Source organism: Bradyrhizobium ontarionense, from assembly GCF_021088345.1.
GTDB lineage: Bacteria > Pseudomonadota > Alphaproteobacteria > Rhizobiales > Xanthobacteraceae > Bradyrhizobium > Bradyrhizobium ontarionense.
In genome coordinates this window covers 2,171,410-2,228,349 of sequence record NZ_CP088156.1, presented here as the reverse complement: position 1 = coordinate 2,228,349, position 56,940 = coordinate 2,171,410, and the positions used below count along the sequence as shown (strand labels likewise).

Annotated in this window: 50 protein-coding genes, 1 tRNA gene and 1 pseudogene (1 of these 52 only partly in view); 24 read left to right on the top strand and 28 right to left on the bottom strand. The window is 65.4% G+C overall.

What is annotated here, in order from left to right; translation table 11 throughout:
* The first annotated feature begins 359 nt into the window (after positions 1-359).
* From LQG66_RS10175 to lepB, 3 genes are all read left to right on the top strand, one after another.
* Entirely contained in the window at positions 360-932 is a 573-nt protein-coding gene (locus tag LQG66_RS10175; protein ID WP_231326090.1) for a 2OG-Fe(II) oxygenase, read from the top strand.
* A gap of 177 nt (positions 933-1,109) precedes the next feature.
* The gene (locus LQG66_RS10170) at positions 1,110-2,453 is read left to right on the top strand and encodes an RtcB family protein (RefSeq protein ID WP_231326089.1); all 1,344 of its coding nucleotides are present in this window, start codon (positions 1,110-1,112) and stop codon (positions 2,451-2,453) included.
* Positions 2,454-2,626: 173 nt separating this feature from the next.
* The gene (gene lepB / locus LQG66_RS10165; RefSeq protein WP_231326086.1) at positions 2,627-3,406 is read left to right on the top strand and encodes a signal peptidase I; all 780 of its coding nucleotides are present in this window, start codon (positions 2,627-2,629) and stop codon (positions 3,404-3,406) included.
* 56 nt (positions 3,407-3,462) lie between these two features.
* On the opposite strand, the gene LQG66_RS10160 is transcribed toward lepB, so the two are convergent.
* The 4 genes from LQG66_RS10160 to groES all read right to left on the bottom strand — a co-directional run bounded on the left by LQG66_RS10160 (position 3,463) and on the right by groES (position 6,193).
* Complete coding sequence (locus tag LQG66_RS10160) at positions 3,463-3,747, bottom strand: HigA family addiction module antitoxin (RefSeq protein WP_231326084.1); 285 nt, start codon at positions 3,745-3,747, stop codon at positions 3,463-3,465.
* Positions 3,748-3,758: 11 nt separating this feature from the next.
* Entirely contained in the window at positions 3,759-4,040 is a 282-nt protein-coding gene (locus LQG66_RS10155) for a type II toxin-antitoxin system RelE/ParE family toxin (RefSeq protein ID WP_231326072.1), read from the bottom strand.
* A gap of 104 nt (positions 4,041-4,144) precedes the next feature.
* Positions 4,145-5,785, bottom strand: a complete 1,641-nt coding sequence (groL, locus tag LQG66_RS10150) for a chaperonin GroEL (RefSeq protein WP_231326070.1) — start codon at positions 5,783-5,785, stop codon at positions 4,145-4,147.
* Positions 5,786-5,875: 90 nt separating this feature from the next.
* Positions 5,876-6,193: a co-chaperone GroES gene (gene groES, locus LQG66_RS10145; protein ID WP_231326062.1), complete on the bottom strand. Its 318-nt coding sequence runs from the start codon at positions 6,191-6,193 to the stop codon at positions 5,876-5,878.
* 377 nt (positions 6,194-6,570) lie between these two features.
* Here groES and LQG66_RS10140 point away from each other — a divergent pair, with 377 nt between their 5' ends.
* The 3 genes from LQG66_RS10140 to LQG66_RS10130 all read left to right on the top strand — a co-directional run bounded on the left by LQG66_RS10140 (position 6,571) and on the right by LQG66_RS10130 (position 9,933).
* Positions 6,571-6,855: an usg protein gene (locus tag LQG66_RS10140; RefSeq protein ID WP_231326061.1), complete on the top strand. Its 285-nt coding sequence runs from the start codon at positions 6,571-6,573 to the stop codon at positions 6,853-6,855.
* Between the two features lie 229 nt (positions 6,856-7,084).
* On the top strand, positions 7,085-7,690 hold the full coding sequence (locus LQG66_RS10135) for a cupin domain-containing protein (protein ID WP_231326053.1): 606 nt from the start codon (positions 7,085-7,087) through the stop codon (positions 7,688-7,690).
* A 221-nt stretch (positions 7,691-7,911) separates the two neighbouring features.
* Positions 7,912-9,933 (top strand): acyltransferase family protein, encoded by a 2,022-nt coding sequence (locus LQG66_RS10130; protein WP_256460609.1) that lies wholly within the window; start codon positions 7,912-7,914, stop codon positions 9,931-9,933.
* Here the strand turns inward: LQG66_RS10130 and LQG66_RS10125 are convergent.
* Complete coding sequence (locus LQG66_RS10125; protein ID WP_231326051.1) at positions 9,871-11,121, bottom strand: NupC/NupG family nucleoside CNT transporter; 1,251 nt, start codon at positions 11,119-11,121, stop codon at positions 9,871-9,873. The genes LQG66_RS10130 and LQG66_RS10125 overlap by 63 nt on opposite strands.
* Positions 11,122-11,238: 117 nt before the next feature.
* Between LQG66_RS10125 and LQG66_RS10120 the strand changes: the two genes are divergently transcribed.
* On the top strand, positions 11,239-12,465 hold the full coding sequence (locus tag LQG66_RS10120; RefSeq protein ID WP_231326048.1) for an MFS transporter: 1,227 nt from the start codon (positions 11,239-11,241) through the stop codon (positions 12,463-12,465).
* A 151-nt stretch (positions 12,466-12,616) separates the two neighbouring features.
* Here the strand turns inward: LQG66_RS10120 and LQG66_RS10115 are convergent, their stop codons facing one another.
* From LQG66_RS10115 to LQG66_RS10095, 5 genes are all read right to left on the bottom strand, one after another.
* Positions 12,617-13,372, bottom strand: coding sequence for an SDR family oxidoreductase (locus LQG66_RS10115; protein ID WP_231326046.1), 756 nt, complete (start codon positions 13,370-13,372; stop codon positions 12,617-12,619).
* A gap of 44 nt (positions 13,373-13,416) precedes the next feature.
* Positions 13,417-14,175 carry a proteasome-type protease gene (locus LQG66_RS10110; RefSeq protein WP_231326043.1) on the bottom strand — a complete coding sequence of 253 codons (759 nt, stop codon included), beginning with the start codon at positions 14,173-14,175 and terminating at the stop codon, positions 13,417-13,419.
* A gap of 265 nt (positions 14,176-14,440) precedes the next feature.
* Positions 14,441-15,289, bottom strand: coding sequence for a transglutaminase family protein (locus tag LQG66_RS10105; protein ID WP_231326042.1), 849 nt, complete (start codon positions 15,287-15,289; stop codon positions 14,441-14,443).
* Between the two features lie 148 nt (positions 15,290-15,437).
* Positions 15,438-16,382: an alpha-E domain-containing protein gene (locus LQG66_RS10100; protein ID WP_231326037.1), complete on the bottom strand. Its 945-nt coding sequence runs from the start codon at positions 16,380-16,382 to the stop codon at positions 15,438-15,440.
* Between the two features lie 377 nt (positions 16,383-16,759).
* Positions 16,760-18,178: a circularly permuted type 2 ATP-grasp protein gene (locus tag LQG66_RS10095; protein ID WP_231326035.1), complete on the bottom strand. Its 1,419-nt coding sequence runs from the start codon at positions 18,176-18,178 to the stop codon at positions 16,760-16,762.
* 228 nt (positions 18,179-18,406) lie between these two features.
* Here LQG66_RS10095 and LQG66_RS10090 point away from each other — a divergent pair, with 228 nt between their 5' ends.
* The 3 genes from LQG66_RS10090 (at position 18,407) to LQG66_RS10080 (ending at position 20,471) form a co-directional block, all read left to right on the top strand.
* Positions 18,407-19,144 carry a competence/damage-inducible protein A gene (locus LQG66_RS10090; protein ID WP_231326033.1) on the top strand — a complete coding sequence of 246 codons (738 nt, stop codon included), beginning with the start codon at positions 18,407-18,409 and terminating at the stop codon, positions 19,142-19,144.
* Between the two features lie 37 nt (positions 19,145-19,181).
* Positions 19,182-19,703, top strand: coding sequence for a xanthine phosphoribosyltransferase (gene gpt, locus LQG66_RS10085; RefSeq protein WP_231326031.1), 522 nt, complete (start codon positions 19,182-19,184; stop codon positions 19,701-19,703).
* Positions 19,704-19,850: 147 nt separating this feature from the next.
* On the top strand, positions 19,851-20,471 hold the full coding sequence (locus LQG66_RS10080; RefSeq protein WP_231326029.1) for a hypothetical protein: 621 nt from the start codon (positions 19,851-19,853) through the stop codon (positions 20,469-20,471).
* A gap of 168 nt (positions 20,472-20,639) precedes the next feature.
* Here the strand turns inward: LQG66_RS10080 and LQG66_RS10075 are convergent, their stop codons facing one another.
* Both LQG66_RS10075 and LQG66_RS10070 read right to left on the bottom strand, forming a co-directional pair.
* The gene (locus LQG66_RS10075; RefSeq protein ID WP_231326027.1) at positions 20,640-23,870 is read right to left on the bottom strand and encodes an autotransporter outer membrane beta-barrel domain-containing protein; all 3,231 of its coding nucleotides are present in this window, start codon (positions 23,868-23,870) and stop codon (positions 20,640-20,642) included.
* Between the two features lie 575 nt (positions 23,871-24,445).
* Positions 24,446-25,468, bottom strand: coding sequence for a methionine synthase (locus tag LQG66_RS10070; RefSeq protein WP_231326019.1), 1,023 nt, complete (start codon positions 25,466-25,468; stop codon positions 24,446-24,448).
* A 139-nt stretch (positions 25,469-25,607) separates the two neighbouring features.
* On the opposite strand from LQG66_RS10070, the gene LQG66_RS10065 reads away from it, so the two are divergent.
* The 3 genes from LQG66_RS10065 to LQG66_RS10055 all read left to right on the top strand — a co-directional run bounded on the left by LQG66_RS10065 (position 25,608) and on the right by LQG66_RS10055 (position 28,059).
* Complete coding sequence (locus LQG66_RS10065) at positions 25,608-26,312, top strand: glutathione binding-like protein (RefSeq protein WP_231326017.1); 705 nt, start codon at positions 25,608-25,610, stop codon at positions 26,310-26,312.
* A 161-nt stretch (positions 26,313-26,473) separates the two neighbouring features.
* Positions 26,474-27,082, top strand: a complete 609-nt coding sequence (locus tag LQG66_RS10060) for a 2-hydroxychromene-2-carboxylate isomerase (RefSeq protein ID WP_231326015.1) — start codon at positions 26,474-26,476, stop codon at positions 27,080-27,082.
* Positions 27,082-28,059 (top strand): NADPH:quinone oxidoreductase family protein, encoded by a 978-nt coding sequence (locus tag LQG66_RS10055; RefSeq protein WP_231326014.1) that lies wholly within the window; start codon positions 27,082-27,084, stop codon positions 28,057-28,059. The genes LQG66_RS10060 and LQG66_RS10055 overlap by 1 nt, the downstream gene beginning before the upstream one ends.
* Before the next feature lie 171 nt (positions 28,060-28,230).
* On the opposite strand, the gene LQG66_RS10050 is transcribed toward LQG66_RS10055, so the two are convergent.
* From LQG66_RS10050 to LQG66_RS10015, 8 genes are all read right to left on the bottom strand, one after another.
* Positions 28,231-29,121, bottom strand: coding sequence for a crotonase/enoyl-CoA hydratase family protein (locus tag LQG66_RS10050; RefSeq protein WP_231326012.1), 891 nt, complete (start codon positions 29,119-29,121; stop codon positions 28,231-28,233).
* Between the two features lie 386 nt (positions 29,122-29,507).
* A complete protein-coding gene (locus LQG66_RS10045; RefSeq protein ID WP_231326010.1) occupies positions 29,508-30,929 on the bottom strand; it encodes an amidase in 1,422 nt (473 codons plus the stop codon).
* A gap of 67 nt (positions 30,930-30,996) precedes the next feature.
* A complete protein-coding gene (locus tag LQG66_RS10040; protein WP_231326008.1) occupies positions 30,997-32,160 on the bottom strand; it encodes a M20 aminoacylase family protein in 1,164 nt (387 codons plus the stop codon).
* Between the two features lie 32 nt (positions 32,161-32,192).
* Entirely contained in the window at positions 32,193-33,692 is a 1,500-nt protein-coding gene (locus tag LQG66_RS10035) for a M81 family metallopeptidase (protein WP_231326007.1), read from the bottom strand.
* A 300-nt stretch (positions 33,693-33,992) separates the two neighbouring features.
* The gene (locus LQG66_RS10030) at positions 33,993-35,639 is read right to left on the bottom strand and encodes an ABC transporter ATP-binding protein (RefSeq protein WP_231326006.1); all 1,647 of its coding nucleotides are present in this window, start codon (positions 35,637-35,639) and stop codon (positions 33,993-33,995) included.
* A gap of 138 nt (positions 35,640-35,777) precedes the next feature.
* Positions 35,778-36,668, bottom strand: coding sequence for an ABC transporter permease (locus tag LQG66_RS10025; protein WP_231326001.1), 891 nt, complete (start codon positions 36,666-36,668; stop codon positions 35,778-35,780).
* A gap of 11 nt (positions 36,669-36,679) precedes the next feature.
* Entirely contained in the window at positions 36,680-37,621 is a 942-nt protein-coding gene (locus LQG66_RS10020; RefSeq protein WP_231325999.1) for an ABC transporter permease, read from the bottom strand.
* Between the two features lie 448 nt (positions 37,622-38,069).
* Positions 38,070-39,200 (bottom strand): M20/M25/M40 family metallo-hydrolase, encoded by a 1,131-nt coding sequence (locus LQG66_RS10015; protein ID WP_231325997.1) that lies wholly within the window; start codon positions 39,198-39,200, stop codon positions 38,070-38,072.
* Between the two features lie 269 nt (positions 39,201-39,469).
* Between LQG66_RS10015 and LQG66_RS10010 the strand changes: the two genes are divergently transcribed.
* The 3 genes from LQG66_RS10010 (at position 39,470) to LQG66_RS10000 (ending at position 46,806) form a co-directional block, all read left to right on the top strand.
* Entirely contained in the window at positions 39,470-41,083 is a 1,614-nt protein-coding gene (locus tag LQG66_RS10010) for an ABC transporter substrate-binding protein (protein WP_231325995.1), read from the top strand.
* A gap of 512 nt (positions 41,084-41,595) precedes the next feature.
* Complete coding sequence (locus tag LQG66_RS10005; RefSeq protein WP_231325993.1) at positions 41,596-43,209, top strand: ABC transporter substrate-binding protein; 1,614 nt, start codon at positions 41,596-41,598, stop codon at positions 43,207-43,209.
* Between the two features lie 309 nt (positions 43,210-43,518).
* The gene (locus LQG66_RS10000) at positions 43,519-46,806 is read left to right on the top strand and encodes an autotransporter domain-containing protein (RefSeq protein WP_231325992.1); all 3,288 of its coding nucleotides are present in this window, start codon (positions 43,519-43,521) and stop codon (positions 46,804-46,806) included.
* Positions 46,807-46,834: 28 nt separating this feature from the next.
* Here the strand turns inward: LQG66_RS10000 and LQG66_RS09995 are convergent, their stop codons facing one another.
* Complete coding sequence (locus tag LQG66_RS09995; protein WP_231325991.1) at positions 46,835-48,238, bottom strand: methyl-accepting chemotaxis protein; 1,404 nt, start codon at positions 48,236-48,238, stop codon at positions 46,835-46,837.
* Positions 48,239-48,449: 211 nt separating this feature from the next.
* Between LQG66_RS09995 and LQG66_RS09990 the strand changes: the two genes are divergently transcribed.
* The 3 genes from LQG66_RS09990 to LQG66_RS09980 are packed head-to-tail and all read left to right on the top strand — an operon-like array spanning position 48,450 to position 49,946.
* Entirely contained in the window at positions 48,450-48,779 is a 330-nt protein-coding gene (locus LQG66_RS09990; RefSeq protein ID WP_231325990.1) for an ArsR/SmtB family transcription factor, read from the top strand.
* On the top strand, positions 48,772-49,257 hold the full coding sequence (locus LQG66_RS09985) for an SRPBCC family protein (protein WP_231325989.1): 486 nt from the start codon (positions 48,772-48,774) through the stop codon (positions 49,255-49,257). The genes LQG66_RS09990 and LQG66_RS09985 overlap by 8 nt, the downstream gene beginning before the upstream one ends.
* A 29-nt stretch (positions 49,258-49,286) precedes the next feature.
* On the top strand, positions 49,287-49,946 hold the full coding sequence (locus tag LQG66_RS09980; protein ID WP_231325988.1) for a glutathione S-transferase family protein: 660 nt from the start codon (positions 49,287-49,289) through the stop codon (positions 49,944-49,946).
* Between the two features lie 27 nt (positions 49,947-49,973).
* On the opposite strand, the gene LQG66_RS09975 is transcribed toward LQG66_RS09980, so the two are convergent.
* Positions 49,974-50,060, bottom strand: a tRNA-Leu gene (locus tag LQG66_RS09975).
* A 228-nt stretch (positions 50,061-50,288) separates the two neighbouring features.
* Here LQG66_RS09975 and LQG66_RS09970 point away from each other — a divergent pair.
* Positions 50,289-50,897 (top strand): hypothetical protein, encoded by a 609-nt coding sequence (locus LQG66_RS09970; protein WP_231325986.1) that lies wholly within the window; start codon positions 50,289-50,291, stop codon positions 50,895-50,897.
* Between the two features lie 78 nt (positions 50,898-50,975).
* Here the strand turns inward: LQG66_RS09970 and LQG66_RS09965 are convergent, their stop codons facing one another.
* Entirely contained in the window at positions 50,976-51,218 is a 243-nt protein-coding gene (locus LQG66_RS09965) for a site-specific integrase (protein ID WP_231325985.1), read from the bottom strand.
* 81 nt (positions 51,219-51,299) lie between these two features.
* Here LQG66_RS09965 and LQG66_RS09960 point away from each other — a divergent pair, with 81 nt between their 5' ends.
* The gene (locus LQG66_RS09960) at positions 51,300-51,542 is read left to right on the top strand and encodes a hypothetical protein (protein WP_231325983.1); all 243 of its coding nucleotides are present in this window, start codon (positions 51,300-51,302) and stop codon (positions 51,540-51,542) included.
* Between the two features lie 18 nt (positions 51,543-51,560).
* Here the strand turns inward: LQG66_RS09960 and LQG66_RS09955 are convergent, their stop codons facing one another.
* Positions 51,561-51,728, bottom strand: a complete 168-nt coding sequence (locus tag LQG66_RS09955) for a hypothetical protein (RefSeq protein ID WP_231325980.1) — start codon at positions 51,726-51,728, stop codon at positions 51,561-51,563.
* Between the two features lie 50 nt (positions 51,729-51,778).
* On the opposite strand from LQG66_RS09955, the gene LQG66_RS09950 reads away from it, so the two are divergent.
* On the top strand, positions 51,779-52,123 hold the full coding sequence (locus LQG66_RS09950; protein ID WP_231325978.1) for a hypothetical protein: 345 nt from the start codon (positions 51,779-51,781) through the stop codon (positions 52,121-52,123).
* A gap of 304 nt (positions 52,124-52,427) precedes the next feature.
* Here the strand turns inward: LQG66_RS09950 and LQG66_RS09945 are convergent, their stop codons facing one another.
* Both LQG66_RS09945 and LQG66_RS09940 read right to left on the bottom strand, forming a co-directional pair.
* The gene (locus tag LQG66_RS09945; protein WP_231325976.1) at positions 52,428-52,835 is read right to left on the bottom strand and encodes a hypothetical protein; all 408 of its coding nucleotides are present in this window, start codon (positions 52,833-52,835) and stop codon (positions 52,428-52,430) included.
* 214 nt (positions 52,836-53,049) lie between these two features.
* Positions 53,050-53,462 (bottom strand): annotated as a pseudogene (locus LQG66_RS09940) (SOS response-associated peptidase family protein); the annotation flags it as partial.
* Positions 53,463-53,877: 415 nt separating this feature from the next.
* Between LQG66_RS09940 and LQG66_RS09935 the strand changes: the two are divergent.
* Entirely contained in the window at positions 53,878-54,348 is a 471-nt protein-coding gene (locus LQG66_RS09935) for a hypothetical protein (RefSeq protein ID WP_231325974.1), read from the top strand.
* A gap of 20 nt (positions 54,349-54,368) precedes the next feature.
* On the opposite strand, the gene LQG66_RS09930 is transcribed toward LQG66_RS09935, so the two are convergent.
* The gene (locus LQG66_RS09930) at positions 54,369-55,568 is read right to left on the bottom strand and encodes an FAD-dependent monooxygenase (RefSeq protein ID WP_231325972.1); all 1,200 of its coding nucleotides are present in this window, start codon (positions 55,566-55,568) and stop codon (positions 54,369-54,371) included.
* 10 nt (positions 55,569-55,578) lie between these two features.
* Positions 55,579-55,821 carry a zinc-finger domain-containing protein gene (locus LQG66_RS09925; protein ID WP_006611181.1) on the bottom strand — a complete coding sequence of 81 codons (243 nt, stop codon included), beginning with the start codon at positions 55,819-55,821 and terminating at the stop codon, positions 55,579-55,581.
* Between the two features lie 291 nt (positions 55,822-56,112).
* Between LQG66_RS09925 and LQG66_RS09920 the strand changes: the two genes are divergently transcribed.
* On the top strand, positions 56,113-56,940 hold the 5' portion of the coding sequence (locus tag LQG66_RS09920) for a hypothetical protein (protein ID WP_231325969.1). The gene runs 312 nt beyond the window's last position; the window shows 828 of its 1,140 coding nt (coding positions 1-828); the start codon lies at positions 56,113-56,115; its stop codon lies beyond the right edge, outside the window.

Genomic DNA, 56,940 nt, shown 5'->3' with positions numbered 1-56,940 from the left:
TTAGCTACACCGCTCACTTTACAAACCCACAAATTCCTGTAAGAGCACGCACCAACTCACCCGGCGGATATCCGCCAGCGAGAGACCCATGCTGAATTTGTGTCTACGCCATATCAAGCACAACGCGCTGCCGCTTTGCCGGCAACGTGATCTGTGCGCGCGTGGGCCCGTGGTCTCCGCAGGCGACGCGCGGCCCGACCAGCTCGGGCGCATCATCTAACAAGGCAGCGGGTTTCCTCTGCCTGGGCAGAGAGAAACCGCAAAGGCCCGCTTGATCAGGGCTTCCGCGCACCCACAGCATCTCTCTGCTCTCGTGTCAGCGCGCGACCGGTGTCGCGCGTCACCTGGAGGGCGTGACGATGACGGAATTGACCTGGCGAGCCGACAACATCGAGACGATCGCGAGCTTCCTCTCCGCAGCGGAGTGCGAGGAATACATTCGCTTGGGCGAATTGATGGGATTCGAGGATGCAACCCTGTTCGCGCCTCGTGGTGTGAAGGACTATCGCAACAACGACCGTGTCCTCGTCGACGATGCCGACCGCGCGCAGTCCCTGTATCAGCGGCTGATCGGCCATCTCGCGCCATCGTTTCAGCACAGATGGTCGCCCATCGGGCTGACCGAGCGGCTGCGGCTGTATCGCTATGATGTCGGACAGAAGTTCGAATGGCATCGTGACGGCCATTTCGAACGCGACAATGGCGAGCGCAGCCAGCTCACCTTCATGATCTATCTGAACGACGATTTTGAAGGCGGTTCGACCTCGTTCTGCGACGACACCGGTCTGATGCCGGACGGTCCGTTGCGCATCACGCCGGAGAAGGGCATGGCGCTGCTATTCCACCATCCGATCATGCATCGGGGTGATCCCGTCACGAAGGGCCGCAAATACGTGCTGCGCACCGACGTGATGTATCGGCGCACTACGTAGCTCGGATGAGCGAAGCGACATGCGGGTTCGCTGACACAGCTCGTGAGACCCCGGATGTCGCTTCGCTCATCCGGGCTACGCGAGCGCGGGTCGAGCGCATCAGCACCGGCAGCTCTGCGGATGAACGCAATCGCTGCCGGACGCAACATATTGTTCTGACCGAATGTGAGACGAGCCATGATCGACGGAGACACTCTGATTACCTGGGGCTTCAAGCCGGGGCGCTGGTTCAAGCAGGCGCTGGACACCGCCAACATGATGCGCGCCGGCGGCGCCGATGACGATGCGATCTTCGCGGCGCTGCAGACGCTGCAGCCGGTCGAAACCCTGATGCGCACCAACGGCGTGCCGTTCGCGATGCTGATCGAGGCGGAGAGCGAGCTGGAGCGCGCCAATGTCGCGGCGGTTACTCAGCACATGGATGCGTTGATGCGGGTGCCGACCATCGTGGCCGGCGCGGTGATGCCGGACGCCTGCCCGTCGGGGACGGCGCTCGGGACCATTCCCGTGGGCGGCGTCGTCGCCTGCGAGGACGCGATCCATCCGGGTTTCCACTCCTCCGACATCTGCTGCTCAGTCGCCGTCACGGTGTTTGGCCGCAAGGATGATCCGAAGCGGGTGCTCGACGCCGTGCACGACGTCACCCATTTCGGGCCCGGCGGCCGCGACCGGCTGCATCAGCCGCCGGACGAGGTGATGGCCGCGTTCGACGCCAACCCGTTCCTGAAGGGGCTAGAGCGCTTCGCGATTGGCCACTTCGCGACCCAAGGCGACGGCAACCACTTCGCCTATGTCGGCCATCTCAGGTCGACGGGGCAGGTGGCGCTGGTGACGCATCACGGCTCCCGCGGCCTCGGCGCGCAGATCTACAAGCGCGGCATGGCGGTGGCGAAGCGGCACACCGCGATCCACGCGCCGAAGGTGCCGGACCACAGCGCCTGGATCAAGGCGTCGAGCGACGACGGCCGGGCGTATTGGGAGGCGCTGCAGGCGGCGCGGCTCTGGACCAAGTCCAACCATCACGCGATCCACGATCTCGCGGCGGCGAGGCTCGGCAACAAGGTCGTCGACCGGTTCTGGAACGAGCACAATTTCGTTTTCCGGAAATCGGATGGCCTGTACTACCACGGCAAGGGCGCGACGCCGAACTGGTCCGGCTTCTCGGCGGATGACGACGGGCGTACCATCGTCCCGCTCAACATGGCCGAGCCGGTGCTGATCCTCGGGCATCGCGATAACAAGGATGCGCTCGGCTTCGCGCCCCACGGCGCCGGCCGCAATCTCGGCCGCAAGGCGTTCCTGCGAGAGAACAGGCCGGAGCTGCCTGTCGGCATCGATGCGCGCTTCTATTGCGGCAAGGCCGATTTGTCGGAGTTGCCGCAGGCCTATAAGAACGCGGCCTCGGTGCGGTCGCAGATCGCACGCTTCGGGCTCGGCGATGTCATCGACGAGGTGATCCCCTACGGCTCGATCATGGCCGGCGACTGGGAAGCCGACGCGCCATGGCGCAAGGGACGGTGAGGGGCGCATCGCAGTCACGGCCGAGATCGGAGACAGGCCGCCCATGGGCGGCCTGTCTCTGCGAGAGGACCCGTGGGGATGAATGCAACCGCATGCGTGCGCGCCCTGTTCGCGAATTGCGCGTGAAGCGGCGTTGGTCCATCTTTCCGGCACTGGGGGAGTGGGGAAATGTGATGACGAGCTTGGACGCCGGAGCCGTTAGGCCGCGCGAGCCGTGGTGGGCGATCGCGGCCGTCTTCATCGCAGGTTTCGCGTTGCTGTGCCTGCTGCTGGCCTCGCCGGTGCTGATCCGGACCTTTCTCTATCAGCCGTTCAGCATTCCGGCGCGGTCGATGATGCCGACCTTGCTGGTCGGCGACTATGTCTTCGCCTCGAAATACACCTATGGCTGGGGCCGCTACACTTGGCCGTTCTCCTCCTGGCCGTTCACGCCGCCAGCATCGGGGCGCATCTGGGGCCGCGATCCCGTGCGCGGCGATGTCGTGGTGTTCAGGCTGAAGGACGGCAAGACCGACTACATCAAGCGCGTGGTCGGTCTCGGCGGCGATCGCATCCAGATGAAGCAGGGCGTGCTCTACATCAACGATCGCGCGGTGGCGCGCGAGCGGCTGACCGATGTGATCGGAGCCGACGCGTGTGGCGGGGGCAACCCCGAGCGCGTCAAGCGCTGGCGCGAGACCTTGCCGGAGGGGGCGAGCTACGAGACGCTGGATTGCGTCGACAACGGCTTCTTCGACGACACCAATGTCCAGGTCGTCCCGCCGGGCCATCTGTTCATGCTGGGCGACAACCGGGACAATTCCACTGACAGTCGGGTGATGTCGCAGATGGGCTTCATTCCGGTGGAGGACGTGATCGGTCGCGCGGGGTTGATCTTCTTTTCGAGCGCGAACGGCGGGAGAGGCCAGCCCGGGAAGCTTCGTTCTGAGCGGATCGGGACGATGGTGAAGTAGCAGACGGACAGAACGTTTCGATCCGACAGTATCGTTGTGCCGCAGGTGTGGATGGTTCAAGCGGCGTCGCGCGGCACGATCTTCTTGTAGTTCTGGGTCTGCTCCGCCTTCGAGAGGTCGTAGGCGGTCTGCAAGTTCATCCAGAAGCGCGGGTCGGTGCCGAAGTAGCGGCCGAGCCGGAGCGCGGTGTCGGCCGTGACATCGCGAGTGCCGCGCATGATCTCGGTGAGGCGATTGGGCGGAACGTCCAGCATTTTCGCCAGCGAACGCGCGGACAGCCCGAGAGGAAGGAGGAATTCCTCGCGGAGCACTTCGCCGGGATGGGTGCGCAGGCGGGGCATCATCGTCTCCGTCAGTGATAATCTATGATCTCCACCAGTGCCGGACCCTCTGGCGTCCATTCAAAGCAGATCCGCCATTGCTGGTTGATCCTGATGGAATGTTGACCCCGGCGATCGCCTTTTAGCGCCTCCAGTCGATTACCCGGCGGGGACCGCAGATCGTCCAGACGGACGGCAGCATCTACCATGTCGAGCTTCCGCAAAGCGATGGCTTCGAAGTTCCGCCACTTTGCGGGACAGACATGGTCGCGGAACAGCCGCTCGGTGGCCCTGTCAGCGAAGCTGCGGATCATGCGCCATCATGTGATACGTTACGCGTAACAGTCAAGCTGGCATCCATAGAAAAAGGGCGCGGCTTGCGCCGCGCCCTTCGTATTTCCGAGGGGCTTGGACTGGCTTAGAAGTCCATGCCGCCCATGCCGCCGCCCGGAGGCATCGCGGGGCCGCCGGCGTTCTTCTTCGGCAGCTCGGCGACCATGGCTTCGGTCGTGATCAGCAGCGCAGCCACGGAGGCGGCGTTCTGGATCGCGGCGCGAACCACCTTGGTCGGGTCGATGATACCCTTGGAGACCAGGTTCACATACTCGCCGGTCTGGCTGTCGAAGCCATAGGCGTACTGGTCCTTCTCCAGGATCTTGCCGACGATGACCGAGCCGTCCTCGCCTGCGTTGATCGCGATCTGGCGGGCCGGAGCGGAGAGCGCCTTGCGGACGATCTCGATGCCGGTCTTCTGGTCGTCGTTCTTGGTGCGCAGGCCCTTGAGCTGCTCGGAAGCACGGAGCAGGGCGACGCCGCCGCCCGGCAGGATGCCTTCCTCGACAGCCGCGCGGGTCGCATGCATCGCGTCATCCACGCGATCCTTGCGCTCCTTGACCTCGACCTCGGTCGCGCCGCCGACGCGGATCACCGCGACGCCGCCTGCGAGCTTGGCCAGACGCTCCTGCAGCTTCTCACGATCGTAGTCCGAGGTGGTCTCCTCGATCTGCGCCTTGATCTGCTGCACGCGCGCCTCGATGTCGGCCTTCTTGCCGGCGCCGTTGACGATCGTGGTGTTCTCCTTGTCGATCATCACCTTCTTGGCGCGACCGAGCATGGCGAGCGTGACGTTCTCGAGCTTGATGCCGAGATCTTCCGAGATCGCCTGGCCGCCGGTCAGGATCGCGATGTCCTGCAGCATGGCCTTGCGGCGATCGCCGAAGCCCGGAGCCTTGACGGCCGCGACCTTCAGGCCGCCACGCAGGCGATTGACGACCAGGGTGGCCAGCGCCTCGCCCTCGACGTCCTCGGCGACGATGACCAGCGGCTTGCCGGTCTGCACCACGGCCTCGAGCAGCGGCAGCAGCTCGTTGAGCGACGACAGCTTCTTCTCGTTGATCAGGATGTAGGCGTCATCCATCTCGACGCGCATCTTGTCGGCATTGGTGACGAAGTAGGGCGAGATGTAGCCGCGGTCGAACTGCATGCCCTCGACGACGTCGAGCTCGGTCTCCAGCGACTTGGCTTCCTCGACGGTGATGACACCCTCGTTGCCGACCTTCTTCATCGCGTCGGCGAGGAACTTGCCGATCTCGGCGTCGCCATTGGCGGAGATGGTGCCGACCTGGGCGATCTCGTCGTTCGACGTGACCTTCTTGGAGTTCTTGACGAGGTCTGCAACGACCGCCTCGACCGCGAGGTCGATGCCGCGCTTCAGATCCATCGGGTTCATGCCGGCGGCAACCGCCTTGGCGCCTTCGCGCACGATGGCCTGGGCCAGCACGGTCGCGGTGGTGGTGCCGTCGCCGGCCGCATCAGCGGACTTGGAGGCGACTTCGCGCACCATCTGCGCGCCCATGTTCTCGAACTTGTCCTCGAGTTCGATCTCCTTGGCGACGGTGACGCCGTCCTTGGTGATGCGCGGAGCGCCGAACGACTTGTCGAGGACGACGTTACGGCCCTTCGGACCGAGCGTGACCTTGACCGCATTGGCGAGGATGTCCACGCCGCGCAGCATGCGGTCGCGGGCGTCGACGCCGAACTTTACGTCTTTTGCTGACATGTTGGGTTTCCCTGAGTTGTATTGTCGTCTCACCCTAGATGGCAGGGCGCCCGCGGGCGCTCCTCAGGGTGAGCGTGAGCGGATTGCGGCTTAGGCGGCCGCCTTCTTCTTCGACGCGGTCTCGGTGATCACGCCCATGATGTCGCTCTCCTTCATGATGAGGAGCTCCTGGCCGTCGATCTTGACCTCGGTGCCGGACCACTTGCCGAACAGCACGCGATCGCCGACCTGGACGTCGAGCGGAACCAGCTTGCCGCTCTCGTCGCGGGCGCCGGGGCCCACGCCGACGACTTCGCCCTGCGAGGGCTTTTCCTTGGCCGAATCGGGAATGATGATGCCGCCAGCGGTCTTCTCTTCGGCGTCGATGCGCTTGACCACGACGCGGTCGTGAAGCGGACGGAAAGCCATACGGTCCTCCTAATTTATTGAGGCGATTTCAGTTTCTGGGATTTTGGCAGTCGGCGCCGGCGAGTGCCAGCACGCGCGCTGGAGATAGGCGAGAGTCCTCTGCCGAGCAAGGCCTTCTAGCAGAAAAATTAGCAGTCGACTGCGCGGTCTGCCAAAGCGTTCCGATATCGTTAACGGGCGCGGAACGGAACGTGAAACACCGTATTAGCACCCGGGCTAAGTCGCTGCTAATGCAGCATATTTCAACAAGCCGTTAAACATTTAAGCTTGAGATGAGTGGAGGACATGCGTCACATTTCGAGAGGTGAGCGCATCGTTGCCGGGTGGCTCCATCCCGGTTGGCCACGCGGACATGCGCTCCAGAAACGGAGGTTGGCATGGGTTCGAAGGTTGAGGTTTCCGAGGACTTTCGGAAACAGGTGTTGGGTTATGGGCTGACGACGGCGCAGATCCTGTATCGGATGCCGGATCACCGCTCGCTGCTTCAAACCTATGTCTGGCAGAACTACGACCTGTTTCCGAAATTCCCGGCGCTGCAGGACTTCCTGTCGTTCTGGGAGCAGAAGATCGAGGGGCCGCTGTTCTCCGTCACGGTGGCGCATTCCAAGCTGATCAAGCCGGCCGAGCTGCGCGCCGTCGACGGCGTGTTCGTGCTGCATTGAGCTGACGCCACAGCAGTTGGGCTGAAGCCACAGCGGGCGCCACATCACCAGTGTCATTCCGGGGCGCGCGCAGCGCGAACCCACAATCCATCGGGCGGCAGAGTGTGCGGGGAAATGGATTCCGGGCTCGTGCTGCGCGCGCCCCGGAATGACGAGCTGTGATGGGGAGACTGCGGAGCTCCTCCAATGTGTGCTACTCTCGTGATCGAGGACACGCAGGGAGAGCACCATGGCCAGCAAGAGCCGTACGACCAAGCCCGCATCACGCGCCGCTGCGAAGGCCGCGGCACGGAAGACCGGCAAGAGCAGCAATGCGGCTGGGAAGACCGCTGCCAAGACCAGCAGCAAGGCCGTAGCGAAGACGTCCGCAAAGCCGGGCAGGGCGGCTACGCCTTCCGCGCGCAAGACGCTTGCCAGCAACGCGCGCCCAGCGCCGGCGCCGCGGCGGCCGAAGCAGAAGGTCGCCATCAGCCATCACCGTGAGGAGGACTTCAAGGCCGACGGCCTGCGCGCCTATGCGCATTATCGCGACCTCGGCATTGCAACGGCGACCCACGGCCTGGCGCGCGCTCACGTCATCCGCATGCTGCCGCCGTGCAATCCGCACGAGGTGTCGAAGCTGCACACCCACGCCGTCGACTTCCAGATGGTCTACGTGCTCAAGGGCTGGGTGAAGAGCTACCTGGAAGGCGTCGGCGAGACGCTGATGAAGGAGGGCAGCTGCTGGACCCAGCCGCCGAAGATCCGCCACATGATCCTCGACTATTCCGACGACGTCGAGCTGCTCGAGGTGATCCTGCCGGCCGACTTCAAAACGGTCGAACTCTCGACGTAAAGCCGACAGAAACGGATGGAAACATTCGGGCGCGGTGGACGGCGGTCCCATCGCGCGTGTGTGTTGACATCCTGTCTCGGTTCACAGGGACGGATGGGCCGGCGGCGGATTGGTAGTACCCTGCTCGCCGCGGGCTTGTGTAAGGCGTATTCGTCCCGTTGCCGCCCCTTGCTGCCCAGCTCCGCTCAGCGACCATGCCCGCGCCTCGTGCGCGTGCGTTTGTGCAGCCACGCATCGTCAGTGGAAGCGCAGGTCCAGATTCAAATCCAGCTCATCGCGACGACATCGACTGGCTGCGCGCGATCGCGGTGCTGGCGGTCACAGGCTTCCATTTCGAGGCGCCCGCGATCTTCGGCGGTTTCGTCGGCGTCGATATTTTCTTCGTCATCTCCGGCTATCTGATCACCGGCATCATCGCTTCGGAGATCGCCGCGGGCCGCTTCTCCTTCGCCCGCTTCTACGAGCGACGGGTGCGGCGGCTGCTGCCGGCGCTCTACGTGATGGTGGCGCTGACGGCGATCCCGGCCTCGCACGATCTGCTCAGCTCGGAGCGCGCCGAATTTCTGCGCGCGGCGGCTGCCGTCGTCACCTTCACCTCGAACCTCTTCTTCTGGCAGCAAGCCGGCTATTTCGACCATGCGGCGGTGGAGAAGCCGCTGCTGCACACCTGGTCGCTCGCGGTCGAGGAGCAGTTCTATCTGGTGCTGCCCGTCGCGGTCTGGGCCGTGCTGCGGATAGCGCGCGGGCGCCGCCTGGTACTGCCGCTGACGCTGGGGGGGCTCGCCCTCGCAGCCTTTGCGTCTGCCGTGATCCTGATGCGCGAGGGCGCGTCGGCGACCGCCTTCTTCATGAGCCCGGCGCGGGCGTGGGAATTCCTGCTCGGCAGTCTCGTGGCCGTATCAGCCCTTCCGGCGCCGCGCGCAGGCCTCGTGCAGCAGGCCGCGCGCGGGCTGTCGCTGCTGCTGATGGCGGTGCCGATCTTCGCGCTGCGACCCGGCCCCGGCTTCCCGGGCGTCAACGCGCTCGCGCCTTGTCTCGGCGCGGCGCTGTTCCTGTGGAGCGGGACCGGCATCGCCGACGTCCCGCGCCACCGGCTGTCGCCGCTCAACGTCGCCGCGTTCGTCGGCCGCATCTCCTATTCGCTCTATCTCTGGCACTGGCCGATCTTCGCCTTCGCCCGTTTCGCCAAGCCCGGGCTCGCGCTCGATGGCTCCGAGCGCATCGCGCTGTTCGCGCTGACGGTCGTGGTGTCGTATCTGTCGTGGCGCTTCGTCGAGCGGCCGTTCCGGACCAAGGCGATCGCGCCGACACCGCGGGCCGTGTTCGGCCTCGCGGCCGCTGCCAGCGTGCTGCTGCTGCTGGGCGCCGGCGCTGGCCTGATGCTCAACGGCAGCACGTCGGAGGCCGATCGCGCCGCGCAGCGGCTCGATGCCTACAACAGCTACGACATGAAGCCGGTCTATCGCTACGGCTCGTGCTTCACGACTCCGGACGGGCGCGTTCCCGACGACTGTCTGCGTCTCGTTGCCGGCAAGACCAATATCCTGCTGTGGGGCGACAGTTTCGCTGCGCACTACTACCACGGCCTCACAGCGAGCCTTGACGCCGAGAGCGTGAACATCATGCAGGCGAGCCAGCCCACCTGCATGCCGACCTTCAGCGCGGAAACGCAGGGCGTCGCATCCTGCCGCGCGTTCGCAAGCCAGATGCGCGACTATTTCGCGCAAGCGCGGCCGGATCTCGTGGTGATGTCGGCGGATTGGCTCGAGAATGCGCGCCCGCCGCGTTTCGACGGCATGGTGCGCGACCTCAGGCAGACGCTGGCCCGCCTGCATGACGCCGGCATTCCCGTGGTCCTGCTCGGTCCCTCCGTCCAATTTCGCACGCGGCTGCCCTCGATGCTGGCGCGCGCCACGCTGCGCGGCGTCACGCCGGATCCCGAGACGTTCACGCGCTCGGACATCTTTGCGCTGGATCAGGCGATGCAGGCGGCGCTGCCGACCGGGGAAGGGGTCTCATATCTCTCGATCCTGTCCGCGGTCTGCGAGCAGCGCCGTTGTCCGCTGACGGTCGGCGGCGCGCCGCTGTCGTTCGATCACGCGCATCTGACGGCGGAAGGCTCCGACTACGTCATGGCGAAGGTCGCGCCGCTGCTGCGCCCAAGCGTGACCGAATTCAGCTCACGTCAGCACGCCGACGATCGCGCCCATCAGGCAGGTGGTGAGGGTGCCCGAGACGATTGATTTCAGCCCGAGCGCGTTGATCTCGTCGCGCCGTGTCGGCGCCATAGTGCCGAGGCCGCCGATCATGATGCCGAGGCTGGCGAAGTTGGCGAAGCCGCACATCGCATAGAGCATGATCAACCGCGCGCGTGGATCGAGCACGGTCGTGTCGAGCTTCGCCAGCTCGACATAGGCGATCAGCTCGTTCAGCACCGTCTTGGTGCCCATCAGGCTACCGGCGGTGACGGCCTGCGACCACGGCAGGCCCATCAGCCAGCACACCGGCGCCATCACCAGGCCGAGCAGCCGCTGCAGCGAGATGGCGGCGCCGTCGATCGCGGGCAGCAGCGACAGGATTGCGTTGGCGAGATGCACTAGCGCGACCAGCACCAGCAGCAGCGCGATGATGTTCATCAGCAGTTCGAGCCCGGCGCTGGTGCCTTTCACGATCGCGTCCATCGTCGAGGAGGCCTGCATGTCGGGATCGCCGAGCGCGCCGCCGGTGAGATCTTTCGATGTTTCCGGCACCATGATCAGGCTGATCAGGATCGCGGCCGGTGCACCGAGCACCGAGGCGATGACGAAATGCGCGGCGGCATCCGGGATCAGCGGCGCCAGCAAGGTCGCGTACAGCACCAGCACCGTGCCGGCGATGCCGGCCATGCCGCCGGTCATCACCAGGAACAACTCGCTGCGCGTCATCTGCGCCAGGTACGGGCGGATGAACAGCGGCGCCTCGACCATGCCGAGGAAGACGTTGGCGGCGGTCGACAGCCCGACGGCGCCGCCGACGCCGAGCGTGCGCTCCAAGAGCCAGGCCATGCCGCGCACCAAGGGCGGCAGCACGCGCCAATAGAACAGCAGCGTCGTCAGCACGCTCATCACCAGCACGATCGGAAGCGCCTGAAAGGCGAGGACGAAATCGGCACCGGGCGCCTTGAGGTCGAACGGCAAGGCACCGCCGCCGACATAGCCGAACACGAAGGCGGTGCCGGCACGCGAGGCGGCCGAGATCGCACCGACGGCGTCGTTGATCGTGCCGAACGCGCGGGCGATAGTGGGGACCTTGAGCAGGATCACCGCGGTCACGATCGTCACCGCGAGCCCGAGCGCCGCCTGTCTCAGCGAGACCGCGCGCCGGTTCTCGCCGAGCGCCCAGGCGATCGCAAGCAGCGCGACGATCCCGAACGCCGATTGCAGCTGAAGCATCAGATCCCCCGAACCCGGTTCATTATGAGCGCAGGGAACAGCTCCGCGCAATGCCGTGCCGCCATGCTCAGGGCTGCGTTGACAAGCGGATGGGCGTGCGTCACGCAAGGCGCCATCATGTCGTCCACGGTCCCGATCGGCGCGCGCGATTTGCTGAAGCAAGCCGCGTTCCTGCTTTTTCTGTCCTCGCGCAGCCTGTCGCGCTTTGCGAGCCAGATCGCCGCGGTGGCGATCGGCTGGCAGATCTACGATCTCACCGGGCGCGCCTTCGACCTCGGCATGGTCGGGCTGATCCAGTTCCTGCCGACGGCCCTGCTGGTGTTCGTGGCCGGCAGCGCCGCCGACCGATTCCAGCGCAAGCGCGTCGTGCAGCTCTGCCAGCTCACTGAGGCGCTCACCGCGCTTTATCTATGCTGGGGCGCCACTGCCGGCCAGCTCGGCGAATTCCAGCTGTTCGCGGCTACCTTCGTGCTCGGCATCACCGGCGCGTTCGAAAGCCCGGCCACCGCGGCGCTGCTGCCGCTGATCGCGCCGACGGGGACCTTGCAGCGGGCCAGCGCGTTGTCGAGCGGCGCAGCCCAGCTCGCGACCATCACCGGTCCGGCGCTCGGCGGTTTCGCCTATGCGGTCGCGCCCGGTCTGCCCTACGGCATCATGATGCTGTTCTGGCTCGCGGGCATGGTGCTGACCGGCGCCATGCAGGTGCCGGAGGATGTGCCGGCCGAGCGGCTCGACGGCAGCAAGGCCGACCTGTTCGCCGGCGTGCGCTTCATCCGCGCCAATCCCGCGATCCTCGGCACCATCTCGCTCGACCTGTTCGCGGTGCTGCTCGGCGGCGTGACGGCGCTGCTGCCGATCTATGCACGCGACATTCTCGAGACCGGACCGTTCGGGCTCGGCGTGCTGCGCGCCGCGCCTGCGGTCGGTGCGCTGGCCATGACCGCGGTGCTGGCGCGCTACACCATCACCCGGCGCGTGGGCTTGCGCATGTTCCAGGCCGTCATCGTGTTCGGCGCGGCGACGGTCGTCTTTGCCGTCTCGCACGTGATGTGGGTCTCGGTCTTGGCGCTCGCCATTCTCGGCGCTGCCGACACGATCAGCGTGGTGATCCGCTTCTCACTCGTTCAGCTCGCGACGCCCAACGAGATGCGCGGCCGCGTCGGCGCCGTGAACTTCCTGTTCATCAACGCCTCCAACCAGCTCGGCCAGTTCGAGAGCGGCGTCACCGCGGCGCTGCTCGGCGCGATGCCGGCCGCCGTACTCGGCGGCGTCGGCACCATCGCCATCGCGCTGCTCTGGATGAAGCTGTTTCCCAGCCTGCGCAAGGTCGAGCGGCTGGAGTAGGGCCGTAGGGTGGGCAAAGCGGCCGCCGTCAGGCGGCAGCGTGCCCACCGTCGATCGGCCAACTCGTCAGTAAGACGGTGGGCACGGCGCCATTGCGATCTCGCATGAGGAGACGGCGCGGCAGCGCCTTTGCCCACCCTACGGGCTTGAACTACCCCCGTCCCACGAACGGCATCTTGGTGGCCATCACCGTGATGAAGAGGACGTTGGCGTCGAGCGGCAGCGAGGCCATGTAGGCCACGGCATCGCCGACCGCCTTCACGTCCATGCGCGGCTCCGGCATCATGCGGCCATCCGGCTGCAGCACGCCGCCGACCATGCGCTCGGTCATCGGCGTCTCGGCGTTGCCGATGTCGACCTGGCCGACCGCGATGTCATAGGCACGGCCGTCGAGATTCGAGGCCTTGGTGAGACCGGTGATGGCGTGCTTGGTCGAGGTGTAGGGCGACGAGAACGGCCGCGGCGCGTGCGCCGAGATCGAGCCGTTGTTGATGATGCGACCGCCGCGCGGCGACTGGTCCTTCATGATGCGGAAAGCATGCTGCGTGCACAGGAACGGCGCGGTGAGGTTGGTCGCCACCACGGACTGCCACTGCTGCAGGGTGAGGTCCTCGAACGGCACCGGCGGCGCACCCATGCCGGCGTTGTTGAACAGCAGATCCAGCCGGCCGTAGGTCGCCTTGACCGTGTCGAACAGCGCCGCGATCGAGGCGGGATCGGTCATGTCGGCGGTGACGGGCAGGCTCATGCCCGATACGCCGAGCTTCGCGGTCTCCTCCAGCATCTCCTTGCGGCGCCCGACCAGCACCACGGTGAAGCCGGCGTTCATCAGCGCCAGCGATGCGGCGCGGCCGACGCCCGTGCCTGCGCCCGTCACCAGCGCGATCTTCTTTGCCGCTTCAGCCATGTTTCCTCACCTTACGTTTTCAGTGTTTTCAGTGTTTTGCAGTTTCAGTGTTTGGATTCGCTTTGAGTCTTGTAGGGCGGCCTTGGGATGTTGTTGTGCGCCGCGCGCAGCGCTGCCGACCAGCGCGAGCGGAGATCGTGAAAATAGGGTTCGCCGGCCTCGATGCGGTGGTTGAGATCGGCCTCGCAGACCTCCGCGCGCACCACCAGCACGTCGATCGGCAGACCGACGCCGAGATTGGAGCGCATGGTCGAATCCATCGAGATCAGGCCCGTTTTGAGCGCCTCGTAGAGCTCGACGTCGTAATGCATGGCGCGGTCGAGCACCGGCTTGCCGTATTTGTGCTCGCCGATCTGCAAATACGGCGTGTCGGTCGTGCATTCGATGAAATTGCCGGCGGTGTAGACCATGAACAGCCGCATCCGCGAGCCCTTGATCTGGCCTCCGAACAGGAAGGAGACGTCGAAGGGGATGTCCTCGGCCTTCAGCGCCGGGCCTTCGGTCGCGTGCACCATGCGGATCGCCTTGCCGATGCGCTGCGCCGCCTGGAACATCGTGGGCGCATTCATGAGCGTCTCGACCTCGCCCGTATCAGGATCTTCCATGCCCTCGGTCAGCGTCGAGAGCACCGACTGGCTGACGGCGAGATTGCCGGCGCTGGCGACCGCCACGATGCGCTCGCCGGGATTAGAGAAGATGTGCAGCTTGCGGAAGGTCGAGACGTTGTCGAGACCCGCATTGGTCCTGGTATCGGCGATCATGACGAGCCCGTCACGCACCAGAATTCCGCAGCAATAGGTCATCGTCATCCCCTCGAGCCAGTGCGCAAATTACTAGCGAAATTCGGCGGCTCGTCCAACCCTGATCGGGTCGCGTATGTCACCGGGAGTGCCGTTGCCCGGATGAGCGGCCGCTACACAAAAGGTCGTCATTCCGGGGCGTGCACAGCACGAGCCCGGAATCCATTTTCCCGCGCGTTCTGCCGCCCGATGGATTCCGGGCTCGCGCTACCGCGCGCCCCGGAATGACACCGGTGGTGGGGCTAGCTAGGAGCGGCGGTTCCGGATTTCAGGACTGCCGCTGTGACTGCGATTGCGATTGGCCGCCGCGGCCGACCTGCTCGACCTTCACCTTCACGGTCAGTGTCTCGTGGCCGCCGCCATAGCGCGTGCCGCGGACCGGCGCCGCCCCGAGATAGTCGAGCCCGATCGCGACGCGGACATGCGCATCGGTGGTGCAGATGCAGTTGGCGGCGTCGAAGCCGACCCAGCCCAGCGTGGGCACATAGGCCTCGGCCCAGGCGTGGCCTGCCTGCTGATGCACTGCACCATCGGAGCGCAGGAAATGCCCGGACACGAAACGGGCAGGGATGCCGCCGGCGCGGGCGCAGGCGATGAAGATATGCGCATAGTCCTGGCAGACGCCGCGTTTCAGGGCGAACGCCTCCGCGGCCGAGGTGCCGCTGTTGGTCGGGTCCTCGTCGAAGGTCATGTGCTCGTAGACCTGCGTCATCAGCGTGTGCAGGAAGCCGAGCTGGTCGCTCTCCGATTCCGCGCGCAGGTCGCGCACGACAGCGGCCATGGCGGCATTGGCGGTCGTGAGTGGGGTCTGGCGCAGGAAGAAGACGGGCGGAAACCGCTCGTCCGTTCCCTTCAGCACGCCGCCGGTGTCGTGCGTCTCGACCAGCCCTTCGGCGGTGATGGTCAGATCCTGCAGTGCCCCATGCGTGATCACATGGGTCATGTTGCCGAAGGCGTCCTCGTGCATGTCGAGGCGCGAATCGGTCGAAACGTCGATCTGCCATTCCGCGACATATTGGCCGTCATGACTGCCTGGCGTCATGCGGATGATCTGGATGACGCCGGTTGCCGCCGGCTCATAGCGATAGGTGGTGGAATGAGAGATACGCAGGCGCATGGCGGTCGATCGATCTTGTAAGGTTGCTTACCGCGGTAGCTCGTTTCACCTTCCCTCGAAAGGGCAGGCCGGCCTTCGACTGGGCCGAGGGGCGCACCGAAGCGCCGGAAGTGGTCTCCCGGCCACAGTCTCGGCCGCGGCGGGGCCCTCAGATCAGGTACTGCTTGGTGATGATCTCTCCCAACCGCGAATTGTCGGAGATGAATTCCTGGATGAACTCGTGCACGCCGTGCTGGAAGATGTCGTCCATGTTGGAATGCTCGAGCCGGTTGCGGACGCCGCGGGCATGGCGCTGGGCCGGGCCTTGGCGGCCATAGGCCACGCCAATCTGGTCGAGATTGCGGACGAGATTACCGTAGCAGCTCGCCAGCGAGCGCGGCAGCGTGTCGTTGAGCATCAGGAGATCCGCGATCAGCCAGGGCTTGAGCGTCTCGCGATAGACCCAGTGATAGGCCGTCAGCGCCGATACCGAGCGCAGGATCGAGGTCCACTGGTAATAGTCGAGCGGACCGCCGACATGCTCCTCCTCGGGCAGCAGCACGTGATATTTCACGTCGAGAATGCGGGCGGTGTTGTCGGCGCGCTCCAGATGCAGGCCGAGCCGGGAGAACCAATAGGCGTCGTTACGGAGCATGGTCCGGTAGGCGGAACCGTCGAAGCGCAGCGAGGTCTCCTGGACGAAGCGCAGGAAGCGGGCAAGTTCCTCGCGCGTCTTGGTGCCCTTGCTCCACACCTCCTGCAGCTCGATCCAGGAGCCGTTGAGCGTGTCCCACATCTCGGACGTCAGCGCGGTGCGGACCGAGCGGGCGTTGAGACGGGCGCCTTCGATGCAGTTCCTGATCGAGGATGGGTTCGACTGGCTGAAGGAGAGATATTCGACGACGTTCTGCTCGTTGGCCTCCGCATAGACCTCGTAGAAGCTGACATTGACGCCAGCGGTCATCAGCGCCGATTCCCACTCGTTGGTCTTGCCGATATAGGCGGCGGGAAGGGCGGTGACGCGCAGGGTCGCGTCGATGGTGCGGGCGAGGTACTCGGCGCGCTCGACATAGCGGGCCAGCCAGTACAGGTTTTCGGCGGTGCGCGAGAGCATGGGGCGGTTTCTATCGGCTGCTTGGCATGTGACGCTTGCTGGGGCGGGGCGGAGGTTCTCTCCGCGCGAAAGTGGACGCGAAATCGCGGAGAGAGTGGACCCCCTCTCTGACCCTGCTCATTTGAGCACACGTCTTCGCTGCGTCCTCGGTCCACCCTCTCCCCTTGTGGCAGAGGGTGGATTCGCGAAGCGAAGCCGGGTGAGGGGTCTCTATCCGCGCTTGCGTATGCCGAGAGAACCCCTCACCCGGCGCCGAGCTGACGCTCGTCGCCACCCTCTCCCACAAAGGGAGAGGGTGCACCGTCGGTGTGGCAAGATGTGTGCTCACACTCCATCCTTCAGGAAGATGGGACGCACCGCCCCCGTTGAAGCAGCCTCTACTCATCCAGCACCCATGTGTCCTTGGTGCCGCCGCCCTGGCTGGAATTCACCACCAGCGAGCCTTCCTTCAGTGCCACGCGGGTGAGGCCGCCGGGCACGATGGTGACGCGGTCGCGCCCCGTCAGCACGAACGGCCGCAGATCCACATGGCGCGGCGCCAGCCCCGAGGTGACGCAGGTCGGACAGGTCGACAGCGCCAAGGTCGGCTGGGCAATGAAGCCCTCGGGCTCGCGCTTCAGCTTGTCGCGGAACGCCTCGATCGTCGCCTTGGTGGCCGCCGGACCGATCAGCATGCCGTAGCCGCCGGAGCCGTGCACCTCCTTGACCACGAGCTCGCCGAGATGGTCGAGCACGTAGGAGAGATCCTGCGGCTCGCGGCAGCGCCAGGTCTGCACGTTCTTCAGGATCGGCTCCTCGCCCAGATAGAACTTCACGATGTCGGGCATGTAGGAATAGATCGCCTTGTCGTCGGCAATGCCCGTGCCCACGGCGTTGGCCAGGGTCACATTGCCGGCGGCGTAGGCCGCCATCAGGCCGGGGACGCCGAGCGCCGAATCGGGGCGGAAGGTGAGAGGATCGAGGAAATCGTCATCGACGCGGCGGTAGATCACGTCGACCCGTTTCAGCCCTTCGGTGGTGCGCATGAACACCTCGTCGTTCTTGACGATGAGGTCACGACCCTCGACCAGCTCGATGCCGAGCTTGTCGGCCAGGAACGAGTGCTCGTAGTAGGCGGAATTGTAGATGCCGGGTGTCATCAGCGCCACCGTCGGCTCGGCCGAGGCGCTGAGCGGCGCCACCGAGCGCAGCGCCGACAACAGCTCGTCCGGATAGCGCTCGACCGGCGCGACGCGGTGGCGCGCGAACAGGTCCGGAAACAGCCGCATCATGATCTCGCGGTTTTCCAGCATGTAGGACACACCGGACGGCGTGCGCGCATTGTCCTCCAGCACGATGAAGTCGTTGGCGTCGACGCGGACGATGTCGATGCCGGCGATATGGACGTAGACGTCGTGCGGCACGTCCTGCCCGTTCATCTCAGGGCGGAAGACCGGGTTCTGGAAGATCAGGTCATCCGGGACGATGTTGGCGCGCAGGATCTCGCGGCCATGATAGATGTCGCGCAGGAACATGTTCAGCGCCTTGACGCGCTGCTTGAGCCCCTTTTCCAGCAGCGTCCATTCCTTGCCGGACAGGATGCGCGGGATCACGTCGAACGGGATCAGCCGCTCCTGCGCTTCCGCCTCGCCATAGACGGCGAAGGTGATGCCGATTCGCCGGAACAGCAATTCCGCCTCCTGGCGGCGATATTCCAGCGCGTCCGGCGGCGTTTCCTTCAGCCACCGCGACAGCTCCTGATAGGCCTGACGGACTTCGCCGTCCGGCTCGTTCATCTCGTCGAACGCAACTGCCATAGATGCCCGTATGTCCCAGCCTCGCCATACACTGCATGACTCTGCATGATGGTAGCAAGGGCCGGGCCAGCGCGATATGCATTCCTCAGCGGCATTTGGTGGGGGGTGCGGAAATCGTGCCCGAAAAACCGGCTGCATGATGCTCAAATCCGCGGCATAACCGCTGACGTACCGGATGACATTGGCGCCGGCCCGGGCCAAAAGAGACGGGAGATGCAAGGAGAAACCATGAGCGACATCGTCACCGCGGGATTGCTGGTCATCGGCGACGAGATCCTGTCCGGCCGGACCAAGGACAAGAACATCGGCTTCATCGCCGAATACCTGACCAATCTCGGCATCGACCTGAAGGAGGTGCGGGTGGTCTCGGACGACGAGCCCGACATCATCGCGGCGCTGGACGCGCTGCGGCACCGCTACACCTATGTGTTTACGACCGGCGGCATCGGCCCGACCCATGACGACATCACGGCTGATGCGATCGCCAAGGCCTTCGGCGTCGGCATCGACCATCATCCCGAGGTGGTGGCGCGCTTCCGCGAGCGCTGGAGCGAGCAGGAGCTCAATGAGGCCCGGCTGCGCATGGCGCGCATCCCGGACGGCGCCGAGCTGATCCAGAGCGCGACCATCCTCGCGCCCGGCTTCAAGCTCGGCAACGTCATCGTCATGGCAGGCGTGCCCTCGATCATGCAGGCGATGATGGATATCGTCGCGCCGAAGCTGAAATCCGGTGTCCGCATGCTCTCGGAAACCGTCCGCGCCAATGCGCGCGAGGGCGACATCGGCGGTCCGTTGCGCGAGATCGCCAAGGCGCATCCTGACACCATCATCGGCAGCTATCCCTTCATCGACGAGGACCAGAAGCCGAATACGCATCTCGTCGTGCGCTCGCGCGACCAGGACAAGTTGTCGGCTGCGATGGCCGCGGTGAAGGAGATGATCGCCGGGCTGAACGTGACGCGCTAAGACAGTTTTGGCTTTCGAGAGGCGATGGACAAGCGAGATGACGGACAAGACGTTGACTGCAGAGGAGCGGGCGGGGCGGGCCTTCCCGGTGTCCTGGGACCAGTTTCACCGCGACTGCCGGGCGCTGACCTGGCGGCTGAACGAGGTCGGCCCGTTCGCGGCCATCATCGCCATCACCCGCGGCGGCCTGGTGCCGGCCGCGATCGTAGCGCGCGAACTGGGCGTGCGCGTGATCGATACGGTGGGCATCGCCAGCTACGACCACACCCGCCAGGGCGAGCTGAACATCCTGAAGGCGATCTCCGAGGATACGCTGAAGCTCGGCGGCGGCACCGGCAAGGGGCTCCTGATCGTCGACGACCTCGTCGACACCGGCAAGACCGCGCAGTTGGTGCGCGAGATGCTGCCGGACGCCCATTTCGCCACCGTCTATGCCAAGCCGAAGGGCCGGCCGCTGGTGGATACCTTCATTACCGAGGTGTCGCAGGACACCTGGATCTTCTTCCCCTGGGACACCGCGCTGTCGTTCGCGCCGCCGCTGCGCGACGGAGCGGCGTGAGCAGGGCCCGTCATTGCGATCGAAGCGACGTGTCCGCCATAGCCCGGAGGGCGACGGCGGAAGCAATCCAGAATCGTCGCAACGAGACATCCTGGATTGCTTCGTCGCAAGTGCTCCTCGCAATGACGGCTGGAGCGGAGCGCCTTGATGCCTCTGCAGAACCGCGTCACCCCGACTGGCGAGATCATCGCCACGCCGCACCGTGGGTTGTTCACCGGCAACCGCGGCATCATCCATGATCCCGCGACCAAGACGCTGCGGAACAGGCGCTGGTCGAGCTCCGCCTGGCTGGTGTGCCTGTGCGACTTCCGCGGCCGCCGCCGCGAGGTGATGGCGACGCGGAGCTGGACCGAGCTGTTCTTCCTCGATGAAGCCACGGCTTTCGCCGCCGGCCACCGGCCGTGCTTCTATTGCCGGCGCGACGATGCCAACCGCTTTCGCGCGGCGTGGGAGCAGGGCAACGGCGGCAGCGGTGTTCGTGCTGCGGAGATCGACGTGGCGCTGCATCGCGAGCGGCTCGATCGCGGCCGGAAGCGGCTGCATCCATTGCCGGGACCGATCGCGGAGCTGCCTGACGGCACGATGGTGCAGGCCGGCGAGGCGAGCTTCCTGATCCTGCAGGGCAAGGCGCTGCCATGGTCCGTTGCCGGCTATGACGCGCCGCGCGACGACATCACCGCGCCGCTGCTGCTGACCCCGCCCTCCACCCTGCGCGCGCTGCGTGCCGGCTATCAGCCGGTCCTCCATCCAACTGCGCAACGGCCGTAGCCGGGGCGAGCGCAGCGACCTGGGGCCGCTCTCTCCACGCATCATGCCGACGCGAGGGTGTCCCCGCATGTCGCTTCCGCCGACGCCCGGTGTGCGTCGACGTTCGCTCATGCGGGCTACGGCTGCGCCGGCGTATCCCGGCGGGATCGCGCTGATGGCGCGAGCGCATCACCACGCGTAACGTACGATGCCCTTGCCGGCGTAGCTGCGTGTGACTTCGGAGAATTCACCCTCGAAGCTCGCGGCTGCCGACCAGCCGTTCCGCCACTTCATTTCGGCGGAGACCGTCGTCAGCGCCGAGTTCTGGGCCTGCCGCGCGCCGTTGACCACGAAGGATGCGCCCGGCAGGGTCTGGAACGTGGCCCCGACCGCACGGCTGGGATTGAAGTCATAGGCCCACGCGAAGCGGCTGCGCAGTGTGAGAATGGCGTCGCTCAGCGCGTAGGATTTGTCGCTGCGCAGGCCCAGCTCCGACCTCGTATCGGTGACGCTCTGCGATCCATATCGAAGCGCGAAGGTATTGGCGCCGGAGACTGCGTTTTCGGCATAGGCCGGCAGGTTGAAGGTGGTGAACTGCGCCGCGGCGTAGGGGGTGATCCCGAACCCCATCCACGGCGAGACGAAGCGATAGCCGCCTTCGATCCGGCCCGAGTAGGTGTTGGCATCGAAATTGGCCCGAAGCTGGTCGACGCCGGCCACGGTCACCGTGCGGTTGGTGGTGACGTTCTGCCAGCCATATGCCAATGCCGCCGAAATGTAGGCTGCACCGACATTGTGCCTGACGAAGGCGCCGGCCTGGAACAGGTCGGACCGGCCGCTGCCGCCATTGGCAACATTGAACGTGGTGCCGCCGCCGGCCAGCGAGAAGCCGGCGATGGTGGAGGGCGAGAAGCGATAGTCGGCGCCGACGGCGGTGCCGTAGACGTTGCTGGTGGTATTGTTAGAACCGAGCGCGGTGTTGCCGTCGGTGGTCTGGGAGCCGCCGAAGCCGGCTGCCCACACGCTCCAGCCTGGTACGAAGACCGGCGCTGGCGGTGCCTTGTTGTAGATCGCGGCCAGGGCGTCGCTCGGATTGCGCTTGCGCGCGTAAGCGAGCGTCTCCTCCGCGTAGCCGATCGCGCCGGAGGGCCCGGCACCTAGTTCGCCACGACCGGCGATGAACGGGTCGGTCATGACGCCCATGAACTGCGTCATTGCGTTGAACGTCGTCTGTTGTGAGCCCGTTCCGGTCTCGCCGGAAACCTGGGTCAGCCCTGCCGGCGTCAAGCTGCCGAACACGATCGGGATGCTGCCGTTGGTGTTGAAGTAATTGGTCAGCGCGTTGACGACGCCGCGCTGGTTGGTGTTGAAGCCGGTCGGAAGCGGCGCCAGGTTCATCGCCAGGTTGAGGAAGGCGTCATTGCCATCATAACTCAAGCTGGTCGAGAAGCCGGCCGGCAGATTGGTGTTGGTGAGCCCGCTGAACGTGCCGCTGACGCCACCGGTCGCGGTGAGGATGGTATATTTCTTGGAGACGTAGCTGCCGTTGGCGAAGTTCGCAGTGACCGCGGCGCCGCCGAGCGTCGCAGTGCCGGTGACATTGGTGGACGACGACGTGGTCGGATTGACCTGCACGATGTATTGCGCGCCCGATTGGAACGCGAGATTGCCGACGATCGCCATCGATGAGGCCGGCGTGCCGTCGCCGGGGGTCAACGTTCCGGAGATCGTGCTGTTGGCGCCGGTCACGGTACCAGCGCCGCTGAGCGCACCGAACGTCTGGTTGAAGCCGTTGAGATCCAGGGTCGCGCCGGAGAGCACGCTGAAGACGGTGCTGGCTCCGAATGCGCCGGCGGATCCCGCGCGCAGCGTTCCGCCGTCGACGTTGGTCGCGCCGGTGTAGGTGTTCGTGCCCGAGAGCAGCAGGATGCCGCCGCCGGCCTTGACCAGGGTGCCCGCCGAGGCGCCGTTCGCGACCACGCCCTGCAACGTCGTTGTGGTGGCGCTGGCAACGTCGATCGTCGACAGGCCGGCGAGTTGGAAGGCGCGCCCATTGGCGAGCGTCGTCGTGCCGGTTACCGCCAGCGTGCCGCCGTTCGAAATGATCACGTCGTTGGCGACGTTGCCGAGGTTGGCAGTGCCGGCGATCGAGACCGTGCCGGCGGTGATGTTGACGTTGCCGGTGAAGGTGTTGGTGGCGGACAGCGTCAGCGTGCCGGTGCCGGTCTTGTTGAGTGCGGTGTTGACGCCGCCGGTGGTGAGGCCGGTGCCGGCGATGGTGTTGGCATAGGTCACGTTGCCGCTGGACACGCCGATGTTGGCCATCACGCCGCTCAGAAAGATGCCGGCTCCCTGCGCCGTTCCCGTCCCGCCGGCCGTTCCGTTGAACGCGCTCGGACCCGCGCCGACGCCGGAGCTGCCGCCGGCGCCACCGGTGACGGCGGCGCCTGAAATCGGCGTATCGAGGATGGTCAGCGTGCCGCCGGTGGCGACATAGATGGCGCCGCCATTTGCGGAGCCGCCACTGCCGCCGAAGCCGCCATCCGAGCCGGGTCCCTGGCTACCATTGTTGTTGGTGACGCCATCGCCGCCGGCGCCACCATTGCCGCCATTGGCATTGCCGGAGCCGCCGCTGTTGTTGGCCGTGTAGGATGTGCTGCTGGTGGTGCCGGAGCCACCGCCGCCGCCGCCGCCATCGCCGATCGCGGCTCCCGCGGTGCCTGTGGTGCCTTGTCCGCCCGCGTGTCCGCCGGTGCCGCCCGTGCCGCCGCCGCCGCTGGCGCCGCCATTGTTCGCGGCGCCGCCGGCGCCGCCATTGCCGCCATTGACCGGATCGGCTGCCGTGTTCTGCGCGCTACCGCCGGTGCCGCCCGTGCCGCCGGTCGCGGTGTTGCCGGTGAAGGTTACCAATGCGAGCGTGACGTTGGCGCCGCTGCCGACGAGCAAGCCGCCTCCGGCGCCGAGACCGCCACCGCCGCCACCGCCGGAGCCATAGGACAGGCCACCGCTGTAATAGCCGTTCTGGCCGTTCTGGCCGTTGCCGCCGAGCGCTGCGGTGTTGGTGACCGACAGGCTGGAGATGTTGACGGTCGGGGCGTTGGCGCCGTTGACGACGATGCCCTGGAAGGACGAGGCGCCGTTGATCGCCTGATTATTGCCGGTGATGTTCACCGTGACGTTGCTGTTGCTGGCCTGGAGCTGCGCGAGCGAGCTCGACAACGTGAAGCCGCTGGTGATGTTGATGCTGACGGTCGCGTTGGCGCCGGCCGCCGCGACCGCGGCCACCGCGGTATTCCAATCGGTCTGGTTGGCGACATCGATCGCCATGGCCTGGGTGGCTATGAGGCTTCCTGCGCAGACGATCGGCCAGGCCAGTCGACGTCGCGACGATGGCGTGGCCAGAAAAAGCGCAGCCGACATCGTTCTCGCAAAGCAAGCCATCCCCATCCCCTGTGATGAAAGCAATCGTCAGCCCGAACTGATTCGATGCACTTAAAACGTGTGCATCTATTGGTTGTGCTATGGATGCAGGCGAGAGGGCGATCCTGTCAATTGCAGGAAAGACACAGTGTCGCGGGAACAAGAGTGGTAGGTAATCAACTACAGATATTGATGAAATTTATCTCAGGATATTTCTGGCGAGAGATCTTGGAGATTAGCTCATGTGTACGATAAGTTGCATTTGACGGCGTGAAAGAGCTTGGTCCGGTTCGTATTCGAGGCTGTCTCGCCAATTGCGGGAATCGCGAGCGAACAGGTGGGCTGCTCGTTTTGTGGAAGGGGTCATCTTTGAGAGATCAATGCGACGGCCATCCACGGTCGCGGCAGCACCCATGCCGCCGTCAATCGCGCCGCACCCTCGAGGAGGCATGACTTGAGAAGCGGCTTGCATCGTCGATGGTGTGCGGCGCGAATCCGCGGCCGGAGCCGAGCCTGTCAACGAAGCGGCCTTCGAATCGAACCAAGACCGCTTCTGCGCGCGCTGGGCGCTGCGGTCAGCCGAACCGCTGCCTTGCCAGCTTCGCGCCGGTGCCGAGCGCCATCAGCTTGGCCTCGGCCACTTCGCGCCGCATCGGCGCCATGCCGCAATTGGTGGTCGCGATGATGTTCTCTTTCGGCACCACCTTCATGACGTCCTCGATGGTCTTGCAGACGTCCTCGGCGGTCTCGATCTCGTCGCTGGCGACGTCGATGACGCCGGCCTGCACGATCTTGTTCTTGAGCAGCCCGAGCAGCTCGATCGGCACCTTCGAATTGCGGCATTCGACCGCGACCTGCTGGATCGCGCTGGCGTCGATGACGGGGAAGGTCTCCTCATACTGGCGCCACTCGCCGCCGAGCGTCTCCTTCCAGTCGGTGTTGGCCTTGATGCCGTAGCCATAGCAGATGTGGACTGCGGTCGGGCAGGTCAGTCCCTCGGCGGCGCGCTCCAGCGCCTTGATGCCCCAGTCGCGCACCTCGTCCATGTAGACGTTGAAGGCCGGCTCATCGAACTGGATCATGTCGATGCCGGCGTCGTGCAGCGCCTTGGCCTCCTGGTTCAACAGCTCGGCGAAGGCGAACGCCATCTTGACGCGGTCGCCGTAGTAGTTGTCGGCGATGGTGTCGATGATCGTCATCGGACCGGGCAGGGTGAATTTCAGCGCGCGTGTCGTGTGCGTGCGCGCGATCCGCGCCTCGTCGCCATGGACGCGGCCCTTGAGCGACAAGGGTGCCACCACCTGCGGCACCATCGCCTTGTAGCGGTCCTTGCGGATGCCCATCTCGACCTTGTGGGCGAAGTCGATGCCTTCGACCCGCTCGAGGAAGCCGTGCACGAAGTGCTGGCGCGACTGCTCGCCCTCGGTGAGGATGTCGATGCCGGAATCCTCCTGCAGCTTCAGCGCCAGGATGGTCGCGTCGCGCTTGGCGCGCGAAAGCTCCTCGCCCTTCGACTTCCACGGGGCCCACAGCACGTTCGGCTCGGCCAGCCATTCCGGCTTCGGCAGCGAGCCTGCGATGGTCGATGGAAACAGCATGGTCGAACTCTCCGTCGGCGTATGGGGCGGTCAGGCTTGAGCGCCTGTCTGCCATGGCTTACCCTTCAGGTACAGAAGAACGAAGCCGCCCGTGCGTTCCGCAGCGCGGCATAATGGTCCGGGCAGGAATCGGGGAAGAATGATCGATCTCCACTACGCGCCGACACCGAACGGCTGGAAGATCTCGATCATGCTCGAGGAACTCGGGCTGCCCTATACCGTCATTCCCGTCGACATCCGCGCCGGCGACCAGTTCAAGCCGGAGTTCCTGGCGATCAGTCCCAACAACCGGATTCCGGCCATCGTCGACCATGCGCCGGCCGACGGTGGAGAACCGTTCCCGGTGTTCGAGACCGGCGCCATCCTGGTCTATCTCGCCGACAAGACCGGCCGCTTTCTCCCCTCGGAGATTCGGGCGCGCTCGCGCGTGATCCAATGGGTGATGTGGCAGATGGCGGGGCTCGGACCGATGATGGGGCAGCACGGCCATTTCGCGCTCTATGCGGCCGAGAGGCTTCCTTACGCGATCCAGCGTTATCGTGACGAGGTCATCAGGCTGTTCCACGTGCTCGACGTGCAGCTCGGCAAGACCGGCGCCTACGTGGCCGGCGACGACTACACGATCGCCGACATCGCCTGCTTTCCCTGGATGATGACGCACAAGGCGCAGGGCTTCACGCTCGACGACTATCCCCACATCAAGCGCTGGTACGCGCTCCTGCGCGCGCGGCCAAAGCTGCAGGCGGGGCTGGCGATCGGCAAGTTCGTCAAGGAGCCGTTCAACGACCAGTCGCGTCACGTCATGTTCGGTGCGCGCGCGAAGGAGGTCATGGGGAGACAGTGAGCGTGCTCTCTCCACGTCATTGCGAGGAGCCGAAGGCGACGAAGCAATCCAGAATCCCAACGCAGAGGCAGTCTGGATTGCTTCCGCCGTCGCCCTTCGGGCTATGGCGGACACGTCGCTGCGCTCGCAATGACGAACCCACATAGACCGAGGACATACCAATGATCGAATTCTTCTTCGACTGCTCCAGCCCCTGGACCTATCTCGCCTTCCACAACATCCAGCCGCTCGCCAAGGAGTTCGGCGTCGACATCGTCTGGCGGCCGATTCTCGTCGGCGGCATCTTCAACACCGTCAATCCCAGCGTCTATGCGCAACGTGAGACGCCGGTGCCGGCCAAGGCGGCCTACATGCTGAAGGACCTCGGCGACTGGGCACGGTCGGCCGGGCTCAGGATCAAGATGCCGCCGACGGTGTTTCCGGTGAACAGCGTCAAGGCGATGCGCGGCTGTATCTGGCTGGGGCAGGACATGGTGCCGTTCGCGCGCACCGTGTTCGAGATCTACTGGGGCGAGGACCAGGACATCTCGCAGGATGCGGTGCTGACCGAGGTGTGTCGGCGGGTCGGCATCGATCCGAAGGATTTCTTCGAAGGCATCGCGCAGCAGGGCATCAAGGACCAGCTGCGCATCAACACCGAGGAGGTCGTGAAGCGCGGCGGCTTCGGCTCGCCGACCATCTTCGTCAACGTGACCGACATGTATTTCGGCAACGACCGCCTGCCGCTGATCCGCGAAGCGCTGGCGAGGACGAAGGGCCGCGCCGCGTGATGCCGCGCGCGATCGTCTGCCGCGCGCTCGGCCCGCCGGAGCAGCTGCGGCTGGAGGCCATCGCGCCGCATCCGCTTGGTGAGCGCGAGGTGCGGGTGAAGATCCGCGCCGCCGGCATCAATTTTCCCGACATCCTGATGGCGGCCGGCGAGTATCAGCTCAAGCCGGAGCTGCCGTTCACGCCCGGCGTGGAAGCGGCCGGCGACGTCATCGAGACTGGTGCTGCTGTGACTGGAGCCGCGATCGGCGACAAGGTCATCGTGCGCATGCGGTTCGGCGCCTATGCCGAGGAAGCGGTGGTCGCCGCCAGCCAGCTCACGCCGCTGCCATCGACCTTCGACTATGCGGAAGGCGCCACCTATCTGGCCGGCCATGGCACGGCCTATCACGCGCTGGTCGATCGCGGCCAGCTGAAGTCGGGAGAGACCTTGCTGGTGCATGGCGCCGGCGGCGGCGTCGGGCTTGCTGCCGTCGAGCTCGGCAAGCTGCTGGGCGCGACCGTGATCGCGGTCGCCTCGTCGGAGGAGAAGCTCGCGGTCGCCAGGGCCCGCGGCGCCGATCATCTGGTGCTGTCCGCACGCGAGCCGTTCCGTGACGCGGTCAAGCGCATCACGGCGGGGCGCGGCGTCGACGTCGTGTTTGATCCGGTCGGCGGCGAGGTGTTCGAGAACAGCGTGCGCTGCATCGCCTGGGGTGCGCGGCTGCTCGTCATCGGCTTCACCGGCGGCATCGGCCTCGCGCGCACCAACCTGATCCTGATGAAGGGTGCCAGTGTCATCGGCGTCCGCGCCGGCGAGGCCGTGCGCAGGGATCCGAAGCTCGGCGAGGTGCGCTTGGCGGCCCTGCTCGCTCTTGCGGAGCAGGGCAAGCTGCGGCCCAACGTGTCGCATCGCGTTCCCTTCGCGGATTATGCGCATGCGATGCGGCTCCTGATCGCGCGCAAGGCGATCGGCCGCGTGGCGCTGGTGATGGATTGAGGCACAACGCCGCCACACCCTCCGCTGTCGTCCCGGCCTCCGAGCCGGGACCCATACCGCGTGATCTCGCTTGGGGCACGCTGGACGTCGTTCTTCGCCAAACGGCATCCTGTGGCTATGGATCCCGGATCGGCGCGCGCGTGCCGCGCGCTTGTCCGGGATGACCGCATTCTACTTGTACTCCCGCTCGTCCCACCACGGGAAATAGTTGGGCATGTCGGCCGACACAGTGTTCTTGAACTGCGCCGGGCGCTTTTCCAGGAACGACACCACGCCTTCCTTGACGTCGTCGGAGCGGCCGCGCGCGTAGATGCCGCGGCTGTCGACCTTGTGCGCCTCCATCGGGTCGTCCGCGCCCGTCATGCGCCACATCATCTGGCGGATCAGCGCGATCGACACCGGCGCGGTCTTCTCGGCGATTTCGCGCGCCAGCGCGCGGGCGGTCGGCAGGAGATCATCCGGCGGCACCACCTTGCTGACGAGACGGCCGGCGAGCGCCTCCTGCGCCGGGAACACGCGGCCGGTGTAGCACCATTCCAGCGCCTGCGAGATGCCGACGAGGCGCGGCAGGAACCAGCTCGATGCCGCCTCCGGCACGATGCCGCGCTGGGAGAATACGAAGCCGAACCGCGCCGCTTCCGAGGCGATGCGGATGTCCATCGCGAGCTGCATGGTGACGCCGATGCCTACCGCCGGGCCGTTTACCGCGGCAATGACCGGCTTCAGCGACTTGAAGATGCGCAACGTCACCTGGCCGCCGCCGTCGCGCACCTGCGGATCGGAATAGTCAGTGCTGCCATCGGCGTGACGTTTCACCGGACCGCGCTTGGCGTCGCGGTCGAAGGTGTCGGCACCGGAGGAGAGATCGGCGCCGGCACAGAAGGCCCGGCCTGATCCGGTGACGATGATGGCTCGGACGTCATCATCCTTGTCGGCACGATCGAAAGCGTCGATCAGTTCGCGCTGCATGGTCGGAGTGAAGGCGTTGAGCTTTTCCGGCCGGTTCAGCGTAATGGTTAGGATCTGCTCGGCGACGTCGTAGAGAATGGTCTCATATGCCATGGGCGTTTCCTGATGTGGTCGTTGTTGGTGTTGTTGTTATCCTGACAATTGTGCGCGCCACAATCTCCGTCGTCATTCCGGGATGCGCCCCCTTGGGCGCAGGCCCGGAATCCATAGCCACGATCGTGAGTATGGATTCCGGGCTCGTGCTTCGCACGCCCCGGAATGACGATCATAGTTTAGCGCAGCGATATCGGCAAAAGTCCGCGTCAGATATTCCTTAGGGTAGGCAACGGCGCGGCGGCCATCAGCAGCGGTGGCGTGGATAGCGCGGTGTGTGCGCCTTTGCCCACCCTATGCATTTCCCGTTGTTCCGTCATTGCCGGGCTTGACCCGGCGATGTATGCGCGGGTCGGAGCCCGAGCATGACAGTTCGAGTGCATATGTTATGCAGCCGGCGCCACCGGCCACGGTCGCTGTTCGCCGCGCAATCCTTCGAACGTTTTCGCCAACCCCAGCACGCCGAGATCGTCGAAGCGGCGGCCTATGATCTGCAGACCGATCGGGAAGCCGTCGTCGTCATAGCCGGCATTGACCGAGATCGCCGGGTTCTCCGACATGTTCCACGGCACGGTGTAGGTGATGTGCTCGAACGGCGCCTGCGGATCGTTCACGGGTGAGGCGTACTCGGCCGGAAATTTCACGCCGGGCGAGGTCGGCGAGATGATGTAGTCGTATTCGCCGAACAGTTTTGCCGCAGCCGCGCGCAAGGTCATCGTGACGTTGAAGCCCCTGATCACCTCGACGCCCGACAGCGCAGCACCGCGCTCGGCCCATTGCAGGATGTAGGGCAGGGTCTTGGCCCGCACCTCGGGCGCGAGCCGCGCCAGATCGTCCCACAGCCGCGCGCGCCAGAAATTGTCGAGGCCGTCGAGCATCTCGCGCGTGAGGACGCCCTTCACCTCGCTGATCACGGCGCCCGCGGATTCGAAGGCTCTTGCGGCTGCCAGCGTCGTCGCACGTACCGGCTCCTCCAGCGGCTGGCCGACGCCGCCGAGGTCGAGCATCAGGCCGATGCGCAGCTTGCGCGCGGGCTTCTCCGCGACCTTCCAGTGCAGGTCTGACGGCGGCAGGCTGGTGCCGTCGCGGCGGTCGGGCTTGGACAGCACGCTCATCATCAGCGCGGCGTCGTCGACGATGCGCGTCATGGGACCGGCGACGCGGCCGACATAGGGCGGATCGATCGGCACGCGGCCGAAGCTCGGCTTGAGCCCGACCAGGCCGCACCAGGACGCTGGCAGCCGGATCGAGCCGCCGATATCGGTGCCGACATGGAGCGGGCCATAGCCGGCGGCGGCCGCAGCGCCCGCGCCGGCGCTGGAGCCGCCGGGATTCATCCGGAGATCCCAGGGATTGCGCGTCAGCGGATGGAAGCTCGACAGGCCCGACGACAGCATCCCGTAGTCGGGCATCGTGGTCTTGGCGAAGATGATCGCGCCGGCTTCGCGCAGGCGTGCCACCGGCGGTGCGTCGGCTGCCAGCGGCGCGCGCGTGACGCTGGCGGCGCCGAGCGGCATCGGCTGTCCCTTGGTGGCGATATTGTCCTTCACCGTCGCCGGCACGCCGTCGAGTGAGCCGACCGGCTCGTCCTTGGCCCAGCGCTCGGTCGACGCTTTCGCCGCAGCCCGCGCGCCGTCGACGTCGAGCAGATAGAGCGCCTTGATGTGCGGTTCCCAGAGCGCGACCTGCGCCAGCACCTCGTCCATCACTTCGGAGGGCGAGAACTGGCGCGCACGATAGCCGACGATCAGGTCGACGGCGGAGAGATCGTGTAACGAGGTGACGTCGTCCGAGGCGGGCTTGTGCATGCTGGTGCTCCGTTGCCGAAGTTCATATCAAATAGCCTGCCCGCTCATTGACGTATGTCAGACGGCATCAGCCAGCCGGCAGACGGGTCTCGATGATGCGGGCGAACATGCTGGCGCCGATCGGCAGGATCTTGTCGTCGAGCACGTAGCCGGGATTGTGCACCGGTACCGAGCCGTCATGGCCGACCCAGAAATAGGCGCCAGGAATCGTCTGCAGCATGTCGGCGAAATCCTCGCTGCCCATCTTCGGCGTCGAGCGCGTGAGCACCTTGGACGGCTCGACCACGGTGCGGGCGACTTCCTCGACCACCTTGGACTGCTCCTCCTTGTTCACGAGCACGCTGAACGTGTCGCGGATGTCGACGTCGATCTCGCAGTTGAAGGCCGCCGCCATGCCGGCGCAGATCGCGCGCATGCGCTCGCGGATCAGAGCGCGCACGGAGTCCGAGAAGGCGCGCACGGTGCCGCACAGCCAGGCATCACCGGGAATGACGTTGTAGGCCGAGCCGGCATGGATTTGGGTGATCGAGACCACGGCGGCCTGCAATGGCTCGACGTTGCGGCTGACGATGGTCTGAATGGCCTGCGCCACGCTGGTTGCGATCACCACCGCGTCCTTCGAACGCTCTGGCATCGCGCCATGTGCGCCATAGCCGGAGATGCGGATGTCGAAGAAGTCGGCGCCGGCCATTGCGGGGCCGGGCAGGATGGCGACCTCGCCATGGTTCAGGTCGGGCGCATTGTGCAGGCCATACAGCTCGTCGCAGGGAAATTTCTGGAACAGGCCGTCCTTGATCATCGCCCGGGCGCCGCCGAGGCCTTCCTCGGCGGGCTGGAAGATGAAGTGCACTGTGCCGTCGAAGTTGCGGGTTTCGGCCAGATAGCGCGCGGTGCCGAGCAGCATCGTGGTGTGGCCATCATGGCCGCAGCCGTGGAAGCGGCCGGGAATGGTCGAGCGCCAGGGCAGGTTGGTGTTCTCTTCCATCGGCAGCGCATCCATGTCGGCACGCAGGCCAATTTTCCTGCCGCCGTCGCCCTTGCCCTTGAGCACGCCGATCACGCCGGTGCCGCCGAGGCCGCGATGCACCTCGATGCCCCATTGCGCGAGCTTCTCCGCGACGATGCCGGAGGTGCGCGTCTCCTCGAAGCCGATCTCCGGATGGGCGTGCAGGTCGCGGCGGATGGCGGTGAGCTCGTCGGCGTAGCCTTGGATACGGTCGATCGTGGGCATGCGTGTCTTTCCGTTGAAAAGCGATGACGTGTTTAAGCTGAGAAGGCCGGGCCGTTCGGCTTGAGCCGGATGCCCGGACGCAAGCTCGTCCAGGGCAGGGTGGAGGGATCGGCGGGCATTGCGCCGGGCGCGGCGCAGATCAGGAGCTGTTCGGCGATGGGCTCGAAATCGGCGCGGAAATGCACCGAGCTCTTGTTGACGAGGACCGCCTGTTCGGTCGGCTCGATGCCGACGAAGCGATACATTTCCTGGTCGGCGAGCTGGGCCTTGTGCGAGCAGACGACGACCCGGACATCGCCGATCCGCAAGGCGGCCGAGGGGCCCATCTCCATCTTGCGGCCACCATAGAATGGGCCCGGCGCGATGAAGCGGCCGTCCGACAGCTTCTCGACGACGAAGCTTTCCTCGAACGGCGCATCGCCGGGAATGCCGCTCTTGCCGCCGAGCGACAGGGTGACCGTCGCGCCTTCGCCGGCCGCATGCGCCGCCAGCGCCGATTGCGGATCGTAGATCATGCCGATCGCGGCGCGGCTGGCGCGGTTGCGCACCAGCGCGCGCAGCATGCCGGTGGTGTCGGAGTCGCCGCCGGCGCCGGGATTGTCCTGGGTGTCGGCGATCACGATGGGGCGGGTCGCGGACTTCGCCAGCATCATCGCATGGCGCACGCCATCGTCGGGCGTGTAGATGGCGCCGTCGAAATCATCCTCATGGCCCATGACGATTGCGGCGATTGCATCCGCTGCGGCATCCGCATCAGCCTGCGTGCGGCCATAGGCGAACACGCTCGGTCCGCAATGGGCGAAGTCGGCCGCCGGAAAGCCCGGCGCGAAAGACAGCGTCGGCACGGCGTCGGTCTGCAGCGCGGCGAGCTGTTCGTAGATGCCCTTCGTTGGCTGGTCGTTGGTGCATTGCCAGCTGATCGGGATCAGGAACGGCAGCTGCCGGAACGCCTTGGCAAGCGGTTGCTTCGAGCGCAGCAGCAGCGCCAGATGCGCGGCCGATGCGCGGCCGGTGTCGGCCATGTCGGTGTGCGGATATTTGCGATAGGCGATCAGCGCGTCGGCCTGCGCGATCATCTCGGGCGTGACGTTGGCATGCAGGTCGAGGCTGGCGACCAGCGGCACGTCGGGGCCGATCACCTTGCGCACGCGAGCCAGGATCTCGCCCTCGCCGTCGTCGAGATGCTCCGCCACCATCGCGCCGTGCAGGTCGAGATAGACCGCGTCGAGCGGACCGGCGGCCGCGATACGGTCGACCATCGCGCCGGTGATTCGTTCGAACGCGTCTTTGGTGACATGGGCGGACGGGCTCGCCGCGCAGGCGATGGTGGGAACGATGTCCCAGCCGTGAGCCTCGGCGACCGCGATGAAGCCGGCTTGGCCGGCGTTGATGTCACGCATCGTGGTCAGCACGCTCGCAGCATCGGCGATCGAGGCGCGGCCGCCGCCATGCATGAAGGCGTCGTAGTCCGCCTTGGTCGGTGCGAAGGTGTTGGTCTCGTGCAGGAAGCCGCCAATCGCGACGCGCGTCATTACTTCGCCTCAGGCCGTTGACGTCGGTCAGGACGTTAGACCGCCCCTCGCAGCCCACGCAAGCGACGGAGCGATGCTGTTTTGCATGCCGCGTGAGCCCGATGCGCGTGAGCTGGCGCTCCTATCTCCACAGCGGCATTCCGGGGCATCGCGCAGCGATGAGCCCGGAATCCATACCCCCAGGACGAGCTATGAGGCACGCGCGTCGACCAGCCGATGTCACCACGTCCGCCTCGGCGTATGGATTCCGGGCTCGTGCTGCGCACGCCCCGGAATGACGGGCGGAGAGGGCGTGCCGACTTACGCCACCGCCTCCGACACCGGCCGGAAATTGGCAAAATCCCAGTTCCGGCCCGGAGCGGCTTCGAGCAGCGATTTCGTGTAGGCTTCCTTCGGATGGGTCAGGATTTCGCCCGCCGGTCCCTGTTCGACGATGCGGCCCTTCTGCATCACGACCACCTCGTCGCAGATCTGAGCAGCGACGCGCAGATCATGCGTGATGAACAGGATCGCGATGCCGAGCCGGCGCTGGATCTCGTCGAGCAGCTCCAGCACCTGCGCCTGCACCGACACATCGAGCGCGGACACCGCTTCGTCGGCCACCAGCACGTCCGGATCGAGCGCGAGCGCGCGCGCAATCGCGATGCGCTGGCGCTGGCCGCCGGAGAACTGGTGCGGGTAGCGCGAGATCGCGTCCGCAGGCAGGCCGACCAGCTCGAGCAGCTCGCGCGCCCGCGCCATCGCCTTGTCGCGCGGCGCGCCGTAGTTGACCGGCCCCTCGGCGATGCTCTCGCCGACGGTGATGCGCGGGTTGAGCGAACGGTAGGGATCCTGGAACACGATCTGGATGCGCTTGCGGTGCGGCTGCAGCAGGCGGCGGGTCAGGATCGAGATCTCGTGGCCGCCGAGGCGGACGCCGCCGGAGGTCGGGTCGATCAGGCGGACAATGCAGCGCGCCACGGTGGACTTGCCGGAGCCGCTCTCGCCGACGATGCCGAGCGTGCGGCCCTTGCGCAGCGTGAGCGTCACGTTCTCAGCGGCGACGACCTCGCGTGCTTTGCCGAGGAACGAGCGCTCGCGATAGACCTTGCCGAGCTCGGTGGTCTCCAGCACCACCGGGTCCTTGGTCTCGGCCCGCGGTGCGCGCGGGATGAGGCTCGGAACCGACGCGAGCAGGTTGCGCGTGTAGTCCATCTCAGGCGCGCGCAGGATCTTGTCGAGCGGCCCGGTCTCGACCAGGCGGCCCTGGCGCATCACCGCGACGCGGTCGGCGATCTCGGCGACGACGCCCATGTCGTGGGTGATGAACAGCACCGCGGTGCCATGATCGCGCTGCAGGTCGCGGATCAAAGTGAGGATCTGCTTCTGCGTGGTGACGTCGAGCGCGGTGGTCGGCTCGTCGGCGATCAGCAGCTTCGGCTCGAGCACCAGCGCCATCGCGATCATGATGCGCTGACGCTGGCCGCCGGAGAGGCGGTGCGGATAGGAGGCGAAGATGCGCTCGACGTCGGGGAGGCGGACCTGCTCCATCATGTCGAGGATGCGCTTGCGCCGCGCCCGCGCATCGAGCGAGGTGTGCGCGCGTAAGACCTCGTCGATCTGGCGGCCGACATGGACGACCGGATTGAGAGCGGTCATCGGCTCCTGGAAGATCATCGCCATCCGGGTGGCGCGCAGCTCGCGGAGCCGGCGATCACTGGCGGTGAGCAGCTCTTCGCCGACCAGCTTGACGCTGCCGCCGACGGCATGCAGCGCGTTCTTCGGCAACAGGCCCATCGTGGTCAGCGAGGTCACCGATTTTCCGGAGCCGCTCTCGCCGACGACGCAGAGCGTTTCGCCCTTTTCGACCTTGATCGAGACGCCGTCGATGATGCGCGGCCCGTTCGGGTTCTTCGTCTTGCCGAGGGCGACGACGAGGTTGTCGATGTCGAGAATGGTGTCGGTCATTTCAATATGTCTCCGCCGTCATCGCGAGGCGTGTGAGCGCGTAGTCCGGATGAGCCAAGCGACATCCGGGTTCGCCTGCGCAGTCTCGGTGACCCCGGATATCGCTTTCGCTCATCCGGGCTACGATTGCAGCACGTCTCACTTGACGCCCTCCCGCTGCTTCATGCGTGGATCGAGCGCGTCGCGCGCGGCGTCGCCGATCAGGTTGATCGAGAGGATGGCGATCGACAGCAAGAGGCCGGGCCAGAAGATCAGCGACGGCTTGATCTGGAAGTAGGAGCGGCCCTCGGCCATGATGTTGCCCCAGGTCGGCGTCTCCGGGCTGATGCCGGCGCCGAGGAACGACAGGATCGCCTCGGTGAGAATCGCGGCGGCGCAGATATAGGTGCCCTGGACGATGAGCGGCGCGATCGTATTCGGCATCAGATGCCGCCACATGATCTTGGGCATCGAGGTGCCCAGGGAAATGGCGGCCTCGACATAGGGCTCCTCGCGCGCGGTCAGCACGACCGAGCGAACCAGGCGCGCGACGCGTGGGATTTCGACGATCGTGATCGCGATCATCACGGTGCCGACGCTGGCGCCCGACAGCGAGACCACGGCGATCGCGAGCAGGATGCTCGGGATCGCCATCAGGCCGTCCATGACGCGCATCATGATGGCGTCGACCCAGCGGAAGAAGCCGGAGACGAGGCCGATGACGAGCCCGATGGCGATCGAGATGATCGCTGCGCCGACGCCGACCAGGAGCGAGATGCGGCCGCCATAGATGGTGCGCGACAACAGGTCGCGGCCATAGGCGTCGGTGCCGAGCAGGAACTGCGCGCTCGACGGCTTGAGCCGCTGCGACGGCGCGAGCAGCACCGGATCATGCGGCGCCAGCAGCGGTGCGAGGATCGAGACGATCACGATCAGCGCCAGGCAGACGGTGGCCACGGCAATGATCGGGGTCGAGGTCAGAAAGCCGAACCTCGGACCCAGTCGCGTGGTGACCGGAATCGACGGCTCAGGGGTGGTAACGATCGCCATCGGAAGGGACCTCAGTAACGGATACGTGGATCGAGGAGGGTGTAGGCGAGGTCGATCAGGAGATTGACCGCGAGATAGATGAACGAGGTCAAAAGGATCATGCCCTGAATCACCGGATAGTCGCGCGCCAGCACGGCATCGACCGTGAGTCGTCCGATGCCGGGCAGGTTGAACACGCTCTCGGTGACGACGACGCCGGAGATCAGCAGCGCGAAGCCGGAGCCGATCACGGTGATGACCGGTACGGCGGCATTGCGCAGCGCATGCCGCAGCAGCACCGCGACCTCGCTGACGCCCTTGGCGCGCGCGGTGCGCACGAAGTCCTCGCCGAGCACGTCGAGCATCGCGGCGCGGGTCATGCGTGCGATCAGCGCGACGTAGATGAAGGAGAGCGCGCAGGTCGGCAGGATGATGCGCTCGAAGAACGGTCCGAACCCGACGGTCAGGCTCTTGAAGCCTTGAACAGGAACCCAGCGCAGATTGATCGCGAACAGCTGGATCAGGATGTAGCCGATCACGAACACGGGGACAGAGAAGCCGAGCACCGAAAGGCCCATCACGAAACGATCGATCCAGGTCCCGTGCTTCCAGGCTGCGATCACGCCGAGCGGCACCGCGACGAGGATCGACAGGATGATGGTCGAGATCGCGACCGAAATGGACGGTTCGACGCGCTGCCCGATCATCTGCAGCACCGGCACCTTGGAGATCAGCGACACGCCGAGGTCGCCATGCAGCAGCTGATTGACCCAGGTGAAGAACTGGACGTAGAGCGGCTCGTTCAATCCGAGCGACATGCGGATGCGCTCGAGCTGCTCAGGCGTCGCGTTGTCGCCCGCGAGGATCGCCGCCGGGTCGCCCGGCGTCAGCCGCAGCAGGAGAAAGACGAACAGCGCCACCACGCCCATCACGGGGATGGACGCGAGGATGCGGCGAAGCAGATAACCGATCATCTTGAGAGAACCGCCTTCATGATACCTGGACGACGCATACGGCGTCGTGATTGAATCTGCATGTCACCGATGTCCATCGCTTTCAAGGTCTCCGGTGGTTCGCTTTGCGGCGAATGACACGGCATTCGTGATCACATCGGCACATTGCATTTGCGAACAGCGCGTTTGCGAACAAGCTTCCGCATTTGCCGAGAAGCTCGCGGCAACCTCGGTCGCAAGAACTTTGCAAGGCGCATGCCATCATGCGCGCGCCGCCGCGCGAATGTCGAGTGGGCGCGCGCCGGTCCCGGAAAATGAAACTGTGCTGCTACGCAGCAGGCAGTGCGTGGCCCGGGCGAGCGGTCGCCGAAGCCCAAAGGGCGTAGGCGCCCCCGGGGAGAGACTGTCCCCGCATGTCGCTTCGCTCATGCGGGCGACATGCGGTCACGTGCCGCGATCTCGTCACGATCTAGGCGAGCGTCGCGAGCAGGCCGCCCATAAGTCTGCCGCGCTCTGCAAGGCTGTCGATCTCGATGTACTCGTTGAGCGTGTGCATATCGGCGCCGCGGACGCCGAGGCCATCGAGCGTGGGAATGCCCAAGGCGCCAGTGAAGTTGCCGTCGGAGCCGCCGCCTGCCGAGCCGTGCGGCAGCGTCGTGCCGAGTTGTTCGGCGATGCCGCGCGCCTGCTCGTACAGCGCGATGGTTCCGGAATCCGGCTCCCAGACCGGCCGCGTCACGCCGCGCGTCACCTTGAAGGTCACGTCGTCGGCAGTGCCGGACAGTGCCAGCATGCGCTCCACGCCACGGTCGAGATCCGCCTGCCGCTTGGCCATGCTGAGTGCTTCGCCCGTGCAGGTCGTGGCGACGCAATTCACCCACTGCCCGCCATGCACGATGCCGACCGAGAAGGTGCAATCCTCGCCCGTCATGGCGTCGATGGCGAGAATCTGCCGTGCCATTTCCCGGATTGCGGAACGGCCCGCGGCGAGCCGCGCGCCCGCGTGGCTCGGCCGTCCGATCGCCTCGAGATTGAACCGGGCGATGGCATAGCGGCCGGTCACCACGCCATTGTCGGGCCGGCCCGGCTCGGGCACCAGTACGTATTTGTTGCGCTGGGCTTCCGCTTCGATGATGTCTCGGGTCGAGGGCGTGCCGACTTCCTCGTCCGGCGTGAACAGCACGGTGATCGGCAGCGGCGTCATGAACGAGGCCTTCATCAGCTGGCGGATCGCCTCCAGCGTCAGATAGTTGCCGCCCTTCATGTCGCAGATGCCCGGCCCATAACATTTATTACCTTCGCGGCGCCAGGGAAGCTTCGACAGCGTGCCGACGGGGTGGACGGTATCCATGTGGCCCGCGATCAGGATGCCCGGTTCGCCCTGCCTCGGGTGAGGGAAACGGGCGCGCACGCAGCCTGCGAAGCCCTGGCGCCCGGCGATGCGCTCGATCGTCGCACCCATGATCGCCATGTCCCGCGCGGCGAGGTCGAGCATGCGTTCCACGGCGCCAGCGTCCCAGGTCGGACTTTCGCATTCGACCCAGCCGCGCAAGCCCTGCAGCATGGCTTCGGTATCAAAGGGAAGATTGGCTGGATTCATGTGAGCTCTCTACAAGATTTTGTCGTGAAACCGTGACACGAGACGGAGTCGCGCGGGCTTTGTAAAGCCAAAGCTGTGCAGGCGTTAACGGCAATATGAGCCGCGACGGGCATGCGCTGAATGCGGATTGACGCGAAAGACGACTGGTGCAAGTGTCGAAATGTCCCGATTTACAGCGTGTTAGTTCGCACAAGGAATGACCTGCACGCACAACGAATGATCCGGTTCTGATCAGTTTTACGCCAAACCATCCCGTCAGGAGACCACGTATGTTCCACACCACGCGTTGGAAGCGCCTCACGCTCGCCACGAGTCTGGCCGTTTCCATGCTTTCGCTCTCCGTAGCGCTGAGTTCGCATGCCATTGCTGCCGGCAAGAAGACGATCACGGCGGTGATGCATTCGGATCTGCGCGTGATCGACCCGGGCTTCACGACGGCCTACATCACCCGCGACCACGGCTACATGGTCTATGACACGCTGCTGGCCGTCGATTCGAACTTCAAGATCCAGCCGCAGATGGCGGACTGGAAGGTCTCCGACGACAAGCTGACCTACACCTTCACCTTGCGCGACGGCTTGAAGTGGCATGACGGCACTGATGTCACGGCGGAGGATTGCGTCGCCTCGCTGAAGCGCTGGGGCCGCAACGACGGCATGGGCCAGAAGCTGATGGACTTCACGGCGAGCCTGGAAGCGGCCGATGCCAAGACCATCGTGCTCAAGTTGAAGGAGCCCTACGGGCTCGTCCTGGAGTCGATCGGCAAGCCGTCCTCGCTGGTGCCGTTCATGATGCCGAAGCGTCTCGCCGAGACTCCGCAGGGTCAGCAGATTCCGGAGCAGATCGGCTCAGGCCCGTTCAAATTCGTCAAGGCGGAATTCCAGCCGGGCGTGAAGGCGGTCTACGAGAAGAATACCGACTACGTGCCGCGCAAGGAGCCGGCGAGCTGGGTCTCGGGCGGCAAGGTGGTGAAGGTCGACCGCGTCGAGTGGATCACGATGCCGGACGCGCAGACAGCGGTGAACGCGCTGCAGTCGGGCGACATCGACTTCATGGAGAATCTTCCCTACGACATGATGCCCGTGCTGGAGGCGAACTCCGATCTCAAGATCGACGTGCTGAACAAGTTCGGCTACCAGACGCTCGGCCGCATGAACTTCCTGTATCCGCCGTTCGATAATGTGAAGGTGCGGCGCGCGGCGTTCCTGGCACTGAACCAGAAGGACGTGCTCGACGCTCTCGTCGGCAATCCTAAGTATCAGAAGGTCTGTGGCGCGGTGTTCGTATGCGGCACGCCGCTGGAGACCGATGTCGGCGCCGAGACCCTGATCAAGGGCAACGGCATGGCGGAGGCCAAGAAGGCGCTCGCCGAATCCGGCTATGACGGCACGCCGATCGCGATCATGGCGCCGGGCGACGTCACCACCTTGAAGGCGCAGCCCGTCGTCGCGGCGCAGCTGCTCCGCGAGGCCGGCTTCAAGGTCGACCTGCAGGCGACCGACTGGCAGACCGTGGTGACGCGGCGCGCCAGCCAGAAGCCGATCAAGGAAGGCGGCTGGAACATGTTCTTCACCAACTGGGTCGGCGCCGACGTCGCCAACCCCGTGGCGAACGTGTCGATCGGTGGCCGCGGCACCAAGGGCGGCTGGTTCGGCTGGGCCGAGGACGCCGACATCGAGAAGCTGCGCGACGCCTATGCGCGCTCGTCCTCGCCCGAGGAGCAGAAGAAGATCGCAACCGAGATCCAGAAGCAGAACTACGAGAAGGTGCTCTACGTCCCGCTCGGTCAGTACCTGTTGCCGAGCGGCTGGCGCAAGTCGCTGACCGGCGTCCTCGACGGGCCGGCGACGCCGCTGTTCTGGAACATCGACAAGAGCGAGTAGGTCGCAGCACGACGAGCGCTCTCCAGGACGCCAACGCAAAGCGCGACGAAGCCGGCTTCGTCGCGCTTTTTCTTTGTCGTGGTCGGGTGCGTCAGCAGTTCGGGTCGCGCACCGATTCCAGCCCTTCGACCAGCAGGGGCGGCGCGAGTTGATCCCGCGATGGCTGCCTGGTGGATGTCGGGGCTGGGGGACGTGGGTTGCGCTGCTGCTCGGCGGTTTCACTGGGCATCGTCGCGCTCCTTGTTCGACGTGATGAATCTCAGCCTCACAACGAACCAGCGGCAGGTGAGTTCCAGATTGTGGGACGGCGAAGCGGCGACCGGCGAGAGGTCCGGCCCGCGCGGTCGCGGTGCACATGCCTCCATGGCGATTGACGTGCGGTGGAACTGCTGCAAGTCTCGTTGGCGCGGGACGGTTAGCTCAGCGCGATGTGAGCGCGATGATCGGCGGCTCGCCCGGCCCTGATCGGTATCGGGGCAATCCGATGCAAGCCTCACGTCGAGAGAGATCGCATGTCACACACTTCGCGCCGGTCATCATCCGTGCTCGTCTCATGGCTCATCGCCTCGGTCATGGCGCTGTCGTCGGCGGCCGTGACATCGCAGGCCTTGGCCGCCGGCAAGAAGACGATCACGGCGGTCATGCATTCCGACCTGCGCGTGATCGATCCCATTTTCACCCCGGCCTACATCACCCGCGACCACGGCTACATGGTCTATGACACGCTGCTCGGGACCGATGCGAATTTCCAGGTCCAGCCGCAGATGGCTGAGTGGAAAGTCTCGGACGACAAGCTCACCTACACGTTCACCCTGCGCGATGGCCTGAAATGGCACGACGGCACGCCCGTGACCGCGGAGGATTGCGTTGCCTCGCTGAAGCGCTGGAGCAGCAATGACAGCATGGGCCAGAAGCTGATGGAGGCGACGGCCTCGCTCGAGGCGACCGACGCGAAGACGATCACGCTGAAGCTGAAGGGGCCCTATGGTCTCGTTCTCGAGTCGATCGGCAAGCCGTCCTCTTACGTACCGTTCATGATGCCCAAGCGTCTCGCCGAGACGCCCCCGAACCAGCAGATCACCGAGCAGGTAGGTTCAGGCCCGTTCAAGTTCGTCAAGGCGGAATTCCAGCCGGGTGTGAAGGCGATCTATGAAAGGAACGCCGACTACGTGCCGCGCAAGGAGCCGCCGAGCTGGACGGCGGGCGGCAAGGTCGTGAAGGTCGACCGCGTCGAATGGATCTCGATGCCGGACGCGCAGACGGCGGTGAACGCGCTGCAGGCCGGCGATATCGACTTCATGGAATTCCCGCCGATGGATCTCGAACCCGTGCTGGCGACCAATCCCGATCTCACGATGAATGTGCTGAACAAGTTCGGCTATCAGACGCTCGGCCGGATGAACTTCCTCCATCCACCCTTCGACAATCTCAAGCTTCGTCGTGCGGCGTTCCTGGCTCTGAATCAGAAGGACGTGCTCGACGCGCTGGTCGGCAATCCGAATTTCTACAAGGTCTGCGGCGCCGTGTTCGGCTGCGGCACGCCGCTGGAATCCGACGTCGGCTCCGAGACGCTGGTCAAGGGCAACGGCGTTGAGCAGGCCAAGAAGCTGCTCGCTGAAGCCGGTTACGATGGCACGCCCGTGGTCATCCTGGCGCCGGGCGATGCGATCACGTTGAAGGCGCAGCCGATCGTGGCGGCGCAGCTGTTGCGTGCGGCCGGGTTCAAGGTCGATCTGCAGACGACCGACTGGCAGACCGTGGTGACGCGTCGCGCCAACCAGAAGCCGCCAAAGGAGGGCGGCTGGAACATGTTCTTCACCAATTCGGTGATTGCCGATTCCGGCAATCCCATCGGCAGCACCTTCGTCAGCGCACGCGGACAGAAGAGCCCGTTCGGCTGGCCCAACGATCCCAAGATGGAGGAACTGCGGGACGCGTTCGCGCGTGCCTCCAGCGTCGCGGATCAGAAGAAGATCGCGGCCGAGATCCAGCAGGAAATCTACGAGCAGGTCATCTACGTGCCGCTCGGGCAGTGGTTCGCGCCGAGCGCCTGGCGCAAATCGATCACGGGCGTGCTGGAAGGGCAGGCGGTCCCGGTGTTCTGGAACGTCGACAAGAGCGAGTGAGACGTCCATCCTGAAGACGGCGCGGCGGTCCTTTTTCGGGGCCGCCGTTTTCGTTGGTGCGGCCGATGTACTTGGCGCATTGGAAGGCCCGCGTTGGAAGGCGCGGCGCAGCGTGCCTTCAGCATCTGTGCTGTATCCTCATTGCTGCATCTGATCGAGCGCGCGCGGCGTCGCGCGTTTCCGACCAGCAAACATGTCATTAGTTAGTTGTCGCGCGTCGATGCGCGCATAAGTTGTAGCGTATGGTTAACGCTTGATTAGGTCGAATCGATCCAGGTTCGCGTTCCAGCAACGGAGCGCATCGTGCACATGGCGGGTTTCTCCGGATCGCATTTCGAGCACGGCGTCACCGCAACATCCGTCGCGCTCGGCATGGTCCTGGTGTCGATGACGCCGTCGCTCGCCGTCGAATTTTGGATCGGCTCCGCCTCGACCGACTGGTTCAGCGTCGGCAACTGGACGGCCATCGTTCCAGACAACACGACCAGCACGAGGATCGACACCATCACGCCCAACCCGACGGTGGTCGGGGCGCCCGGCGCGCAGGCGACCGGTCTCAGAGTCGGCGTTTCCGCAACCGGCGCCTTAACGATCCGGAGCGGCGGCACCATCAACAACACCCTGGGCATCATCGGCGACAATGCCGGCTCGATCGGTACCGCGACGGTCAATGGCGCCGGTTCGAGCTGGATCAACAGCTCCGACTTCTATGTCGGTCACAACGGCAACGGCACGCTGACCATCAGCAACGGCGGCACGGTGAGTAGCGTCGTCGGCTTTGTCGGCCGTTATTCCACCTCGACCAGCACCGCGACGGTTGACGGCGCCGGCTCCAGCTGGACCAACAGCTCCGATTTGCTCGTCGGCTACGGCGGCAACGGCACGCTGACCATCCGCAATGGCGGCGCGGTGAGCAATGAGTACGGCTATGTCGGCGCTGATCACGGTGCGACCGGCGTCGTGACGGTGGATGGCGCCCGCTCGACCTGGACCAACAGCTCCGATTTGCTCGTCGGCGACGGCGGCAATGGCACGCTGACCATCCGCAACGGCGGCGCGGTGAGCAATGAGTACGGCTTTGTCGGCAATGCGAGCGGCGCGACCGGCGCCGTGACGGTGGACGGCGCCGGCTCGACCTGGACCACCAGATGGGATTTGTATGTCGGCTCAGCCGGCAACGGCACTCTGAACGTCCTCAACGGCGGCACTGTCAGCAGTAGCGTGGGCCTTGTCGCGGTCAATCCCGGCTCGACTGGCGCCGTGACGGTGAATGGCGCCGGCTCGGGCTGGACGACAGCCAGCGATTTGTATGTCGGCAGCGGCGGCAGCGCGACGCTGGCCATCCTGAACGGCGGCAGCGTGAGCAGCGCCGGTGGCAGCTATCTCGGCGTCGCATCGGGCGCAGTCGGTACCGCAACCGTGGACGGCGCGGGCTCGCGCTGGACCAGCAGCGGCAATCTCGGCATCGGCAGCCAAGGCAGCGGCACGCTGACCATCCGCAACGGCGCAGCGGTGAGCAACGCCTTCGGCTCTCTCGCCATCCAGCCCGGCTCGACCGGGACTGTGACCGTGGATGGGACCGGCTCGACCTGGACCAATAGCGCGGATATCCATGTCGGCTATGGCGGCACCGGCACGCTGACCGTTCGCAACGGCGCCAGCGTCTCGGCCTCGACCATGTTCATCGCCTACCAGGCCGGCTCGGTCGGCACGCTGAATATCGGCGCAGCCGTCGGCCAGGCGGCCACAGCGCCCGGGATGCTCAGCGCGGCCTCGGTCAATCTCGGTAGTGGAAACGGCGAGATCGTGTTCAACCACACCGGCACGAACTACACCTTCGCCCCCGTCATCACCGGCAGCGGCGCGGGCACACGAACGGTACGCGTCGAGGCCGGCAAGACGATCCTGACCGCGGCCAGCACCTACACGGGACCGACCATCATCGATGGCGGCACGCTGTCGGTGAACGGCTCGATCGCCAGTTCGGCGGTGACGGTGAATGCCGGCGGCACGCTCGGCGGCAGCGGCACCGTCGGCAACACCATGATCAACGGCGGCACGCTCGCCCCCGGCAATTCAATCGGCCTGCTGACCGTGAACGGCAGCCTGTCTTTCACCGCGGCCTCGTCCTACATGGTCGAGATATCCCCGACCAGCGCCGACCGCGTCAATGTTTCGGGAACGGCGACGCTGTCGGGCGCCACGGTGAATGCGTCGTTTGCGCCCGGAAGCTATGTCGCCAAGCAGTACACCATCGTCAATGCCGGCGGTGGCATCAGCGGCAGATTCGGGTCGGTGGTGAACAGCAATCTGCCTTCGGGATTCAAGTCGAGCCTGAGCTATGATGCCAACAACGCCTATCTCGATCTGGCGCTGGCCTTTGTCGCTCCGCCCAACACCGGGCTCAACATCAACCAGACCAACGTCGGCAACGCGCTGGTCAACTACTTCAACGTCAATGGCGGCATTCCGCTGGTCTATGGCGGGCTGACCGCGCCGGGGCTGACGCAGGCGTCCGGCGAGATCGCAACCGCGGTGCAGCCGGCCATGGTGCACGCGATGACGCAGTTCACGACCGCGATGACCGATGTTGGCGCCGCCGACCGCAGCCTCGGCCAATCGAGCGCGATGGGCTTGGCCGATGAGGGCGATCTCGCGAACGCCTATGCCAGCGTCCCGCTCCGCGGCACGGTTGGTGACACATTCAGCTTGAATGCGAAGGCTGCGCCGCGTGCACCGCCATTCGAATCGCGCTGGCGCGCGTGGGCCTCGGGCTTCGGCGGCGGACAGACCACCGACGGCAACGCGGTCATTGGATCCAGCGCCGCCACCAGCCGCATGTTCGGCGTGGCGGCCGGGGCCGACTACTGGCTGTCGCGAGCGACGGTCGCCGGCTTTGCCCTGGCAGGCGGCGGCACCAATTTCAACGCGGCTGCTGGCGGCAGCGGCCGAACCGACCTGTTCCAGACCGGCGCATTCATCAAGCACATGGCGGGCCCGGCCTATGTCAGCGCGGCCGCAGCCTATGGCTGGCATGACGTCACCACGGATCGCACGGTCGCCATCTCTGGGGTCGACCAGTTGCGCGCGCGGTTCAGGGCCGACAATTTCGCGGGTCGTCTCGAAGGCGGCAGCCGCTTTGGTACGGCCTGGCTTGGCGGCCTCGGTTTGACGCCCTATGCTGCCGCACAGGTGACAACCACGCGTCTTCCCCGCTATGCCGAAACCGTCACCGCCGGCGCCAACACTTTCGCGCTGTCCTATAGGGCCAAGACCGTGACGGCGCCGCGGACCGAACTCGGAATGCGCAACGACAAGTCCTTCGCATTGAGCGATGCGCTGCTGACATTGCGCGGCCGTGCCGCCTGGGCGCACGACTTCAATCCCCTCAGTGCGGCCTCGGCCAGCTTCGAGGCCTTGCCTGGCGCAAGCTTCGTGGTGAACGGCGCGGCTGCGGCGCGTGATGCGGCACTGACGACGGTCTCGGCCGAAGTGAACTGGCTGAATGGCGTCGCGCTCGCCGCGACGTTCGAAGGCGAGTTTTCCGCCGTCACCCGCGCCTATGCCGGGAGGAGCGTCGCGCGTTACAGGTGGTGAGCGGAACCGTGCCGCCATCGTGGCGCGGTCATTCCTGCATCTGATCGAGCGCGGCCAGAACGTCGGTGGATGCAACCTCGACCTTGCCGATCTCGTTCAGCGCCTCGTCGATGCGCCCCGAGCCGAACAGGCGTGCGGCCTCCTTGCCGTGGCGATGCACCGCTTCATGAGGCTGTTCGAGGGCGCGGAACGCCGGGGTGCCGGCGAAGCGCTGGCCGCCTTCGCCATAGTACCATTTGCCGAGCCGGCAGTTGTGATGGTCGGAGAGCTCGTCCGCCTTGAGTTGCAATCTGCCCACCGACATGTCGACGAGCCGCTTCTTCCAGATCACGTGATCGGCCTTAGCCAGCCGGACGACCTGGTTGTCGAGCGAGAGCTTGGCGATGTCGCCCAGCATCTTGCCGACCTTCGAATCGGTCTTGCTCATCGTATCGGCGAGCGACATCACCTCGTTCGCATTGGCGGTTGCGAGGTCCGCGATGATGGTAATGCCCTGTGCCACCTCGTCGGTCGCCGCGCTCTGCTCGGCGAGAATACCCGAGATCTCGTCCATCTTGGCACTGACGACCGTGGTCCGCGTCCCCGCCTGATCGATGGTCTGCGCCAGATCGTTCATCTCGCTCATGCCGACCTCGACCGCTTTGGCGCCGCCGGCCATGGCCTCGACTATGCCGCTCATCTCGGCCTGCAGCCGCTCGATGCGGCCCTTGATGTCCTCGGTCGCCTTGGTCGTCTGCTGCGACAGGTTCTTCACTTCGGCGGCGACCACCGCGAAGCCCCTGCCGAACTCGCCGGCGCGGGCCGCCTCGATCGTGGCGTTGAGCGCCAGCAGGTTGGTCTGGTTGGCGATCGCGTCGATGGTGCCGACGATCGAGCCGATTTCCGCCGAGGCGGCGCTGAGATCGGCGAGCTTGGCCGATGTGTCCCGTACGGAGCTTGCGATGCCGTTCATGGTCTGCAGCGTCCGGCGTACCGCTGTTACGCTCTCCCCGACGGCCTGCCGGGTCGCGGCCGCCTCGGCGGCCGCTGCGGTCGATGTCGCGCTGATCGTCTGCACGGAGGCCTGCATCTCGACGGAGGCCGAAGCCAGGCCCTGGCAGCGCTCCGACTGATTGTTCGAGGCGCCGATCAGGCGCGCCGCGCTGATCGACGCTTCGTTGCTGTTGATGCAGAGGTCGACGATGGAATCGAGATCATGGGATGCGCGCGCAGCGAGCGCGGTGCCGAGGCGATGGAGCGCCTCGATGAGCTCGGGCTTGACCTTGGCGCGCAGCGCCGCAGCATTGAGCTCGGCGACGTCGCGGTTCAGCTTGCCCTCGGCCCAGTCGTCGACGCATCGCGCCAGCGCGTCCTGGAACGTGTCGAGCGCCGCGGAGTCGAACTGAGGAGAGACATGGGGTCGGTCGTTCTTGCGGCTGCGGAATCCCAGCATGGTCTCTCTCCAGGCGATCGCGGCTGCATGATTGATTTCGCCGGATATCGCCGATTCGGGGCGGCGTCAGCCGCCTCCAACCTGCTTGCGTTTTGGTTACCAAAGGGTTTCCCGCTGCAACCGTTGGTCGCAGAAGCTCCAGGATCTGGCCCGTCGACAGCATCGTGCATCGCCACTTGACCAGTTTGTAAGTATTGGCTTACGGTAAGTAATGGCTTACGAAACGGCATTGGCGGTGCTGGCGGATCCGACGCGGCGCCAGGTGTTCGAGCGCCTTCGCGGCGGCCCGCGTCCTGTCAACGCGATTGCTGCCGGGCTGCCGGTGTCACGGCCAGCGGTGTCGCAGCATCTGAAGGTGCTGAAGGACGCCGGGCTGGTGGAGGAGCGAAGCGAGGGTGTGCGGCGCATCTATTCGTTGCGCCGCGAGGGGCTCGCCGAGCTACGCGACTGGCTCGACAGCTTCTGGGACGACGCGCTGCTCGCCTTCAAGATCGAGGCAGAGCGCACGCACCGACGGACGAAAGGGAGGACGGATGAGTGAGCGTGTCGTGATTGCCCCGGTTCAGAAGCTGGTCCGTGTCAGGGCGCCCATCGGCCATGCGTTCGCAGTGTTCACCAGCGGACTGACGCGCTGGTGGCCGCATACGCATGGGGTTGGCAGGAAGCCGATCGCGAAAGTGCTCATCGAGCCGAAGCTCGGCGGGCGCTGGCTCGAAATCGCCGAGGACGGCACTGAGACCCCCGTCGCGACCATCACGATCTGGGAGCCGCCGCATCGTTTCGTCATGCTCTGGCAGATCGACGCGCAGTGGAAGCCGGACGCGGCGATGCGCTCGGAGGTCGACGTGCGTTTCTTCGCCGAAGGCGCGGAGGCGACCCGCGTCGAGCTGTTGCATCATAAATTCGAAACCATGGGCGACGAAGCCGGCGCGTCCATGCGCAAGGATGTGGATGGCGGTTGGCCGGGCCTGCTGCAGCATTTCCTGGCGGAGGCTGAACGCGCGCCGTCTTCGTCGTGAGCAGTTCATCATCAGCGTGGGAGGTCGTGATGTCCGAGTTCGTCGTCCATTCCGTGCCGGGAAGTCCATTCGGTCGCAGCGTGCTGATCGCGCTCGAAGAGAAGGGCGCGCCATACCGGCTCGCGGCGCTGGCGCCGGGCGAGTCGAAATCTCCTGAACATCTTGCGCGTCATCCGTTCGGCCGGGTGCCGGTGCTCGAGCATGACGGGTTCATGCTCTATGAGACGCAGGCGATCCTGCGCTATCTCGATCGCGTGTTGCCCGAGCCGGGTCTGACGCCGGCCGACGTCAGGCAGGCGGCGCGGATGGACCAGGTGATGAACGTCAGCGACTGGTACCTCTTTCAAGGCGTCTGCAACGTCATCATCTTCCAGCGTGTCATCGGCCCGCAGTTCTTCGGCACGGTCGCCGACGAGGCTGCGATCGAGCGGGCGATGCCGCAGGCGCGAACCGTCATCGCGGAGCTGTCGCGGCTGCTCGGCGAGCGGCCGTTCATGGTGGGCGAGGCGCTGTCGCTCGCGGATCTGCAGGCCGCGCCGCAGGCGAGCTTCCTGTCGCAGACGCCGGAATGGACGCAGTTGACCGCCGAGCATCCCAATCTCGTCGCCTGGATCGACCGGCTGGAAGCGCGGCCGAGCTTCAGGTCCACGTCCTGGGAGCAGCTGATGGCGCGCACGAGGGCGGCGTAAGAGCAGGGGGCTCCAACCTCGTGCGCCTGGTGCGGACGGTGGGACTCGAACCCACACGACGTTGCCATCGAGGGATTTTAAGTCCCTTGCGTCTACCGATTCCGCCACGTCCGCGCTTTGATTTCACTAACCTTTTCGGGCTGAAGGGGCAAGCGGTAGACATAAAGCGGCACTGGGTAGACAAATCTCGTTCCGTTCCCGTTCCCCACACGCCGGGGTCTACCGGAAGGTGTGTGCAGAACATAAGGAGTATATAAAGTCGGGACAGAGACCCAGCGCTAGATGAGACCTTCGTGGATGACTTGAACCTGATTCGCCGCTCTCATATTAAGGGCTCACGGGATGTTCGACGCGAAATGGCTTGAGTTTTTCAAATTGCCACTCCGGGCGATCATTGCCATCGCTCTAGCGAGCGGGGCCCTGCTGGTCCTGGTCCTTACTCATGTCCTCGACTTGGGGCCAATTAGCACCTTTGCACTTCCTGTTCTGATTATCGTGGTTGTCGCTTCCGTCGCAGCGGCAATCGTAGGATGCGGCGAAAGTTTATTTGCCCCGCTCCGTGAGAAGAAAAAGGAGTCTGCCCTAGTACGTCGGCGAGCGATCCGTCGCAAAGAGGAGGATGAGCATCGCGAGCAACGACAAGAGACCACGCTGTCACAACTGGACCATCTATCCAAGGAAGAGATAGCGATAGTCGTTAACGCGCTGCGGGGCGGGTCGCCGTCCTTCTATACTTACGTGTTCAGCCCGCCTGTTAGCATGCTTCAAGGAAAGAGGCTTGTATGGACACCCGGCGGCCAACATCATCAGGACTACTACCCGTACAGCTTTCACGATTTTGTTTGGAAAGTGCTGCTGGAGCGTAAGGACGAGTTCTTCGCCCTACACGCGGAACACAAGAAAGCCGAGGAGGAACGGAAGAAGGCAGAACGCAATCGCCGTGGTTACTAAACGAGCCATACATGCGATTGCCGGGTACAATCGGGACAATGGTCGAACAAACATGTCCCATCTTTGTCCGCTGTCTAATCAATCCTGCTTCAGCCGCTTGAATGCCCGCACCACGTTGTCCTCGCGAGAGACGTGCCGGGTGTAATGGGTGCCCATCCGCTGCGATCGATCTCCGAGAAGCTCGGCGATCTCGGCATTAGTTGCGCCGTTGCGCTTCCACCAAGCCGCATAGGAGACGCGGAGGCCGTGCAGAGTGGTGCCGGCGCCGATCAGGCCCCCGCGTTCCTTCTCGCGCAGCCAATGGCTCACGGTGGCCCGCATGAGCTTCTCGGAGCGCTGCGCCAGCTCGGCGTTGCCGCTCCAATCTTCCCGACCAGATCCACCATCTGCGGCTACCCGCGCGTGGATGACACCATCAGGTCCGCGCAGCAGGCGCTGCTAGACCCGGAATGGGGCATCTATGCTGGCCCGGACACGGATGCGGTGGACTTCAGCACGCGCTACGACGCCTGCCACTTCGATTCCCGCGGAATCCAGCTCGTCGCACAGGCTTGGACCGCGCGTATTGCCGACTATCTTGCGCTGAGAAAGGCGCAGGCGTTTGTCGGAAAGCCGCAAGCGGCTTTGGACTCTCCGCCTCGGTGATTGCGGGCTCCCCTCGGCTTATTTGATCTGCTCGGCCATCGACTCAAACAACGTCCTCACGTCAGTGAGACGCAGTTTGCCGTGCGACTCTGGAATGTATTCTCGCAGCGCCCGCAGCTGGCGCACGGCGATAGCGTCCTTGTCCAGGCCCGTACGGGCGGCGCGGTAGGCCTCGAGGTCGTCCATGAAGGCCCGAGCTACGGCCGCCGGAAGATCAAGCTGACGCCGCGCCATCAGTGCCTACGCTGGTGTCGGAGCATCAGCTCCGTCAGAGCCTCGGCGACATCATCGAGCTCGGCCTGATCGATTTCCCGATGATCAGCCTTGCGCAGTTCACAGAACGGGCAGGGCGCGCCGCAGCCGCGCGGGCCGATCGACGTTATTGGTCATTTCCCTGCACCACGCGTCATACGGCTAACGCCCTTCAATCCCACATTCTGAACGGCGTCTCGAACAACGTCCACTCCGGCTTCGTGCGAAGCATTGGGCGATTGAATTCGCCTCAGCGCTTCCATGGCAGCATGGACGTGATGCGTCGAATCCTCGCTAATGACCACCGTCTCAACATTCTGAAGGGCTGAAAGTACGCCTCGTTCGAAATCGGCAGGGACGATCTCAACGTAACGGGTCTTTCCGGCTGATTTCGCGCGCGTTGAAATCAGTGGCCCGATCTTTTGCGGGCGTGGTGGGACTGGTTTCCCAGGTTCTCCTATTCCCGCTATGATCGCCTCCCAAAATGGGTTGAGTGGGTTGTTTTCATCTTTAGTTCTATCGTCAATGTACTTGTGGACATCGACGTTATTTGCTTTTCTTATCATTTTGTCGCCTCCGTGTTGAATCGATGGTTGATTGTCGCCTTTGGCGTGGGCGGTCCAGAAGAATGCATCAGGTCAGTCGTTGTAGTGCGCGGCCCAAAATGGTCATAAGCCAAGACGCGCTGGCGATCACGAAGCAGATTTTTGCTACGAACGTCAGGAGCGACATGCGGTAGAAGGTGAGCGATACGACGGGCTTGTGGTTCGTGATCCTGCTTCTGCGATAAAAGTAATCGATCCAGCTGAATCCATACTGGAGAAAATCCGCGAAAAGACTCAACAACGACAATACCAGCGGCATGTACAATGAGCTGGGCGCTACAAGGTTGGGGGACTTGTCCGGCGAACCAGCGATTGCGTACCAAGTGAAAGCAACGATCCCACCAGCTATGGTTCGGGCGCGATTGCTGGCAATATCTGTAATTTCACCCAACTGCTTGTCGATCTGCGAAAGGTCGTCACTCTGTGGCGAATCCATCGGCTTTCCCATTATCGACTTTGTTCTCTTTGTTGCGACGCTCCGAACGCCTCCAGAAGACCGGTGTTGGACGGTCTAGCACGGTCGTTATGCGCGGCCGTCAACTGGACGTGCGGTTATGACTACAGCCGATGGTATACGCTAAGGCGGTGATGCACGCTAGGATTGATGTGCTGGGAACTGCAGATTGATATCGTGGGGTACTATCGCCCTATCAGACTGGAGCCCTGTCTTCTTTCGCGGGTCCGCGGGCGACGATTCTCAGGGCGTCGTCTGTCAACGGCCGCTGTAGGGCCTTGGCCTCATCCCACGGCGCCCGCATCCAAACGTCGTGCTCCTCGGCTGTCGTGAGGATGACCGGCATGGCCTTGGGGTGGATAGGCGCCACGACGGCGTTCGGCTCGGTGGTCAGAAAGCCGTAGAGATCGCAGGTAACCTCGCCCTCTTTGACTTTGCGGACCTCGTCCAGCTGGTCCACAGGCCGGCGAAACAGAGCAGGGGGCGGCTGTCGTCGGCGGCGAACCAGACCGGCACCTTCTTGCTATCGACCGTGTCGTATTCGCTGAAGGACGTGAACGGCACCAAGCAGCGGCTCGCTGGCGCCAGCCAGCGTTTCCAGTGCGCGCTGTCCCTTGCGTCTACCGATTCCGCCACGTCCGCCTTTGCGATCAGAGACCTAGCGCATCATCCGGCGAGACGGAATGAGGTTGCGCGAAGCTCCGACGCTCATCCTCTGCTTAAGCCAGCGCAGCCGCCTTGGTAAAGCCTCAATCCGGCCGTCACCAGCTGCTTTGAAATTGCGTCCGACCTGAAGCAGGTCCGCCAAGTCATTCGACATACGGGCGAGGCGGTCCCTGCAAGGCGCGGAGGCATCACGGGAAACGATCCTCACCGGGTCCGGCGCCGCGGTGAGGTGAAAGGTGACGAATCGGACGAGAGCGTTATCACCGTCGCGGGGGCCGCTGACCGGACCGACGCTCGCGGCCGATGCAGCGCCTCGGATCGAGATAATGTTTTAAGACGGCTACCTTATCGAGGTTGCATGACGACCGACTGCCATCGCCCCACTCGTTCGCGCGCCGTGCTCGTCGCGGGATTGCTCGCGCTTGGACCGCTGCTGTCGGGCTGCGCCGGCATGAGCGACAACGTATCGACGGCCTTCGCCGATCCGGCCAAGTACGATCTCTACGACTGCAAGCAGCTCGAAGCCGAGCGCAAGAGTCTCGCCGGGCGCTCCGCCGAGCTGCAGGGGCTGATGGCCAAGGCGGAGACCGGGGCGGGCGGCGCGGTCGTGGCCGAGCTCGCCTACCGCAACGATTATATCGCCATCCGCGGCCAGGCGCAGTTCGCCGAAGAGGCCTGGCGCCGCAACAAGTGTCAGGACACGCCGCCGCCGGCACCTGCGGCGGCCAAGGGCGGCAAGCCTGCCAAGCCGGCGCGCGTGTCACGGCCGATGGCCTCCACGAGCCCGGCGGGCCCCTCGACCTTGCCGCGGGATGGCTCAGTTTACTGAGACCGGCCGGACAGCCGTCGCTACAGCCGCCAGTCGTAGATCCAGCTCTGCCGTGCCGACAGGCGCTGCGGGCCGAGCGCCTTGATGCTGAGATCGCGGGCGAGCGCGAGCGGTCCGGTCATGTGATAGAGCTGGCCCTGACTGCGCGCGGTGCGTTGCACCCGGGCGACGCGGGAGCGGCGCAGCTGGGCGTAGCGCTTCAGGGCGCCCTCGATCGCGGCCGGGCCGTCGGGGCGGGCCTCGCTCAGGGTCTTGGCGAGCACGACCGCGTCCTCGATTGCCATCCCCGCGCCCTGCGCGGCGAACGGCAGCATCGCGTGCGCGGCGTCGCCCAGCAGCGCGATCTTGCCCTCGCTCCATTCGATGCCTTCGGGGACGCCGAACAGCGCCCATTTGCGCCAGCCGTCCACCGCATTGAGCAGCAGGCGCGCCGTCGCCGGCCAGCGCGGCGGGCCGAAGGCAGCCTTCAGCTCGCCCGGATCGCCCTCGGTGCTCCAGCCCGGCCGGTTCCAGGTGCCCGGCACGACCGCGACCACGTTGACCTGACGGCCGGCGGAGATCGGATAGGCGACGAGATGGGCGTCCGGACCCATCCAGAGCTGCACCCGCGCGGCAGTCAACTCGCGCGGCAGCTGCCGCGCATCGAGCGTGCCGCGCCAGGCGATGAGGCCGGAGAATTCCGCCCGCACCTGCGGGAAGAGGTGATGCCGAACCGCCGACCACACGCCGTCGGCCCCGATCAGCGCCAGCGCCACGTCCTGCGCGCGCTCGTTGCCGCGGCGATGGACCACGGTCAGCCCCTTGGCATGGGCGGCGACGTCCTCGAACTGACAGCCGAGCCGCAGCTCGACGTCGGGATGCGCGATCGCCTCGGCCGCCAGCGCCGCCTGCAGGTCGGCGCGATGAATCACCCAATAGGGCGCGCCGGCCGCGCGGCCCGCGGCCTCGCCCAGCGGCAGGCGAGCGATTTCGCCGCCGGCCCGCGCGCTCATGATGGCGATCGCCTCCGGCACCACGGCGCGCGCTGACAACCGCGGGCCCAGCCCGAGATCGATCAGGACGCGGCTGGCGTTGGGAGACAGCTGCAGGCCGGCGCCGACTTCCTCGAGTCGTTCGGCCTTCTCCAGCACGACGACGCGAAAACCCTTGGTGGCGAGCGCAAGCGCGGCTGTCAGGCCGCCGATCCCGGCCCCTGCGACAAAGACGGTACGAGATGCCACGACACGCCGATCAGGCCACGTCCTTCAGCACGCATTCGGGGGGCCGCGCTTCACCCGCGGCGAGGTCCGGCGCGTAGCGATACAGCGTCGAGCAATACGGGCAGATGATTTCCTTGTCGTTGCCGAGATCGAGGAACACGTGCGGATGATCGAACGGCGGATTGGCGCCCACGCACATGAACTCATGCGAGCCGATCTCGATGACGGGGACGCCGGCATCATTGTGGAAATGCGGGACGATGTTATCGGCCATCGGTTTCACCTCGAGTGGCAACGGGAGCGTACACGGTCGGCACGACGGAGCAGGACAAAAGTCGGATGGCTGCGCCGTCGTCGAAAACGGCGCGACCATACTGAGCCTTAAGGCCATTTCCTAGTGTTGGGAACCCGCGTTTGGGTGCGACGCACGCCGTTATGTTGTGGCCTGTGGATTCGACACAAACTTGCCCCCGGCGAGAAGCCCTTCTTTCGTCGGGGCCGTTGTGTCCCTCACCGGACATCTTATGTCTTGCGACATGATCCTGCGCGAAAACGTGAAGGCGGCGTGATCCCGAGACGAATCAACCGGGCCCTTGCCGGCCTTGCGTTCTCAGCAGCCCTCGGCGCTGCGCTGTGGCCGCACGCCCATCGGGCCGGTGCCGTGATCGCGGCCCAGGAGGATCCGGCGCAGCTCTCCGAGCTTCAGATCACCTCCGTCGTACAGAACGACCCGGCGCGCATCGCGCGGGGCATCGCGGATGCACTCGCCGCCGGCGATCCGGATCTCGCCGATAGCTTCGTCACGCTGGCGCGGGATCACCACGTCGCGCTCGACGAGGCGCAGGTCCGGCGCGTGGCCGATGCCGTGGCTGCGGAGAAGGCGCCGACGAGCGTCGCCAAGCGCTTCGCCACGGGGCTGGTCACCGGCCAGGCCGACGATGTGGCGAGCCTGTCCGGCACCGTGGCCGGCGACCTCTTCGTGTTCGGCGATATCCGTGACGCCGTGCGCGAAGGCAAACATCTGGTGATGGGCGAGGAGACCGACCGGCTGGTGCTGGGCCTCGCCACCGCCGGTCTTGCCGTGACGGCTGCGACCTACGTCTCGGCCGGCGGCGCGGCGCCGGTGCGGGCCGGGCTCACTTTGGTCAAGGATGCGCGCAAGGTCGGCCGGCTCGGCGAAGGGCTGGCGGCCTGGGCGGGACGGTCCGCGCGCGAGGTGGTGGATGCGCCGGTGCTGCAGCAGGCGGTCGCCACGGGCTCGGTGTTGCGGCCGGGCGAGACCGCGACCGCGATCAGGGCTGCATTTCGTGCGGAGAAGGCCGGCGCGCTGGTGCGCCTCGCCAAGGATGTCGGCCGTATCACGGAGAAGGTCGGAACGCGCGGCGCGCTCGAT

Coding starts and splice junctions, on each gene's coding strand:
- LQG66_RS10175 (WP_231326090.1), top strand. CDS start 360: ATGACGGAATTGACCTGGCGAGCCGACAACATCGAGACGATCGCGAGC.
- LQG66_RS10170 (WP_231326089.1), top strand. CDS start 1,110: ATGATCGACGGAGACACTCTGATTACCTGGGGCTTCAAGCCGGGGCGC.
- lepB (WP_231326086.1), top strand. CDS start 2,627: ATGACGAGCTTGGACGCCGGAGCCGTTAGGCCGCGCGAGCCGTGGTGG.
- LQG66_RS10160 (WP_231326084.1), bottom strand. CDS start 3,747: ATGCCCCGCCTGCGCACCCATCCCGGCGAAGTGCTCCGCGAGGAATTC.
- LQG66_RS10155 (WP_231326072.1), bottom strand. CDS start 4,040: ATGATCCGCAGCTTCGCTGACAGGGCCACCGAGCGGCTGTTCCGCGAC.
- groL (WP_231326070.1), bottom strand. CDS start 5,785: ATGTCAGCAAAAGACGTAAAGTTCGGCGTCGACGCCCGCGACCGCATG.
- groES (WP_231326062.1), bottom strand. CDS start 6,193: ATGGCTTTCCGTCCGCTTCACGACCGCGTCGTGGTCAAGCGCATCGAC.
- LQG66_RS10140 (WP_231326061.1), top strand. CDS start 6,571: ATGGGTTCGAAGGTTGAGGTTTCCGAGGACTTTCGGAAACAGGTGTTG.
- LQG66_RS10135 (WP_231326053.1), top strand. CDS start 7,085: ATGGCCAGCAAGAGCCGTACGACCAAGCCCGCATCACGCGCCGCTGCG.
- LQG66_RS10125 (WP_231326051.1), bottom strand. CDS start 11,121: ATGCTTCAGCTGCAATCGGCGTTCGGGATCGTCGCGCTGCTTGCGATC.
- LQG66_RS10120 (WP_231326048.1), top strand. CDS start 11,239: ATGTCGTCCACGGTCCCGATCGGCGCGCGCGATTTGCTGAAGCAAGCC.
- LQG66_RS10115 (WP_231326046.1), bottom strand. CDS start 13,372: ATGGCTGAAGCGGCAAAGAAGATCGCGCTGGTGACGGGCGCAGGCACG.
- LQG66_RS10110 (WP_231326043.1), bottom strand. CDS start 14,175: ATGACCTATTGCTGCGGAATTCTGGTGCGTGACGGGCTCGTCATGATC.
- LQG66_RS10105 (WP_231326042.1), bottom strand. CDS start 15,289: ATGCGCCTGCGTATCTCTCATTCCACCACCTATCGCTATGAGCCGGCG.
- LQG66_RS10100 (WP_231326037.1), bottom strand. CDS start 16,382: ATGCTCTCGCGCACCGCCGAAAACCTGTACTGGCTGGCCCGCTATGTC.
- LQG66_RS10095 (WP_231326035.1), bottom strand. CDS start 18,178: ATGGCAGTTGCGTTCGACGAGATGAACGAGCCGGACGGCGAAGTCCGT.
- LQG66_RS10090 (WP_231326033.1), top strand. CDS start 18,407: ATGAGCGACATCGTCACCGCGGGATTGCTGGTCATCGGCGACGAGATC.
- gpt (WP_231326031.1), top strand. CDS start 19,182: ATGACGGACAAGACGTTGACTGCAGAGGAGCGGGCGGGGCGGGCCTTC.
- LQG66_RS10080 (WP_231326029.1), top strand. CDS start 19,851: ATGCCTCTGCAGAACCGCGTCACCCCGACTGGCGAGATCATCGCCACG.
- LQG66_RS10075 (WP_231326027.1), bottom strand. CDS start 23,870: ATGTCGGCTGCGCTTTTTCTGGCCACGCCATCGTCGCGACGTCGACTG.
- LQG66_RS10070 (WP_231326019.1), bottom strand. CDS start 25,468: ATGCTGTTTCCATCGACCATCGCAGGCTCGCTGCCGAAGCCGGAATGG.
- LQG66_RS10065 (WP_231326017.1), top strand. CDS start 25,608: ATGATCGATCTCCACTACGCGCCGACACCGAACGGCTGGAAGATCTCG.
- LQG66_RS10060 (WP_231326015.1), top strand. CDS start 26,474: ATGATCGAATTCTTCTTCGACTGCTCCAGCCCCTGGACCTATCTCGCC.
- LQG66_RS10055 (WP_231326014.1), top strand. CDS start 27,082: ATGCCGCGCGCGATCGTCTGCCGCGCGCTCGGCCCGCCGGAGCAGCTG.
- LQG66_RS10050 (WP_231326012.1), bottom strand. CDS start 29,121: ATGGCATATGAGACCATTCTCTACGACGTCGCCGAGCAGATCCTAACC.
- LQG66_RS10045 (WP_231326010.1), bottom strand. CDS start 30,929: ATGCACAAGCCCGCCTCGGACGACGTCACCTCGTTACACGATCTCTCC.
- LQG66_RS10040 (WP_231326008.1), bottom strand. CDS start 32,160: ATGCCCACGATCGACCGTATCCAAGGCTACGCCGACGAGCTCACCGCC.
- LQG66_RS10035 (WP_231326007.1), bottom strand. CDS start 33,692: ATGACGCGCGTCGCGATTGGCGGCTTCCTGCACGAGACCAACACCTTC.
- LQG66_RS10030 (WP_231326006.1), bottom strand. CDS start 35,639: ATGACCGACACCATTCTCGACATCGACAACCTCGTCGTCGCCCTCGGC.
- LQG66_RS10025 (WP_231326001.1), bottom strand. CDS start 36,668: ATGGCGATCGTTACCACCCCTGAGCCGTCGATTCCGGTCACCACGCGA.
- LQG66_RS10020 (WP_231325999.1), bottom strand. CDS start 37,621: ATGATCGGTTATCTGCTTCGCCGCATCCTCGCGTCCATCCCCGTGATG.
- LQG66_RS10015 (WP_231325997.1), bottom strand. CDS start 39,200: ATGAATCCAGCCAATCTTCCCTTTGATACCGAAGCCATGCTGCAGGGC.
- LQG66_RS10010 (WP_231325995.1), top strand. CDS start 39,470: ATGTTCCACACCACGCGTTGGAAGCGCCTCACGCTCGCCACGAGTCTG.
- LQG66_RS10005 (WP_231325993.1), top strand. CDS start 41,596: ATGTCACACACTTCGCGCCGGTCATCATCCGTGCTCGTCTCATGGCTC.
- LQG66_RS10000 (WP_231325992.1), top strand. CDS start 43,519: ATGGCGGGTTTCTCCGGATCGCATTTCGAGCACGGCGTCACCGCAACA.
- LQG66_RS09995 (WP_231325991.1), bottom strand. CDS start 48,238: ATGCTGGGATTCCGCAGCCGCAAGAACGACCGACCCCATGTCTCTCCT.
- LQG66_RS09990 (WP_231325990.1), top strand. CDS start 48,450: ATGGCTTACGAAACGGCATTGGCGGTGCTGGCGGATCCGACGCGGCGC.
- LQG66_RS09985 (WP_231325989.1), top strand. CDS start 48,772: ATGAGTGAGCGTGTCGTGATTGCCCCGGTTCAGAAGCTGGTCCGTGTC.
- LQG66_RS09980 (WP_231325988.1), top strand. CDS start 49,287: ATGTCCGAGTTCGTCGTCCATTCCGTGCCGGGAAGTCCATTCGGTCGC.
- LQG66_RS09970 (WP_231325986.1), top strand. CDS start 50,289: ATGTTCGACGCGAAATGGCTTGAGTTTTTCAAATTGCCACTCCGGGCG.
- LQG66_RS09965 (WP_231325985.1), bottom strand. CDS start 51,218: ATGCGGGCCACCGTGAGCCATTGGCTGCGCGAGAAGGAACGCGGGGGC.
- LQG66_RS09955 (WP_231325980.1), bottom strand. CDS start 51,728: ATGGACGACCTCGAGGCCTACCGCGCCGCCCGTACGGGCCTGGACAAG.
- LQG66_RS09945 (WP_231325976.1), bottom strand. CDS start 52,835: ATGGATTCGCCACAGAGTGACGACCTTTCGCAGATCGACAAGCAGTTG.
- LQG66_RS09935 (WP_231325974.1), top strand. CDS start 53,878: ATGACGACCGACTGCCATCGCCCCACTCGTTCGCGCGCCGTGCTCGTC.
- LQG66_RS09925 (WP_006611181.1), bottom strand. CDS start 55,821: ATGGCCGATAACATCGTCCCGCATTTCCACAATGATGCCGGCGTCCCC.